The sequence below is a fragment of the Shewanella marinintestina genome, assembly GCF_023283845.1.
Taxonomy (GTDB): Bacteria; Pseudomonadota; Gammaproteobacteria; order Enterobacterales; family Shewanellaceae; genus Shewanella; species Shewanella marinintestina.
Window position 1 is genome coordinate 1 of the sequence record NZ_JAKILC010000023.1, and the last position, 57,671, is coordinate 57,671.

Below are 57,671 nucleotides of genomic sequence, written 5' to 3' on the forward strand. Positions count from 1 at the left end.
TCACCTGATTCAAATCTCTTTCGATTCTCGAACCTCTAACACTGCTGCAAGTCCCTTGCTACCTAGGTAGTTGGCCTGCTGTGCCGTGTCAGTGGATGCGCATTATAGGGAGTTCTCGCAGCAGCGCAAGCGCTTTTTGAAAGAAAATCGGCGTTTTTTCAAAAAGATATATTAAGCACATCATACCCACTAAATACCCCCAGAGTTATCCACAAAACTCGGTTTTATGTCTACTATTTGTGCGCTGGGATAATGAGTCTAGTACAGTATTTTTGAGTTGCACGGACAATTTCAAACAAATTTGATATTTTCATTATTTGGTTAAGGATTACCTGTCGATATTTTCTTTGCTTATAGGCTTATCTAGCTTCGCAATAAAGAAATCTTGCTATATATAAGGAAAGAATCATCAAACATCGACGTTTATAGATCTGATGCAATTCCTACGCGTCATTCAGAAAGTTCTCTGCTATATAGCTAATTACTTCAATCGGATTATCTGGCTGGCATTATCCAAGTTGCTTTCCCCTCCAGTGATATCAATTGAGATGATAGCTATTAACTCATTTTTCGCGACGCACCTTTATTAGCTCCTTACTTATTATCTGAATAGAGCAGTTCATGTGCCACTTACTTTATATAGATAACCTTAAGGTTATAACGAGTTCGATTCAGCCAGTTTTAAGACTTTGTCGCAAAAACCAATATACGAAATACATTTCTTGTTTATAAGGTGATCCCTTTAACAGTGCGGCAATCGTGAGCTTCACCCATTTGTTAAGACATGTTTGAATAAAGCAACATCATTTCTTCTTGCCAAAGGTATAATCATGCACAATAACGTTAAAGCATTACTCGCGACCACATTGTTATTCTTCAGTAGCCAAAGCATGGCAAATAGCGGCTGTGGGTTTGAAGATAAACAAGATGGCTTTCTAGCAACTTGCAGTGAGGAGAAACAAGAAGTGATTTTAACTGGTGCAGTAACACATCAAGAGCTTAACGAATTTGACTGGTTCAATGATGAATATACAAACTATAAAGCAGATACTGCGATAGTAGCTAAACTACAAAAAGTCGATAAGCCAACACAAGTGACCGTTATCATTGGCACTTGGTGCCCAGACTGTCACCGTGAAACTCCACGATTTATTCGTCTTATTGAAGAGATCAATAACCCGAATATTGAGGTCATCTATATTGGTGTTGATAGAGAGAAGCAAGATCCACAAGCTTTAGCGGCTAACTACGAGTTTAGCCGAATCCCTACCTTTATAGTCGAGCAAAATGACGAAGAGATTGGCCGTATTGTGGAAAGACCAGAAGTGTCGCTAGAGGCTGACTTAGCTAAGATTTTAAAATAACCTTTGTTAATAAAAGAAAAGGCCGCTAATGCGGCCTTTTTAAATCTACCCGTTACTTAGAACTCGTAACGTGCAACGACTGAGAAGAAACGTTCTTCTTGGCGATCAGTTACCATTCCATAATCTGGATTCAACTCCAGGCCAGAGTCCCCGTAACGCGCTCTTTCTTCATTGATATTTGTAGCGGAATCAGAATCAAGTACGTTATAAACAGTTCCTTTAATTGTGAAGTCACCATCAAAGATTTCTGTCATATAAGTCAACGAAAGATCAATATTGGTTACCCAAGGTAAGTTACCTGCTGAGCCTCGCGGTGCTGGGTTACCATTTTCATCATAGTGTGATGCTTGACCATAGTAACGACTAATACAATCATCCCATGGATTACCCGCAGCACAGCTATCGACACCTTCAGGATGGACAGAGAAGTAGCTTTGTGGGCGACCTGAAGTTACCCGAGTGACAAAACCGAAAATTAGCTCTTCTGTAATATCATACGCACCACTTAGCTTAAATGCATGCGTATGGTCATTCGGTAGATCACCATTAGCATGATCCATCAAGTCACCATAGTCGTAAGATGTAGTCCAGCCAGGATCGGCTTGGTTATTATCTGTTTTAACTAAACCCTCGGTATTACCATAACTATGAGACCAAGTGTATGATGAATTGATACGTAAATCGTCAGTAACAGAACCATCTAGAGTAAACTCTAACGCCACATACTTACGTTCAGCTTCAGGTAATGCCATCTCTGCCGCACTTAAGTTAACATTATCAACTTTACCATCACCATCGAAGTCATAAGAAATAGCAACATCTTCACCCGGATTTAGCAGAACATAATAAGAGCTTTGACCTACGTTATCGGTAATACCCAACTCAGCAAGCTTTTTCGATAATACTGGTCCTACATCAGTATCTTCTACGCTACGACCTAAATCACGGTAAATACCGCGAACACCAGCGGTCATAGTTTCAAATACTTCCTGCTGATAACCTAAAGTAAATTCATCTGAGTACATAGATTTAAGTGAAGAAGAAGCGATTAGACCTGGCTCAGTAATCCCTTTTTGACGATACCAACGATCACGTAGCATAGCCCCGCGACTTGGTGAGCCATCAGCTGTAATCACTGGATGACCATCGCTATCGACTTGATCAAGTTCTGAATACTCAAACCATTCAATAGATGAAGAACCTTGAGTGATGTTCATGTTAGCTGATACTGGCTGGAAGTAGCGGCCATAGGTAGCAAAAACTTTTGCCTCGCCATCACCAAAGACGTCATAAATAGCTTGAACACGTGGTGCAAATTGATCTTCCATTTCAACATAAGCACGACCATCTGAAACTGTATTTTCAAATTCGCTATAACGTAAGCCTAGGTTTAACACTAAGTTATCTGTCGCTTGCCATGAATCATTGATATAGAAAGCAGTTGAAGTTACATCTGAATCGGTAAAGCGCTCACGAACACGACGTTCGATGTAATCAGCTCCCTCGACTTGACCTGAGTTATCGTCTGCACCAGCGGTATAAACAGACCACCAACCTTGTGCATCACCAATACCGTTTTGAGAAGAACTGTAGTCAACTTTAACTTTTGTATAATCAACACCAAACTGAATTGAGTGGTCTTCTAAATCCCAACTGAAATCGATACGTGCTTGATCTCGAGTGTAATGCTCTTCAGAAACAGATGAATTTGTGTGTTGGCTGAGAGTGGTTGTACCGTCACGGAAATCCCAAACACCAGGATTAGTTGAGGCTACAACATTTTCAACATCTTCTTGTACACGGCCAACAACAGCTGATACAGAGAAGGTATCAGATAAATAACCATTATAATTTAAGCTATAGACTTTACCGCCATCTTCTCCAGGCGCATCAACACCTTGTTTTTCACCAATAACATTAGTTTCCCAGTCGTAAGCATAAGTTTTATTGGTCCAAGTACGCTTGTTGTTCATTGCAGAAAAACCAATTGAATGGTCGTCTGTCATATACCAATCTAACTTGGCGAACCAACGATCTTCTTCACGGTCTTTGCTTGTTTTTGTTGTTTGGCCAGCCCACTCAGACTCTTCTCTTCTAGGTGCAAATAAACCGTAAAAGAATAATGAATCTTCAATAATCGCACCACTTGCCCAAAGCTGTAACTCTTTAAAGTCATAGCTATCTTGCTGAGTGTTAGTGCTAATCTCACCGTTTGATTGGTAAATACTATCTTGAGTGGCACGAAGAGATGATGGATCCCAGCGCGCTTCAGCACCAAACTTAAATTCGTTTTCACCCGACTTGGAAACCGCGTTAACAATACCGCCTAATGCACCGCCATATTCAGGGCTTACGCCACCCGTTTTAACTTGAGTTTGAGAAATAGCCTCCCAAGGCAAACGAATAGACCCCATACCAGTTCGAATACTAGTAACGTTTAGACCATTAAAATAGTAACCATTTTCTGCAGCTGATGAACCGCCAAAGCTAGATGCGCCATTAAAATTTGAACCGCCAGGTGCTGCGGTACCAGGTGCCAACAATGCAATGCTTTCAAAACCTGTGTTAACAGGCATTGTTTGCAACTCGTCTTGGCTAAAGGTTAATCCAGAGGTTGATGAGGCGGTGTCGACTCGACGGATCATACTGCCTGTTACTGCAATTCGCTCAACATCATCGGTGCCAGCATTATACAATTGACCGTCTAGTATGACTGATTGGCCGATACTAACTCTTACACCATTCTCTTGGTTTTGCTCATAACCATCTTTGCTAATGGTAATATCATAGTCACCCACAGGGACATTACGTAGAAGGTAATCACCTTTCTCATTAGTCTCAACCGTAAATACTAAGCCCTTAGTTTTATGTTTTAGGGTAATGGTGGCATTCGATAAGTTGCTACCAGACTCATTAACAATGTGTCCCTTTACAATACTTGTATCTGCAGCCATCGCAGCTGGTGCAGATATAAATAACACCGAACCTACCGCAAGTGCAGCGAGCGTCTTTTTCGGCGAAAATCGCGTCAAAGCGTTACTTCCAGACATAATTTACTCTCCCTTAAATCTTCTTTTAGTAAGCGCTCAGCCAAAATATTTATTAGTGTGCTTGAGTGAAAAACAACCGAACGCAACAAAAGATTAACATTAAACGAATATTTTATACAATGTACTTTATGCAATAATAGCCCGTAAATGCTGAAGGTACGTCTTAAGCTAGAAAGAAAATTAAGATGTAGAAGGATGTAACAACTTATAATTGTTAAAAAAATTAACAAATAGAGTGATTAGAAAAAGAATTGCAAATTGCAGTAGTATTTTTAAATAAGTAGTAAAATTCGCTAAGGATCAGGAGCAAGTGAGGCTGAGATTAAAAATAACGTCATTGTAATAGCCTTTGCTATTACAAGACTATAAGGCTAGATAGAGGTACTCAGCCTTTAATACTGATTACTCAAAATATGAGGAACACCTAAAATGGAGAGGCCAAGTTAATATTTAAAAATTACTGTAGATAAAATAAGGAAGTTAAGCTTGCTCCGCAAGCATTTGCAAAACGCCTTCACGCAATGCACCACCAGACAGTTGTAGCTTCTCAATTTCTAATAACTCAAATAACGCGAGAAGAATGGCAACCCCAGCTGCAAATGTGGGGGCTCTCTCATGATTTAAACCACGAATATCCAGCATTGATAAGTCATTTTGTGACAGGATTTCTTGCTTAAGTGCTAATAAAACATCTTGTGTGATCGCCGTAGGCAAGCCTCTGTGGTTGAGCAGTTCAACAACTGATTGCACACTTCCCGATGCACCAACAACACAATGCCAACCTAATGATTTTAGCGTTATTAGCTGCTCACCAAGCACTTTTTTAACTTTGTTTTTGGCGTCATCAAAGTCAAGCTGTTGCAAAGGAGCATTACTAAAAAATGACTCATTAAAAGTCACGCAGCCCATAGCCAAACTGGTTTTAAGTAGCACTTTACTACCATCACCAATAATAAACTCTGTGCTCGCACCACCAATATCAATGACTAATCGACGCCCTTGACCATCAGTAGTTGCTACCATACCTTGATAAATCAACTCGGCTTCACGCATGCCTGAAATGATCTCGATTGGATGACCAAGAATAGGTAAAGCGCGACGACAAAAATCATCTGAATTAGAAATTTTACGTAATGTCGCTGTTGCAATAACAGCAACATTACCTGCAGACACGCCCTCTTTATTGAGCATATCAGCAAACATAGTTAAACAGTCTAGACCGCGTAATAACACCTCTTCACTTAACGAACCATCAGCCTGGATACCTTCGGCCAAACGGACTTTACGTTTATACTTGGCAATAATTTTAGGTTGTTGTCCTACCGTTTCAGCAACCAACATATTAAAACTATTTGAGCCTAACGTAATGGCTGCGTAAAGAGGTGTCGTCATTAAGCGTTATCGCCTATGAATGTCTACGGGTTCGGTCATGACGACGCGGACCATTACGTTGACCGCCCTGAGGACGTGTATTACCGCCTGTACCACGCGAGTTACGAGTATGAGTCGTAGGCTTGCGATGAATACGTACTGGTGGTGGAATATCATCAAGTAAAGCACTGCTGTCGTATGACGTTACTGGGATTGAATGCTGAATATAAGACTCAATTGCAGGCAAGTTAAGTGCGTACTCTTCACATGCAAAACTCACTGACACACCTTTTTGACCAGCGCGACCTGTACGACCAATACGGTGCACATAATCTTCACAGTCATCAGGTAGGTCATAGTTGTAAACGTGTGAAACGTCTGAAATATGTAAGCCACGCGCAGCAACGTCAGTCGCAACAAGAATATCAATTTCACCTTTTGTGAACTGCTCAAGAATACGTAAACGTTTCTTTTGCGGCACATCACCGGTTAACAAGCCTGCGCGATGTCCGTCACCTTCAAGCCATGACCAAACTTTTTCACAACTATGCTTGGTATTTGAGAACACGATGGCTTTTTCTGGCCAGTCTTCTTCAAGCAAAGACAATAACAAAGGCATCTTCTCCTCCATCGATGGATAGAAGATCTCCTCTTTAATGTTCTTTGAAGTTTTCTCGTTTGGCGCAATTTCAACTTTCTCAGGTTCGTTCATGTGGTCATAAGCAAGTTCTTGCACTTTCATTGAAAGCGTTGCAGAGAACAACATGTTAAGACGTGATTTAGCATCTGGCATACGTCTAAACAAGAAACGAATATCTTTAATAAAGCCCAAATCGAACATACGATCGGCTTCATCAAGAACCACAGCTTGAATTGCGCTAACGTTGATAACACCTTGGCGAACGTAGTCGATAATTCGACCCGTTGTACCAATTAGAATATCAACGCCTTGATCTAATACTTTACGCTGAACGTCATAACCTTCACCGCCGTAAACAATACCCACTTTAAGACCGGTATGCTTTGCTAGCAGATTTGCATCTTTAGCAATTTGGATAGCCAGCTCACGAGTCGGCGCCATGATAATAGCGCGAGGTTGATTGATTTGACGTTCGGCTGGAATAGGGGTCGATAGAAGGTGGTTAAAGGTGGCAACTAAAAAGGCCAGCGTTTTACCTGTACCCGTTTGAGCCTGACCTGCTATATCTTTTTTTTCTAATAAAATCGGTAACGATAAAGCTTGAATTGGTGTACAAAACTCAAAACCAGCTTCGTTAAGTGCTTGATGTACTTCCTTATGTAGAGGGAAGTCAGCAAACTTTTGTGTAGATAAATGTGTATCGCTCATAGCGCAGGCTTACCTGTAAAAGGTTGCAATAAAAAACTCGATCGTTTGAAATAGCGATAGAATTTTATCACGGAAAATTAGTGCACTCTCGGAGAAACGTACATCACGATATTTTTGGCATCAGTGACGGAATCATCATTCCCTCTATTTATATACGATGCGATGAAATTTAAGCGTGTGTTTACCGTTCTCTTAGGACAATTTTAAACGCATTTAGGCGTTAAGCGTCGTTGACGTAGGCTAACTATGCCTGTAAATCAGCGTCTTGTCTAAATCGTTTTAACAAACTAAAGAGTGCCGACAGTAATATTTGCATAACTTTTAGCTTGAAAAGTTATTTTACCGACCCAATATACAGGTTAAGCCATTAACAAACCAGCAATGGCAGCCAAACTGGAGAACGACATGAGCGACAAGATTGTATACCTAAGCGACGATAGCTTTGAAAATGACGTAATTAATTCAGAACTACCTGTTCTGGTTGATTTTTGGGCTGAATGGTGTGGTCCATGTAAGATGATTGCCCCAATCTTAGACGACGTAGCTGAAGAGTACGAAGGTAAGATCACTATCGCTAAATTGAACGTTGATCAAAACAACGTTTCACCGGCTAAGTACGGCGTTCGCGGTATCCCAACTCTATTGCTATTTAAAGCAGGCGAGCTTGCTGCAACTAAGGTTGGCGCTCTATCAAAAACTCAACTTAAAGAGTTCATTGACGCGCAGCTATAATCACTCTAGCGCCCATTAATCCAATATTAGGCGCTATTAAGTGACTCCCGACACAGCTTCAATAAGAAAATGTGTCGGGTTTAGCTAAACTTCTAGACGCCCCGCCTTGTTAGTGCTACTTTAATAACCAGAAACATTCTTAATTAACCCACTTCTCGCTATCCGATCGATACTCTAGTAAGCTACAAACCTTTGATCGTAGATGGCATTGCCACGTACAAAACAAGACCCACCAAGATGAATTTATCAGAATTAAAAGACACCTCAATATCAGATTTAGTCCAGCTTGCGCAGGACATGAAGCTAGAGAATATGGCTCGTGCTCGTAAGCAAGATATCATTTTCTCTATTCTTAAGGCCCACGCTAAAAGCGGTGAAGATATTTTCGGTGGTGGCGTTTTAGAGATTTTACAAGATGGCTTCGGCTTCCTTCGTAGCTCTGATGGTTCATACTTAGCGGGTCCAGATGATATTTATGTATCACCTAGCCAAATTAGACGCTTCAATATGCGAACTGGTGACACGATTTTCGGTAAAATCCGTCCACCAAAAGAAGGCGAGCGTTATTTTGCCCTTCTAAAAGTTACCGAAGTTAACTTCGACAAGCCTGAAAATTCTCGCAACAAAATCCTTTTTGAAAACCTTACACCTTTACATGCGCAAGATCGTCTACGCATGGAACGTGGTAATGGCTCTACTGAAGATATCACTTCACGTATTCTGGATTTATGTTCACCAATCGGTAAAGGCCAACGTGGTCTTATCGTTGCGCCACCAAAAGCTGGTAAAACACTTCTGCTACAAAACATGGCGCAAAGTATTACTCACAACAACCCTGAAGTGGTGTTGATGGTTTTGCTAATTGACGAACGTCCAGAAGAAGTAACTGAGATGCAACGTATGGTAAAAGGTGAAGTTATCGCTTCTACTTTTGATGAGCCTGCAAGCCGTCACGTACAAGTTGCAGAAATGGTTATTGAGAAAGCTAAGCGCTTAGTTGAGCACAAGAAAGACGTTGTTATCTTACTTGACTCTATCACGCGTCTAGCACGTGCTTACAACACGGTAATTCCTTCATCAGGCAAGGTACTTACTGGTGGTGTTGACGCTAACGCTCTACACCGTCCAAAGCGTTTCTTTGGTGCTGCACGTAACATCGAGCATGGTGGTAGCTTAACAATTATCGCAACTGCGCTAGTTGATACTGGCTCTAAGATGGATGAAGTTATTTACGAAGAATTTAAAGGTACCGGTAACCAAGAGTTACACCTTTCTCGCAAAGCGGCTGAAAAGCGTGTGTTCCCAGCAATCGACTTTAACCGCTCTGGTACGCGTCGTGAAGAGAAACTCACTACGCCGGATGAGCTACAGAAGATGTGGATCTTACGTAAGATCCTTAATCCTATGGATGAAGTGACAGGTATGGAGTTCCTTATCGATAAATTGGCAATGACCAAGACTAACGATGAGTTCTTCACAGCGATGAAACGCGCTAAAAGCTAATTAGCTTTTACACTATCCGCCCTAAACGGATAAAACAATAAAACCGCATTCGTGCGGTTTTTTTGTATCTGCTATTTGCACCTATTGGCATTATCGGCCCATCAGGTGCTTTACCCGTGCCAAGCGCTGTTTACAACGCTCACGTAGCATATCCCGCAGCAACAGAATCACCGGCGTAACATGCTCACGACCAGGACATACCAGATATAAATCCGCATCTTCCCCTTGGTACTCGTTAAGTAACGGCACTAACCGACTACTATCTATATCCTCAGTAAGATCTAACCAAGACTTAAACACTAAACCTTGGCCTGCAACTGCCCAGCGCCTTGCAATATCGGCATCATTACAAGTTCGGTTAGCCGTTACTCTTACCTTATGCTGTTGACCATTTTTATTGAAAATCCATTGGTCATGAGTGCGCTCATCTAACATAAAAAATAAGCAGTTATGATTAGGTAGCTGCTCAAGTGAAGTGATGTTACCAAAGCGGGCTATATAGTCTGGCGATGCACACAGTACTCGGTGAGAATTACAGATTTTAAAGGCCACCAGCGAAGAGTCCTTAGGTACACCAGAACGCAGTGCTACATCGATTTTGTCATGATAAAAATCAGATAAGTTGTCACCAATATGCAGCCTAAGTTTGAGCTCTGGGTACTCTAGCAAAAAGTCATCCAGCCACGGCAGCAACACATTGCGACCGACATCTGACGGCACAGATAAACTCACTAACCCAGAAATACTCGCTTGGGTACTTTCAATAGCGCGCTGACCCACTTCCAGATCTGATAAAGCGCGGCGGCAGTGAATTAGATAACGCTCACCCGCATCGGTTAAACGTAAGCTGCGCGTGCTACGAATAAACAATGCCGTACCTAGTTCTTTCTCTAGTCGTTTTAAGCCTGCACTGGCAACAGCTGAGGAGATATCCAGCTCAAGTGCTGCTGCAGTCAAGCTGCCGCAGTCAGCGACGCGCACAAATAGCTTCAAATCGTTAAGTTGCATTATCAATATTCCGTGTATAAATATCGCTTTATTATAATTTGATTGTAGATAAACAGCGGTTAAACGTCACCCACAAAAAAGCCTGCGTTAAGCAGGCTTGTCAATATAGGTTCTGAATGAAACGCTTAATTTTATCGAGTCGATTAAACCAAGGTAACAGCCATCTTACGGCGTAGATAAGCAATCTGTTGCATATGCGGCAAATCCTTCGGACAGTTGTCCTGGCAGCCTAGTAGCGTCATACAACCAAACACACCGTCTTGGTTACCAATCACATGGTAGAAATCTTCTGCATTACGTGCATCACGACTATCTAGCTCAAAACGCGCAATCTTCATTAAGCCAACAGCACCAACAAAGGTATCACGCATTTGCTTAGTCGCACACGCTGACACACATACACCGCACTCAACGCAGCGCTCTAGCTCATATAGCTTAGCCGCTTCTTCTGGTGACATTGGCGCTTCTAAACGATGAATATCATCATCGCCCGCTTTCGGGTGTAGCCATAGCTTTAAGCGCTCGGCAATTTCACGCATAAACTTACCCGTATTCACCGACAAGTCGCCGATCAATTCAAAGCCTGGTAGCGGCATTAACTTGATTTTTCCATCAGCAAACTTACTTGTTAAGGTACGGCACGCTAAAGTCGGCATACCGTTAATCACCATGGCACAGCTACCGCAAATGCCTGCACGACAAACAAAGTCAAACTGCAGCGATGGATCTTGCAACTCACGCAACTGATTTAGTGCAATAAAGACCGTCATACCAGGCGCTTCTTCAATCTGGTAATCCACCATCTTCGGCTTATCATCCGGCATTTGCGGATCATATCTGAAAATACTGAAAGTTAAGGTGCGGCCCTTAGCCATTTGTTGGCTCATTTAGCGATCTCTCCTGCGCCTGAATTTAGTTTGTCACTCAAACGTTCGTTCTTTGATTTTAATGATTCTGGTACGTCAAATGGCATAACCGCCGCTTGTTTTTGATGTCTGTTGGCATCAGGGCCAAGCTGGCTGATAATCTCTGCAATTTGTTGTTCACGCTTTTCCGTGTCTGGATGGGCAATAGCGTTGTCGATACCGTAACCACGGTAGCCAGGTGGCAATTCCATCTTCATCACATCTAATTGCTCATACTCAAGCTGTGGTGACAGACTGTTAGCGTCTGGCCAGCTTGATAACGTACGGTTTAGCCAATCTTTGTCGTTACGCTGTGGGAAGTCCTCACGCGCGTGTGCTCCGCGGCTCTCTGTGCGCGCAGCAGCACCTGCAGCAACGGTTAGTGCCACTTTAAGCATGCGCTTAACACGCAGCGCTTCTACTAGCTCAGGGTTAGCATGGCGCTTCTTACACTTAAGGCCTAACGCATTAGCACGCTTAAGCAGGTCTTGTAGTTCACTTACCGCTTTTTCAAGCTCAGGGCCATTACGGAAAATACCCACGTAATCCATCATGATGCGCTGCATCTGCTGTTTAAGCTCAAATGGATTCTCTGTGCCGTCACCGTCAATTAGCTCGTCAATTTCACCTTGTAATTTACCCACAAAGGTCTCAACTAGACTGGTGTCGATTTCAAGAGTATTTTGCTCACAGAAGTCAGCAACATACTTACCGATGATCATGCCGCCAACCACAGTCTCAGCTAATGAGTTACCGCCTAAACGGTTAAAGCCGTGCATATCCCAACATGCCGCTTCACCGACACTGAATAGGCCTTTAAGCTGTGGGCTCTGGCCGGTAGCATCAGTACGAATACCCCCCATAGAGTAATGCTGCGTCGGTCTGACTGGGATCCAATCTTTAGCAGGGTCTATGCCTAAGAAGTTCTCACAAATTTCTTTTACTTCACGCAAATTCGTTTCAACGTGCTTACGGCCTAGCAAAGTAATGTCTAACCACAAATGCGGACCGTACGGGCTATCTACGCCCTTACCTTTACGCATATGCTCAGTCATGCGGCGCGATACCACGTCACGTGAAGCCAGCTCTTTCTTTTCAGGCTCGTAGTCAGGCATAAAGCGGTGACCATCTTTGTCACGCAATAAACCACCATCACCACGACAACCTTCAGTGGTTAGAATGCCCACAGGTACAATTGCGGTAGGATGGAACTGCACCGCTTCCATGTTACCTAGCTTGGCAACACCGGTTTCTAGTGCTAGTGCTTGACCCACACCTTCACAAATAATCGCGTTAGTCGATACTTCATAAATACGCCCATAGCCGCCCGTCGCAATGGTGGTCGACTTAGCAACATAAGCAATAAGCTCACCGGTAATTAAGCAGCGTGCAACCACACCGTGACAACGCTTGCCATCATGGATCAGCGACAATGCTTCCATGCGCTCATGCACAGGAATATCCATTGAAATCGCTTTGTTATCTACCGCATACAACAGCGAATGTCCTGTACCGTCAGCCGTGTAGCAAGTACGCCACTTTTTAGTGCCACCAAAGTCGCGGGCGTTAATTAAACCGTGCGCCTCTTCTGCTTCTTCAATAGTGACTTTCTCTGCATTCACCACCACCTGACGTGGTCCTTTAGTAATGCGCGTCCAAGGTACGCCCCAATTAGCCAGTTCACGCACAGCTTTAGGTGCACAATGAGCAAACATACGAGCGACATCCTGATCGCATCCCCAGTCAGATCCTTTTACGGTATCTTGGAAATGCACATCTTCATCATCACCCATGCCTTTTACAGTGTTACCAAGGCTTGCCTGCATGCCACCTTGCGCAGCCGCAGAGTGTGAACGTTTAGCAGGGATCAGAGATAGCACAACGGTGTCGAGCCCTCTCTCTTTCGAGGCGATGGCGACCCTTAGTCCAGCCAGACCGGCGCCCACGACTAAAGAATCGGTATATATGAGTTTCACGCTTGCTCCTTAAATAGGAATAGGTCGATGTTCTATTGCGCTGTGTCATGACTCATTGCCATGCTCAGCGTTATTTTTATTAATGTTTATTGATACCGACTGATTCAATCGGCATCAATTAATCTGTTGGCTTATGGACGAAATGGTTCAATCGGGAGCGTTAATTCACTGCCAATAATCATGTACTGAGCTAGGCTTAACAGGCCAATCACCATTAAGTACACCACTAAGATATGAGCTAATTTACGCAGACCATTACGATTAGCGCTAATCCCCCATTTCACTGCAACGCGGTACAAACCAAACATTGCATGAATAACCACTGCAGGCAGCAACACGATATACAGTAACCATGCATTATCGTGATACACGCGCTCAGCACTTAAATGCGGGCCAATTTCCGGAGTCGCAATCATGGTGTATAGATGAACAGGCACAAGGAAGAATAAGATGAAACCACTGACAAGTTGCCAGAACCACACGCGAGTATCGCTATGGTTAACCACTTGCATTTGGCTACGTAGCGCACGCCACTGACCAATTTGAGCAGGGAAGCGACGTAGTGCAAACGCTGCATGGACTAAAACCACTACCAATAAGAAGGCTGAGAATATGCTGGTCAATAGCGGATAACCGTGGCCGGTTTCGCTAAACATGCCGCCCTCAAGAAATTGCACTACATGGTAGAAAGCTTCTTTACCAAATAAAATGCTAGATTCAAAATGTAGGTGCACCAGCAAAAAACATCCTAAAAGAATGCCGGTAGCGCTTTGCAAGCGGTCAGCTTTGGCAGACCAGGTGTTAGCTACTTTTTGTTGAAATAGGTTTACAGTGTCAGTTAGGGTTCTCACGGTTATTTTTCTTTTATAGTGCCTATTGTCGGGACTTACACCATAACAGGAAGATTTCCCCTACAAATATTCGCCATTTTAAAGCGTGAGCTTGCTCACCAAGCTACTCACCACTCTTTGACAGCGATCACAAACGCAAACTATAAAAGCAAACACTGGTCAAACCATTTTACCGACCAAATTCAATAACTTGACATCGAATTGTAAACACTAAAACACTTAAACACCTTATACTTTAGTCTATATCTAAATTCACAATTTCGCACACAATCTAGTCGAGATTTTTACTCATAACGGTAAGCTTAGGCCTGCTCACAACAAAAACCACTGCTTTTTAATGTTGGCGCTGACGTAAATCGAGCAGATGGTTTACAATAACGCCATTATATCTAGCTACAGAGACGATCCCATGCCTTGGATCCAATTAAAAGTCGACACCGACAACCAGCACGCCGATGCCCTAAGCGACATGCTTATGGATCTTGGTTCACTATCTATCACTTATGAAGATGGCAAAGATACGCCAATCTACGAACCAACCTTAGGTGAAACACCACTATGGAACCACACAGTATTAACGGCACTATTTGAAGCAGATTACGATCTAGCACCAATCGTAGCGATGCTGAAAGGCTTGCCTTACCTAGGCGAAAACTTTAGCCACAAGATTGAACAAGTTGAAGATAAAGACTGGGAACGTGAATGGATGGATAACTTCCACCCAATTCAGTTTGGTGAGCGCCTATGGATCTGCCCAAGCTGGCGTGAAATTCCAGACCCAACCGCAGTTAACGTGATCTTAGATCCTGGTTTAGCCTTTGGTACTGGTACTCACCCAACTACCGCACTTTGTCTAGAGTGGCTAGACGGCTTAGATTACACTAATAAAGACGTTATCGACTTTGGTTGTGGCTCCGGTATTTTAGCCGTAGCAGCACTTAAGCTTGGTGCTGAGCGCGTTACCGGTATCGATATCGACTACCAAGCGATTGAAGCATCAAAAGCTAACGCTGAACGTAACGGTGTTGAAGATAAGCTAGATCTATATCTACCAGAAGATCAGCCTGCAGATTTGCTTGCCGATATCCTAGTTGCCAACATTCTTGCAGGCCCACTGCGCGAACTTGCACCACTCATTGCTGAAAAAGTGAAACCAGGTGGCCAATTGGCACTTTCGGGTTTATTACAAGAGCAAGCAGAAGAAGTCTCAGCTTTCTACAGCGAGTGGTTCGATATGGATGCACCGGCTCACAAAGACGACTGGAGTCGCTTGACAGGTATACGCAAATAGCGGTAACCAGCGGCGCTTTAAGCGCCGCGACTTACTTCTCACTCAACAAAAGTCAAGCAAAAAAGTTGCCCTCAGGTCATTTATTGACCTTTTCACAGGCTTGAAAAAGGCGTACTATAGCGCCCCTTTGACGAGCAAGGTGTTTTGATAAATGCAGATTGGACCCTATCGCCTGAAAAATCAGTTGATCGTGGCCCCAATGGCAGGTGTCACAGACCAACCCTTTAGAAATCTCTGCTTACGTTATGGCGCAGCCTTAGCCGTGTCGGAGATGCTTTCGTCTAATCCTGAGGTTTGGGATACAGATAAAAGCCGCTTGCGTATGACACACGCAGGTGAAGACGGAATACGTTCGGTTCAGATTGCCGGAGCAGATCCTGAGTTAATGGCCAATGCCGCAGTTGTCAACGTACAACAAGGGGCGCAAATCATTGACATTAATATGGGCTGCCCAGCGAAAAAAGTGAATAAGAAGCTTGCAGGATCAGCTTTGCTACAAGATCCAGTACAAGTAGAAGCAATTCTACGTGCTGTTGTCGCCGCAGTTGATGTGCCTGTCACGCTAAAAATTCGAACGGGTTGGGCTCCAGAGCACAGGAATGGTGTTCATATCGCCCAGATTGCAGAAGATTGCGGTATTGCTTCATTAGCCGTTCACGGCAGAACGAGGCAGTGCATGTACAAAGGCGATGCCGAGTACGACACAATTAAAGCAATTAAAAAACAGATCTCGATACCTGTTGTCGCCAATGGAGACATTTTAACGCCAGAGAAAGCACGTTTTGTGTTGGATTATACTGGTGTGGATGCCCTGATGATTGGACGAGGAGCTCAAGGAAGGCCTTGGATATTTAGGGAAATCCAACATTACCTGGATACAGGTAATAAGCTAGCGCCCGTTGAGATGGATGAAAAGCGTCAAGTTATGCTTGAACACCTGGAACTACTATACAAATTGTATGGTGATTTTAAGGGCATCCGCTTCGCAAGAAAGCATGTTGGCTGGTACCTAGACCAAGAACATCAACGACCTTTTAGGGCCGAATTTAATCGACTCGAAACCGTTGAAGAACAATGTTCCATGGTGGAACGCTATTTTGATGAATTTGTTGCATATTAATAAAGAGCAGAATACGAATGTTTGATCAGACTACTCACACTGAAGTTCACCCACTTACTGTTGGCAAAATCGAAACCGCAAGTGGCGCTATCAAGCCACAATTACTACGTGATGCGGTAAAGCGTGCTGTCACTAACTTTTTCGCTCAGATGGACGGGCAAGAAGCTGAAGAAGTATATGAAATGGTGTTAAGCGAAGTTGAAGCACCTCTGCTAGATATCATCATGCAACACACTCGTGGCAACCAGACTCGCGCTGCCAACATGCTAGGTATCAACCGTGGTACTCTACGCAAGAAATTAAAGAAATACGGCATGAACTAAGAAGAAATTCTTAACTTGTTGTATTTGAACGGGCTCTTCAGTAATGAAGAGCCCGTTTTGCTATGCGTGCTACACACGGTGCTACACACGGATTATTTTGCATCGGGGAAGTATCACTGAATAGGAAGTCACTAACTATAAGGTCATAGGGAAGCACAGTGGTACGTCAAATCCCCCTACTAACGAAATTATGAATAAAAACACATGTATTAACATTGACTCAATGTTCAAAATTGAAACCAGTGACATCAACACATGTTTTCAAGATATCGATATGGATTTTATCTACGCTGAAATTTCAGCCATTGATAAGCAAATTTCAATGTTGAGTCAAACCAATGACTCGCCATTTGAGTTTTTTTCAGCCTCGCCCTATCAGGAAGAGCAGGTTAGTTATACTCACCTTCATAAAGTAGCCCTTAAAGTTACTATCGTTAAAGGTAATGCTGAAATATATAAGGGCCTGAATGAACTGAATGGATCACTATCCAAAAGCGACACAGCTATAAAAACACAGCTTGATAAGAGCCAAGTTACTCTTATGTACAACCTCATGCAGCTAAAAGAAGCGATTGGTGAGTTCAATCAATTTATTGAGGATTATCCATATATAAAACGAACAAAACTTGACGATGCTCAAGCTTCCTTTGATGAATGGCAGCAATTTGATAATGACTACGATACTGCTTTAGACTTTACTTATGAAGTATTCAGCCATTTCTATACGCTCAAAAAAAACAAATATTATAAAGTACACACGCTGATTAATACGATTGAAGCCTATTGCATATCACAAAGAGTACCGTATCCAAGATCAAGAGAAAGTAAGGGCTTCAATGATTTATATAGCAAGATCATTATCTTTGCGACTGATGAAGCTAGGAGTCCCGGCCGTAGTTTGAAAGGGTTGAGCGTCATTGATGCCGATGATTTTGCAAAAGAATATGGTCACCTACTGCTCAAAAATTAATTACCCCATCCCCCCCCATCCTTCTATTTTGCAACCATAAATATAACTAAAGTCACTCCATTACTTGTACAACCCATCACAAACAGGAGTGACTATGAAAACATCTATTGCAACATCAACAGACCGCTTCATTCGCGAAGCAGAACGTAAAGCAATTACCTCTATATCACGTACAACAGCTTGGATTCTTGAACAACAAGGACAATTTCCCAAGCGACGCCGCATATCCCAAAGTAGCCGTTCTGTAGGCTGGTTGCTATCAGAACTCATTGAATGGATCGAATCACGTCAATCTGTCAAATAAGGATCTATAAAAATGACACATAAACAACTTGATCATTTAGCAATGTACATAGATCAAAATAGAGTCGTAATGAGACCTGAAGTCCAAAAGCTATTAGGAGGGATCAGTCGCTCAACATTAGGAAGAAGGGTTAAGTCAGGCGAATTTCCGTCACCTAAACTGACAATAAAACGGCACTCATGTTGGATATTTAAAGATATCCATAAGTGGCTTCCTAATTGATAGACAAAAAGCAGGCTCAGGCCTGCTTTTTTATACCCTGAATAACTCATAGGGCTTGTCAGTAGGGGCTCAAAAGACAACCTCACCCGCTGACACACTTTGACCCACTTATGAAGTTAACATTAACCAGCTGAAAAGCCTTCAAACCCGGACGTACTGCATCGTTCAGGCAAAAACCAATAATGGATTACGGCGGATATTAAATAATATACCCCGCTAGGCTAGCTGCAATGCAAACAACTAGAAAAACTAACCATGGCTAAACAGACAAATAAACCCAGCAGAAAAGCTAAGCCCCGTAAAAAGCGCTTTTGTATAACCAAACACAACTCAACGTTGTTTGCTTACAAGAACCATGCTTACGATGTTTTTAAACCGGAACATAAGTGTTTAAGAAAAAGCATAGTTAATACCATTATCTCTGATTACGAGATCATGCATAGCCATTACAAACGACTGTTGGTTGCTAGAATTGATCTACACCCAAGCCACTACTCTTTTGATAACCAGACAATTACCCAGTTCTTAGAGCAATTACAGCAATTACTTGAAGCCCAATACAAATGTAAGGTGATTTACCACTGCGCCAGAGAGCAGAACACATCTGAGATTGAGCATTATCACCTTGAAGTCTTACTAAGCGCCCACAAGATAAAGCACTCATACCGGCTACAATCGCTTATAAAAGCCATGTGGGAAATGCATGCGAATGGCACAGTCTCATTTGTTGAAAACCCTTATTGCATCACTTACAGAGGCGACAAATCCTCACTAAAGAGTGCCATCTACCGCTCAAGTTACTTGGCTAAAGAGCACACTAAAGAGCTAAATGGCAAAGCTAAAGGCTTTTTAAGCAATAAGCTCGCTCCGGCAACAGACTTCGATCCAACAACAGATCTCATGCTGGTGGACCCAGAAGTCACCTTTAATAACAACCAACGGAAGCAAGCGTTTAAACATTTTCAAATAGCTAACCCACAGCTCAACAGTCAAATTACTCGACCACCAAAACATGGCTGGTTTAACCCCCTTTCTCACGATCAGCAGCTAAAAGCGTGTATTGCCGCAAAGCCCATCAGCTTAGAGCATTTAACCAATCCCCCTCTAAGTGATGCCAAACCAAAGTATCGCTATAAAGACTCGCTGATAAATGATCAAGCTAATGAAGTGATCACTCAGCATGTAACAGTGATCACTCGACTATCAGCCCATGAACCGAAAAGTGATCACTCTTTTTTTGATCACCTAGATCATCAATGAGCAAATTATAAGGCCGCCATAAACAACAGAAAACCAATAAGCCTCCGGGTGTTGTGAACATTTCAGTGATCAACTGTTCACTGCAAATTTCAAAATACAGAACAAAGCCCATGAACCGAAGCAATTCCAAAAAGTGATCACTCGACTGATCAAAAGGAGCAGAAACAAAAATGGCTAGATTTAATCTTGAAAGCTTGCCCAAATGCGGCGCTAAAACCAGAAGTGGAAAGACCTGCCAGCGCTATGGAAATATTACCAATGGCCGCTGCAAGTTACATGGTGGCCGCTCTACAGGTGCAAAAACTAAAGAGGGAAAGATGGTGCTACGTACTAATGCCTTACTCAACGTTTTTGCTTGGCACTGTGATAAAACAATCTACCTACAAATCAAAGATTCAGACCTAGAAGGGGCTCTAATAGCCTATCTAACGCTAATAGAGCTACAAGACCTAAATTCTAGCGAGCTAAAAGCTCAGGTTTTCAACGTCGTCAGCCAATATCGAATTGAGCTAGAAATATGTAAATACCTCATCGCCGAACGTGATGGCTCAGCAGCTTTATTGCTTATTCAATCAGCGTTAGATCATTACTATAAAGATGATGCGTGCCAGCACTTACTCTTCCACATTCACGCACCAATATATCCCTCACCTTTCTTTCAAAGGCTTACTGGCTCCAATGCGGAATTCGACCACCAGATGAAGTTAATGATAAATGCAGACAGAAAAAAAGGACCTTTCTACACAGGCACTACTAGATTAAGCCCGGGAATGAGAGCATTCAATAAGCAGATAAAAGCGCTGAAGAAGATGTACAAAGACCTATAACGTAAATGCCACCAGCAAGGTCCACTCTACGAATTAAGGCAGGTAAAGACTCCAGCTTTTTCATTTTCAATCCTTGAGCTAAATCCTGTGCTTCCTTAAGGCTTTATGACACAATCGAAATGGGCAAAGCTGTCCGTAACTGTTTGTTATCTTTCCTAGAAGGACCTTGTTAGGTTATGAGCATCAATAAAGCAAAACTGACTGAAACCGATATCATCAGCAAATTCATCATGCCAGCGATTAAAGATGCGGGCTGGAATGATATGACGCAAATTCGCCAAGAGGTGAAGTTACGCGACGGTAAGGTCATTGTGCGTGGCCAGCTCGGTGTACGCAAAACCGTAAAGTCTGCTGATATTGTGCTTTACCATAAACCAAGCATGCCCCTTGCAGTGATTGAGGCTAAAGCGAACAAACATGAAGTAGGCAAAGGCATGCAGCAAGGGCTCGATTACGCCCGCTTGCTTGAAGTGCCTTTCATCTTTGCCTCTAACGGTGATGGCTTTATCTTTCACGATAAAACTAAACTGGGCACGTCTGAAGCCCACAACCTAGAATCCGAAATCCGCCTTGAGGACTTCCCATCACCGAAAGAACTCTGGGACAAGTATTGCGCTTGGAAAGGCTACACCGAAAAGCAGCTGCCCATTATCAACCAAGAATACTATGACGATGGTAGCGGTAAGCACCCTCGTTATTACCAACTGCAAGCCATCAATAAAACCGTAGAAGCAATATCATCAGGTAAAGACCGTGTATTGCTCGTCATGGCAACAGGCACTGGTAAAACTTACACGGCGTTTCAGATTATCTGGCGTTTATGGAAGTCTCGCGCTAAAAAACGCATTCTATTCCTAGCCGACCGTAATATCTTAGTCGATCAAACCAAGACAGGTGACTTTCAACCTTTTGGTCCCGCAATGACCAAGGTCTCAGGCAGAACCGTTGACCCATCATATGAGATACACCTAGCGCTCTATCAAGCTTTAACCGGCCCAGAAGAGGCTCAGAAAGCCTTTAAGCAAGTAGACCCAGACTTCTTTGACTTAATCATTATCGACGAGTGCCATCGAGGTAGCGCCTCAGAAGACAGCGCATGGCGTGAAATCTTAGAGTATTTCAAAAGCGCAGCTCAAGTAGGCTTAACCGCAACCCCTAAAGAAACCGATGAAGTATCAAACTCAGACTACTTTGGTGATCCGGCTTATACCTACTCCCTAAAAGAGGGCATTGAAGACGGCTTCTTATCGCCCTATAAAGTGGTGCGCGTTGATATTGATGTTGATCTGCAAGGCTGGCGACCAACAAAAGGCCAAGTCGATAATCAAGGAGAGGTAATAGAAGACCGTATCTATAACCAAAAAGACTTTGACCGCACCATGGTGATTGATGAACGAACTCAGCTGGTGGCCGAGACGATAACCAACTACCTAAAGCGTACAGATCCAATGGCAAAGACCATTGTATTCTGTAATGACATCGACCATGCCGAACGTATGCGCCGTGCTATCGCCAACCTTAATCCAGAGCAAATGGCGAAGAATGATAAGTACGTGATGAAAATCACCGGTGATGATGAGCTAGGTAAAGCCCAGCTAGATAACTTCATCAACCCTAAAAAACCTTACCCTGTCATAGCCACTACCTCAGAGCTGATGACCACAGGTGTCGATGCTAAAACCTGTAAGCTGGTGGTACTGGATCAAAACATTCAATCAATGACCAAGTTTAAACAGATCATTGGTCGCGGCACCCGTATCGATGACAGATACGGCAAGTTATGGTTCACCATCTTAGACTTCAAAAAGGCTACCGAACTGTTTGCCGATGAGCGCTTTGATGGTACACCAGAGAAGGTCTTAGTCGTTACCCCTACAGATATCGAAGATGACGATACTGACATTGATGGCACTGATGCTATTGATGACCCAAGTGGTGAAGATAATCCATTCGATGATGGTGAGCTTGGTGGCGATAGCAGTGATACCCAGTCGGATGGCTCTGGCGATGATGGCCAAACACCAGAAGGTGAATGGACAGACGATGAAACCCGTAAAGTAGCCAAATACCGAGTCTCGGGTGTAAGCGTTAGTAAAGTTGCAGAGCGTGTGCAGTATTACGACAGTGACGGCAAGTTAGTTACCGAGTCTTTCAAAGACTACACCCGCAAAACCATGGCTAAGCAGTTCAGCTCACTCGATGAGTTCGTAAAGCGCTGGAATGACTCTGACCGTAAACAAGCCATCATCGATGAGCTCGCACAAGAAGGTATTATCTGGGCCGCACTTGAAGAAGAGGTTGGCAAAGAGATGGACCCCTTCGACATGATCTGTCATGTGGTGTACGACCAACCGCCGCTCACCCGAAAAGAACGTGCCAATAGCGTTAAAAAGCGTAATTACTTCACCAAGTATTCTGATACCGCCCAAACGGTACTAGAGAATCTACTGGTTAAATACGCCGATGTTGGGGTCCAAGAAATTGAAAGCATGCAAGTGCTAAAAGTGCAGCCCTTTAACGAGATTGGTAGCCTAAGCGAGATCGTTAAAAAAGGCTTTGGTGGTAAAAAAGAGTACGAGCAAGCAATTAGCGAATTAGAAGCTGAGATTTATCAGCTCCACCAGCAATCAGCTTAAGGGTTATTCTTAGGGCTCAATGATAAAGCCCGAATCATTATAAGAATGAGCAGTGACTAATCCATTAGTCACTGCACTAGCTCTAGTACAAAGACTACTTAAAACAGAGCCCTAAACTGCCACTACGAATCCAATGCACATGCAGCCAAACCTTAAAGCTTCAGCCTTTGTAACCCCCTATTTGAAGAGCTATCAAGGTATCAACTTCAAGCTGCTACTGGTGCTCATCTTAACCAGCTTAATCCCGTTAATATATTCCACGACTCGGATACATTTTCTAGGCGATATCCCTAATCCTTGGGCGTTCAGCATCGCAGCGCAAGTGGCTTGGCTTAATGTAATTTATGAGGTGCTTAGTGAGGCTCTGCTTTTACCGCTAGCATTCATATTTGGCCAAGTGATACGAGAACCTAAAAAGTACAATGTCAGGTTATCGATAGGGCTTACTATCGTGGTCATGGCCTATGCCAGTGTTACTATTACGGTAATAACTCTGGCACCTCAAATGGTTGTAGCTATGCAGCAGCAAGCCGCGCTTATCGAGCAAACCGTCAGTTATATTCGCCTAGAGTCCATCGCGATTTTATTGTCGAGTGTATTTTCATTTGCAAGCTTAGTGCTCATACTCAAAAACAAGCAGAAGCTTATCTATCAGTTATTACTTATCCAAACCCTACTCACCCTATTATGCGACAACGTGTTTGTCAGTCAGCTGCCATTCTCTTTAAACCTTGGGGTTAATGGCATAGCGTGGACCAATATTATCGTCAGCTTGGTTTTATCTAGCGTGGCCATTTTATATTTAACCAGTAAGGGCCTATCGCTACGCCGCATTCAGTTTAATCAGCAACCATGGCTTACAACTTGGCTAAGGGTTGGCGCTAAGTCAGGCTTAGAGTCATTAGTACGCAACACCGCTTTTGTGGTGATGATCTTACAGCTGGTTAATCAGGTTCAACAAGCTGGAGTATTTTGGTTGGCGAATCAGTTTATCTGGGGGTGGTTACTATTACCTATTCTGGCGCTAGGCCAGTTAGTAAAGCGCGATGCGGCCAACAATGGTGGATTAAGCAAAGATAAAGTGAACAGCTATATGGGTATCGTAGTGGTATTTGTATGCGGCTGGCTGGGGTCTATGCCTGCATGGCAACCTTTTATCGAACACGTTATGGGTGTTAGCCAGTCACAAGCTGTCACCAAGCTAGTGTTACTTATGCTTGGCTTTTACATTGTGTTTGCCTTTAACCATGTCATTGATAGCTACTTTTACGGTATAGGCCGAACGGACTTAATGTTATACCAGTCGTTAATCGTAAACACAGGCTTCTACGGCAGTGCATTTATGGCTTATCAAATGGGCTGGTTCGTTCCATCACTCGATAAAATAGCCATCATGTTTGGCCTAGGGATAACAATCGATGCCATCATCACCGCCTACCTGTACTACCGGCTAACTAAAGCCCGTGCCCCCAACATGACTAACATTCTAGTCCGTTAGAATATACAGCGACCATAGGGGTGTTAGCCCCCTTTGCTTTTACAGTTAGCTATCTAGTTCACTAGACAGCTCAGTGAGACTCATCGTAATGTCATCATTTAAGCAGCTATGGTTAACATATTGGCTGCGGACTTTATCAAGGTTGAGGCTTTGGTAACTAGGCTGATCTGCCAATATATCAAGGTATGAGTCCAACACTTCCTCTTTGGTGGTTTTCCGCTGTAGCTGCTTCTTAATATTCGCAGCAAGCTTCTGCTCCGCCTCTTTATCATCGTCATCATAAAGCGCCTCATAAACTAGCTCAGCAAACTTGTTGATACTCAGGTTTAGCTTTTGCAGTAACGCTTTTATTTGCTTTTGTTTTACTGCGGTCCCCATCGGTCCCCACCCCCTATGTCATTCTGTGCCTGTCTTAGCGAAGACACTAATTAAATTAATCCGAAAAAGGAATTGAACATGACTAAAAATAAAACTCCAATGACACCTGAAGCCGCTGCTCGCATTCAATCAGGTACTGCCAAGCAAAATGGCGGCAAGGTAGAAAAAGCCAGTTTTGGTGCTCGCGCACAACGTGCGGCTGAAACCAACAAAAAGTCAGGTAAATAAGGAGATCACCATGAGCAAATCAACACCAAAATCAAGCCCAAAAGCACCAGCTGCACCTCGTCCAAGTAACAACCCCAACTACCCAAGCACAACGGGTAAACCGTCTGGCGGCGGGCGCGGTAACGTTCCAAAGGGTAAATAAAACCCTACTTGGTTAAGCTCAACAAAAGCGGTTACTCAAGGTGACCGCTTTTTATCTATAACCTATCTACAACTCTTAGTGTATCGACGAAAAATGGGCACAAAACCTTTCGAGTCATCTTTATAATCAGAGTAGGGATAATCTTCTTGAGCCCCTTCCAGCGCACATAGACAAACATCACGCTTACTAAGGTAACGGCTTTGAGAAATAGAATTGCTACTGCCGTTAATACAGCTATCGAGCAGAGCGTATTCCACCGCGATAGGATATCGGTCACCGTAGCCTTTGGCCTCATCTCGAAGAGTATGAACACCAATATAGGTTAAAAGGGCAAGCGCTGTTCCTGTTATGATTTTCCGCTTAGAAAACTCATAACCTTTGTAGTCTTTCTCACATTTTTTACAGCGTATGTTTTCAGCGTATTCGATTTCATTATCTTCGCTGCAATGGGGGCATTCAACAATCATGGGTCACCACTAACTTTCATCCTTGCTAATTAGTTGTTTTGCTGGCAATTTAATCACAACCAAATATTAAAAGCATCGCATTTTATATAACCCAAAACCTAACAATACCGTCATCCCCCCTTCACTCCTGTATCAGCGCTAAGCTGAAAACTTTACGCTTTACATACCTAACGTATGTCATTACCAGTAAAGCGAAACCCCCACCAGCTAGAACAGCAAAATAATCATAACTAACTCACTGATTACCAGTGCAGGTATTGCTATACTGCCCAGCATTATATTTAGCAATTAAAGTAGCTTTGTTATGTCTATCAGTTCAGCGATTAAATCCATCCAAGATATTATGCGTAAAGATGCCGGTGTTGACGGCGATGCCCAACGCCTAGGGCAAATGTCTTGGTTACTTTTCCTTAAAGTGTTCGATGCCCAAGAGGAAGAGTTAGAGCTTGAGCTAGACGATTACCGTGAGCCAATCCCAGAACAGTTCCTATGGCGCAACTGGGCTGCAGATAACCAAGGCATCACAGGTGAAGAGTTACTGGACTTTGTTAACGATGAGCTATTTCCACAGCTTAAAAACCTCACTGCGCCGATAGATAAAAACCCGCGCGGTTATGTAGTCAAAGAAGCCTTCTCAGATGCCTTTAACTACATGAAAAACGGCACTCTACTGCGCCAAGTGATCAACAAGCTCAATGAGATCGACTTTACCGACTCAAAAGAGCGTCACTTATTTGGTGATCTGTATGAGCAGATCTTAAAAGACTTACAAAGCGCAGGTAATGCGGGCGAGTTCTATACCCCACGCGCTATCACTAAGTTCATTGTCGCGGTAACCGACCCTAAGCTTGGCGAGTCTATTATGGACCCAGCTTGCGGTACCGGCGGCTTCTTAGCGTGTGCCTTTGACCACGTTAAAACTAACTACGTTAAATCGGGCGAAGACCACAAGACCCTACAGCAACAAATCTTTGGTGTTGAGAAGAAGCAGCTGCCGCACCTACTGTGTACTACTAACATGATGCTGCACGGCATTGAGGTGCCAGTACAGATTAAGCACGGCAACACCCTCAATAAGCCATTATCAAGCTGGGATGACCAAGTTGACGTCATCATCACTAACCCACCATTTGGCGGCACTGAAGAAGACGGTATTGAAAAGAATTTCCCAAGCGAAATGCAAACCCGTGAAACAGCGGATCTATTCCTACAGCTAATCATCGAATTGCTAGCAGAGCCCTCAGCTGGTAAAGAGGGGGGCCGCGCAGCCGTGGTATTGCCAGACGGCACCCTATTTGGTGAAGGCGTTAAAACTAAAATCAAAAAGCTGCTGACTGAAGAGTGTAATCTGCACACTATCGTGCGTTTACCTAACGGTGTATTTAACCCATACACTGGCATTAAAACCAACATCCTATTCTTCACTAAAGGTCAGCCAACCAAAGATGTCTGGTTCTATGAGCACCCATATCCAGCAGGGGTGAAAAACTACAACAAAACCAAGCCAATGAAGTTTGAAGAGTTTGCAACTGAATTGAGCTGGTGGGGCGTTGAAGCCGACGGTTTTGCATCACGAGTTGAAAACGAGCAAGCATGGAAGGTGTCGATCGATGACATCATCGCTCGCAACTACAATCTAGATATTAAAAACCCCCATGTAGGTGATGTGGTCAGCCACGATCCACAAGAGTTACTACAAGACTACGCCAAGCAGCAAGCCGATATTCAAGCCCTGCGTGATCAGCTAAAAGGCATTCTTTCTGCCGCCCTTTCTCCAAAAGATTCAGCAGGAGAAGCTAAATAATGGCTGAGCATGATGTGAAAGTAACAGTAAAGAAAACAGCTGAACAGCTCATTACGGAAAATCTAGATATCTGGACCAGTGCCATCGAGCAAAAGTCAGCATCAGGCCGTGGTTCATCGAAGAAGTTTTCACTGCATGGCATCAAAAAGCTGCGGGAGCTGATTTTAGAACTCGCCGTGCGCGGTAAGCTAGTTCCACAAGATAAGAAAGACGAACCAGCATCGGTCTTGCTTGAACGTATTGCTGCTGAAAAAGCGCAACTGGTGAAAGACAAGAAGATTAAAAAGCCTAAAGCTTTGCCTAAAATTAGTGAGGATGAAAAGCCGTTTGAGCTACCGAATGGCTGGGAGTTTAAGCGTCTAAATGATATAGGTATTATTTTCAACGGAAATAGTGTAAATGCAAGGTTAAAAGAACAAAAATATACAGGGTTAAGTGAAGGCTTACCATTTATCGCGACCAAAGATGTTGGCTATGGATTTGAAGAGCTAGATTACGATAACGGAGTATTGATACCTTTAGAGGAGCCTAAATTTAAAGTAGCTCGAAAAAACTCAGTATTAATTTGTGCAGAAGGCGGTAGTGCAGGTAAAAAATGTGGAATCGCGACCCAAAGCATTTGTTTTGGCAATAAATTATTTGCAATTGAGGTGCATGATAATTTCGAGCCTAAATTTGTTTTATCTTTCTACTTAACCCCAACGTTCTATAGTATGTTTAGTGCATCAATGACAGGTATTATTGGCGGCATTTCTTCAGCTAAATTCAGTGAATTGTTAATTCCTGTTCCACCACCAGCAGAACAGCATCGCATCATTGCTAAAGTCGATGAGTTAATGAGCTTGTGTGATGCCCTAGAAGCTCAAACAGAAGCTAGCTTAGTTGCGCACCAAACCTTAGTGGAAACCTTGCTAGGGGCGTTACTGCTTCCTTCTGCTGATACTAACAGCCTTGAGCAGGTAGAAAGCCCAGAGCCGTCTTTTGATAACAGCCCTGAGCGGCACTTTATAGAGAGCTGGCAACGTGTTGCCGAGCACTTCGACACATTATTCACCACCTGCGCCAGCATCGACACGCTAAAGCAAACCATCCTGCAACTCGCCGTCATGGGCAAGCTGGTGGAACAAGATGCTAATGATGAACCAGCCGCTAAGCTACTAGAGCGTATCGCCGCAGAAAAAGCGCAATTAATCGCTGATAAGAAAATCAAAAAGCAGAAACCACTGCCTGCCATCACAGATGAAGAAAAGCAGTTTGAACTGCCGAATGGATGGGACTTTTGCAGACTTGGCGAAATATTACAGGTTATTAGTGATTATCATGCAAATGGTGGTTACAAGATTCTCAAAGAAAATGTAGAACTGTTGGATGATGTTAATTACGCCATAATGCTTAGGACCACTAACTTTAGTGAAAAAAACTACAATAATTACAAGTACATTACTGAACTAGCATATAACTTTTTAGAAAAATCAAAGTTATATGCAGGCGACATAATTATGAACAAAATAGGTGATCCCGGATCATCATTTTACGTTGATGACAGGGGGCAACCTATGTCTCTAGCAATGAACCTTTTTTTACTACGGACCCAGAGCGTAAGTAGTAGATATGTTTTTCTATATTTAAGTGGAAACTATGATTATATCCGTGGTTTTGCAAACGGAACATCAACCCAGACAATAACTAAAGAAGCTGTAGGTAACCTTGTTTTTTCATTACCACCACTCGAAGAGCAGCACCGCATCGTCTCCAAAGTCGATGAGTTAATGGCACTTTGCGACCAACTCAAAGCCCGTTTAGCTGATGCCCAAACGACCCAACTTCACCTTACCGACGCTATCGTCGAACAGGCTGTTTAAAGTCACCGATATTATAGTAAACATATACAGTTTATCTAACAGGGAATGAGTCAAAGTAATGAAGCTACTAAAAAGCCAATACAATAATCTAAAACCTAATGCTGATTTTCTAAATAATCCCCTTGTTTTAGGGCTCGCTTGGAAAAGATCACAAAATTATGTTCGTTCGACAAATTGGTATGCTGATTTATTAGAATTAGATAAGACTTGCTTAAACATAGAATTCAATGTTGCTGATTGGGCGAAAGATATCAAATATCATGCATACTCGAACGATAAGCTTAAGTTAATACCTGCGCCAAAATCAGCAAAGTGGACTATCTGCGATAATATTTGGCAACCTGAAATCGGTGAAGAAAAGCCTTCTCGCTTACGCCCTCTTGCTCATATATCAATAAAAGATCAAACAGTAGCAACCGCTGTAATGATGTGCGTAGCTGATAGTGTGGAATCCAAGCAAGGTGATTGTAGTTTAGGAAAGCGTACCTATGCCGATCACCAAAAGTCTAATGTTTACAACTATGGCAATAGACTCTCTTGTGATTGGGAATCTGATTTAGCTAGATTTAGATGGGGGGGAAGTGAGTTTTATAGGAAATTCTCTACGGACTATAAAGCTTTTTTACAACGTGCTTGCTTTGTAGGAAGAGAAGCTCAAAAGCAAGTAAGTGCGATAGATGAAGTCTTTATCGTAAGCTTAGACATATCTAATTTTTTCAGTAGCATAAGTATAGAATTGCTTATTTCTAAATTGAAAAAAATTACGTCTGAGCGATACGGTGATGACTTTAATCAAACTAATAGCTTGTTTTGGGCTAGGGCTGAAAATGCTATAAGTTGGGACTGGTCTGATGATGCAATCACTTTAGCTCGAAGGCTAAATATGCCTGAGCTTGGAGGTATTCCGCAAGGTCTTGCATCTGCGGGATTATTTGCTAACGCATACTTAATTGACTTTGATAATTTAGTTAGTAGCAAGCTAAACAAGCTAATACCTGACTCAAATATTTTTATACATGATTATTGCCGATATGTAGATGATATTCGGTTAGTTGTCTCTGGCGAGTCAATAGACAAAAATAGTCTTAAAACCTTAGTGTTTGATTTTGTAAATGAGTTACTGATAGAGTCTGCAGACCATTCCTTAAACTTAAATAACAGCAAGACTAAAGTATTTGAAATATCTGATATTGATAGTTGGAGTAGCCTAACTAATAGAGTAAATGATATACAAGCCGAAGTTGGTTCTTCATCTGTCTCAGATCGAACGACTTTAGACCAAAACATACCAGCCTTACAATCACTTCTTACTACTGAAGCCAACGAAGAGCCATTTTCTTTCAATGCTCTAGCTCCATGGGAAAGCGAAGATTCTTTAATTAAAATTGATTCGCTGAGAAGGTTCTCGGCAAATAGACTTAAAAGCTCGTTAGACAGTAAAAAGAAAATATTACCAAATAGTGAGCAGAGGATCTTTGATAATGAATCAATGCTCATAGCTAAAAAAATGCTTATGGCTTGGCTGAAAGATCCATCAGTTATGATCTTACTTCGTAAAGCTATGGAGGTATGCCCTTCTATTCACTTATATGAAAACCTACTGTCTGAGGTTTTTCATCGTGCTACAGTCAAGAAAGGGTCGCATGATAAATATTATATGATATATATCATGGCTGATATATTTAGAAGTGCTTCAGACATCCATAGGCTTAATGAGAAAGAAAGCGCGACCTCTTTCAAAGGCCTTTTAGATGTCATAACCATGCACGCTCAAGAAATACTGACTACCAAAAGCAAACTGCCAGCTTATATATATCACCAAGCGCTATTTTTTCTTGCGACAATAAACCGACCTTGTTCAGATAAAAAAGCCTGTAACAAAGAACAAATTAGACTTCACAAGGTATTGTCTAGGGCTCAACTAAATGATTTTACATTTGAGGATAGTGCGCTTTTTGAGCTGGCTGCCCAAATTACAGGTCAATTTGATTCATACGCTGCTTTTCTTCTCCAACACCTTTCAACTTATAAAAAGAGGCATATGGTTCTCAGCAGCTTTGCAAAAAATGGAGGTGAGTTTTGGGAGTCAATATGGTGTGAGTTACAGCGCAATAAAGAGATTAAATCACTTAATAGACTGCGGTGGGCAATACCTCTAAAGGAAACTATTCCAAGTGGTAACAAGCACTTTCTATCATCTATTTGTTCCTTTAATGAAAACCCATTTAAGTATGAACACTCATTAATAAAGTTAGGTATGGCCCTGATAAAACTTGCTGAAGAAACTCCTACAGCGATAGGTGCATCTCCACATGAAATCCTGATTAAAATAGATAAAAATTATACTTGGGCAGGGCTATGGAAAGAACATGCCAAGAGTATTTCCTGCGAGTTAGAAAGAAAAAGGACTGGAAAAGATCCAAGATATAACTCTCCTAATTGGTTAACAGGTAATCGAGACAGTTTAAACAATGAGAAGGCTATCTATTGGGTCTGTAGCCTCTTACGTGCAGCTGTTTTAGGTAAAAATGACTTTACCCAAAGAAATGACATGCAAATTAAACCTTTACGCTATCAAGGTATAAGATCTCAATGGTTTAAACGCAGAATGGGGATGCTACATACCCCAGAGTCATTAGTTGGCAGTTATGCAACAATTAGTGATTGGTTTACTAATTTACTTAAGCATGGTTTGCAATGGCCCGGCTTTGCTTCTACTCATATTGAAGAGCAAGAAATTACAGCTATTGAAGATTTATCAACCTTTAATAACTGCCTAGAATTAAGATTAGTTCAATTAAATAAAGGTATATGTAAGTCATCCGAGCTTCCTACCTTAACCACAGTGGTTAATCGTCCAAATCTTGAGGATAAGTTATTTAGGGTTGTAACCGTTCAACAGCTCTTACCAAAAAGTGAACAATTCCACCTGTCAGATGTAACGCTTGATCATGATGAGACACGAATAGCGCATAGGGAACACCTAGCAGCAATATGCAAATTGACAGAGCAAACTCTTGAAACAAAACTAAAGGCTGATGATAAATTTGGCGAGACCTCTGCAGATCTAATTGTGTTCGCGGAAGTTGCTGTTCACCCTAAAGACGAGGATTTATTGAGATCATTAGCATATAAAACTAACTCAATAATTTTTGCTGGTTTTGTTTTTCATGAGCACGAAGGAAAAATAGTTAATAAAGCCAGATGGATCATTCCAGATTATAAGGATACAGGATTACAGTGGAGACTGCGTGATCAAGGTAAGTTTCATATGACCAATGAAGAAATTTCTTTAGGTGTTAAAGGTTATCGCCCTTGCCAACATATTATAGAGATCCATGGCCACTCCGAAGGGCCATTTAGGTTAACAGGAGCGATTTGCTACGATGCGACAGATATTTGTTTAGCTGCTGACCTAAAGAATAAAACCGATATGTTTGTCATTTCAGCGTACAACAAGGATGTTAATACATTCGATAATATGGCGTCAGCACTTCAATGGCACATGTACCAGCATGTCGTAATATCAAATACTGGCGAGTTTGGCGGCTCAACAATACAAGCGCCTTTTAAAGAGCAATATGACAGACTTATTTCACATGTCCATGGTGTTGGGCAAATATCGATAAACACAGCAGATGTAGATCTTGCTGCGTTTAAGCGAAAACTAAAACAATTTAAACCTAGAAAAACTAGGCCTGCAGGAACGAAAAATGATTTGTTATGAAACTGATTTAGCCGCGATGCTAAATGCTAAATTACTAGCTGACTGGGCTACAATTGCAACTCCTATTATTGCATTCTGGGCGCTGCGCTACGCTAAGGGACAAATAAAAACAGCAAGACTCGAAAGTCGACGCGCTACAGCCTATGCCGCATATGATGGATATATCAAATTATGCTTAGAGAATAGTTCATTAGCATGTGGGGTGAAGGACGAAGTTACAAAAAATAAGGATATCTATTCGAGGTACAAATGGTTTGTGGCTAATATGCTGTTTGTTTTTGAGCAGACTTTAGAAGCTTGTAAAGATGATCCTACTTGGAAAGCAACGATTCAACATCAATTAAAAAGGCACAAATGGCATTTAGATAGCTCCAAGTCAGCAAAAAGAAATGAATGGAGCAAAGAGTTAAAAGAGTTATTTCCGTAACTGTCAGCCTACGATAACCCCAAGGCTATGTAAGGAGCTGCGCTTCAATTATTTGAAGCGCTCTCTTATTTTATCAGTCTCAATTACAAGCGATAACTAATTAATACCGAATATGTTTTCCAAAAGAAAGTTGTGCCAAATCTTATTTAACCACCTCACATGATTGCACCTTATTACAATCTATTTCTTCCTGTATTTCATCGAGCCACTTATCAAGCGCTATCTTCTTTTCATTGATATAGTGACTACGGTTGTAGATCCCTGCGACACCGGAGACTGAGTGACCTAATAGATGCTCAACAACATGAGGTGGGATGCCTAAATCGTTAAGCCGAGTCGCAAGGGTTCGCCTTAAATCATGCAAAGTCCACTTCTTCTCGTGTTGTAGCTTTTCCCAGATCTTGCCGCCGTAAACGCTGACTGACTCAGGGCTTTTTAACTGCCCAAGCAGATATCCTGACTTCTGGTTTTTAGCCTTAAGCTGCTTTAACCACGAGTATAATCTAGGCGGTATTGGTCGGATAATTAACTCGTCTGTTTTGCTGTTAGCTTTAGGGACTGTCCACAAGCCTTTGTCAAAGTCCCATTCATCCCAAGAAGACAATCGCACCTCTTGTGTACGCGCACCAAAGATAATCAAAAGCCAGATCAAGTTGTTGTAATACTCTTGATGCTCACCCGCTTTAACTTGATTAATCACATCTTGTAGCTCGGCTTCTGTCAGTACCCTATCACGCTTTTTCTGCTTACTACCAACATCAGTGATAGTTAAGTCATCAATCACATAGCTGGTGGCATATTCCCGCTTACGACAAAACAGCAGAGCTTGCTTAGCCCCCTGCAAAACTTGCCCTGCAGCAACAGGTGCCGCCCTTTGCTCATTGGGTATGCCCTTTCTTATTCGGTCAAAACAGGCTAACCATTGAGGCTTAGTTGTTTTATCTAACGGGTACTTACCTATGTACGGGTACAAATGCCGTGCAAACTGCGCCCTATGCTTATCAACATTTTTACGGTTATCAGTGGCATATTCCACCAGCCAATATTCAAGCGCCTCTTTAACTGTCACAGCTTCTTTGCGAACAACTTTAGCAAGTGCCAACTCAACACTTGGGTCTTTGTCATTATCCAGCCATTCGCGGCACTGATCGCGCTTATCTCTTGCTTGTTTGATTGAGGTTTCTGGGTACTTACCCAAGCTTGCCCACTTAGGGTTGGTTTCACGGCCACCCAATCTGTAACGAAACACCCAACCAATAACACCCGTTTTTGAAATACGTACAGCTAAGCCATCACCATCAGAAATAACTGATTTTCCGGTGTAAGGCTTACCGGAAACTTTACGTAGAAATGTATCTGATAATTTATTGATAACGCCCATATGAACCCTTGCCCTGCCACGTTCCGTGCTACACACCGTGCTACACACGGATTGGTTAACGAAGAAAAACCAGCTTAAACAAACACGAACAAGAGTCTCGCTAAGATACTAAAAAATAGCAAGTTTTAAATAGGAAACAGAACAAGCCCGAACAAGAAAAAACACAGGTTAGAAAATACGGCATGAACTAAGACTTACGTCTTAACATGTTGTATTAAAACGGGCTTTCCAGCAATGGAAAGCCCGTTTTGCATTTATATGTACCCCCATATGTACCCCGCTATCTCTATTGCCTCTATCAAAGTCCCATTCTTTCCATTTGTAAATCAAGCAAATAATCCTCAAACCATGCAGCGCTTTCAGCTTCGGCTAATTTTCACCTTGTAGACTCGCAAACCATGTGACAATTTCTAACAAGTTTTAACTTAGTTGTTAACTCGAAAAGTGATAAATTGCACCACCCGCCGCTACTCAACAAAGCATGAGCACGGCCATTGTGCAGATTGAAGAATCAGTATCATTACAACAATTAAAGCTGCGGCATATTTGCAAACATGACCGCAGAACTAAATCCCGATAGAGGACATTATGCTAACTAAGAAAACCCTACTAAACAGTGCATTAAGCCTAGGTCTATTAACCAGCTTCACTGCAAATGCCGAGACATTTGATTTTGTCGAAAAGCAATCTAATAACATCGACACGTTAGTGGTCTTCCAAGCAGGCGAAAAAGCATCAAGCGCGCTTAGCAAGTTAGATAAACAATCAAAGCAGCAAATTAGCAATGCCTTAGCCTTGCAAGAGTTTACTGGCGAAAAGAAACAAATCGTAGAGATTTTAATGCCTACTGGTATCGATGCTAAACGCCTTGTAGTGATTGGTGTCGGCGATGAAGCAGAATTAACTCCCGGTGAAGTCAACAAACTTGGTGCGGAAATCACCGCCCATTTCAACGGCATTGAAGTAAAAGACATTCAAGTATTAACCGATGGCCTTAACGATGCCACCAGCAACGCTAGCTTCGCTGCAGAGCTTGCTCACGGTATTAACCTACGCGCTTACAAGTTCGATAAGTACTTTTCAGAGAAAAAGCCTGCTGAAAAAAATTACACCATCGCCGTCGACGCAGCGAAAGACACTGACAAGCGATACACTCAGCTAGCAGCGATTGAGCAAGGCGTATTCTTAGCTCGTGACTTAACCTCTGAAACCCCAACTGAGATGACACCGGTAGACTTTGCCAATGCAGCAAAAGAGCTTAAAAAGCTCGGTGTAAAAATTACCATTTTAGAGCCTAAGAAAATTGCCAAGCTAGGTATGGGCGCATTACATGCGGTTGGTCGTGGTTCTCTAGAAGGCGCTCGCCTTGTTGTTGCTCACTGGGAAGGTAATGACGATGCCCCAATCGCGCTTGTGGGTAAAGGTATCACCTTCGACTCGGGTGGTTATAACATTAAGGCATCTGGCGATTCGATCTCGCGCATGAAGTCTGACATGGCTGGTGCAGCTGCAGTACTTGGTGCAGTTAAAGCCATGGCATTGCAAAAAGCTGATGTTAACGTCGTCGCGGTAATGCCAATGGCAGCCAACATGGTATCTGAAACCGCTCTGGCGCCAGGTGATGTATTGATGACAGCTGAAGGCTTAAGCGTTGAAGTGCTCAATACTGACGCTGAAGGTCGCCTAATCTTAGCCGATGGCATGTGGTACGCCCGTGAATACTACAAGCCACAAGTAATGGTTGATGTTGCGACATTAACCGGCTCTAAGGTTCGTGCACTAGGTAAACGCTACACTGCGGTATTTAGTGAAGATGATGCCCTAGTCGATGAACTCACTTTCTCAGGTAAAGCAGTAGATGAAAAGCTATGGCGCTTACCACTTGCATACGATGACTTACTAAAAAGCCCAATTGCTGATTTGAAAAATGCCGGTTTTGGCGGCCCTGGCGCTACTACAGCAGCGGTATTCTTACAGCAATTCACTGGCGATACTAAGTGGGCGCATTTAGATATTGCGGGTAGTGCATTGGCAGCAAAAGATGTGGGTGTGACTCCAGCAGGCGGCACAGGTCACGGCGTACGTTTACTAAGTAACTGGCTTATGACTCAAAGCAAATAAGCTTTTGGTATGACATCTATAACTTAGATGATAGCAAGTCATAAAAAAGCCCTGCAATGCAGGGCTTTTGTTTATCTGGCGAACTGAACTCACTACTTTCGCAGCCAAGCTCCACGCTATAATAGAGCGACCAGCAATGAGTGCCGCTCTTTAGCGATAAGGGTTAGTTCTTAGATAGTCGCCTCATCAGAAACTTTGTGTTTATTCTCACCACGCTGGTGCGCCATACGATACAAAATTGGCAACACGAATAAGGTCAGAATGGTCGATGAGATAATGCCGCCAATCACTACTGTGGCAATTGGGCGCTGCACTTCTGCACCAGTGCCAATATTAAGTGCCATCGGTACAAAGCCAAGCCCTGCTACCAAGGCTGTCATCAATACAGGGCGCAGTCTTATTAGTGCACCATCAATAATCGCAGACATCAACTCGCCCTTCTCTTGATACAGCTGACGAATAAAGCTCAGCAGCACTAGACCGTTAAGCACCGCCACACCTGAGAGCGCAATAAAGCCCACACCAGCAGAAATCGACAATGGCATGTCTCGCAGCCAAAGTGCAATCACCCCGCCTGTCAGCGCCAGTGGAATACCGGTAAAGATGATTAGCGCATCTTTTACTGAGCTAAAGGCCATCACCAATAAACCTAAAATGAGTGCCAACGTTAATGGCACCACAATCGATAAGCGCTGACTTGCCGACTCTAATTGCTCAAAGGTGCCGCCATATTCAAGCCAGTAGCCTGCAGGAATATCCACTTGCTCACCAATTTGCTGTCTAGCTTCACTGACAAAGGTGCCCAAATCGCGACCACGCACGTTAGCGGTCACCAGTATGCGGCGCTTACCGTTTTCACGGCCGATCTGATTAGGCGATGGTGCAATATCTAACGTCGCCACTTCAGATAACGGCACATATTGCCCTGATGGCAACATGATTGGTAGCTCGTGTAAGTGCTCTACGTCTTTACGGATCGCTTCAGGTAAACGCACCACCATTTTAAAGCGGCGATCGCCTTCAAAGATAAGGCCAGTCTCCTCACCACCTATCGCTGTAGCGACAAAGTCTTGCAGCTGGTTAACCGTTAAGCCATAACGCGCTAACGCCATGCGATCAGGTTGGATCGATAACATAGGTAAACCTGTTACTTGCTCTACTTGCAGATCGGCAACACCATCGATCTTTTCCAGCACTTCATGGATCGCATTCGCTGAAGCTAGTAGCTGATCGAGATCATCACCGACAACCTTGATACCCAAATCGGCACGAACGCCGGAGATCAACTCATTAAACCGCATCTCGATCGGCTGGGTTAGTTCAAAGTTATTACCCGGTTGACCCGATACTGCTGCAACAATGTCAGCAGCTAACGCATCATGGCTCATTTTAGGGTTAGGCCATTCATTACGCGGCTTTAGCATAATAAAGGTATCGGCGATATTTGGCGGCATAGGATCATTTGCCACTTCTGGCGTACCGATCTTAGAAAACACATTTAACACTTGCGGGAAGTGTTTAATGCGATCTTCTAACTGCATCTGCATATCCACCGATTGCTCTAGGCCTGTACCTGGAATACGGATCGCTTGTAGCAAGATATCTTCCTCATTGAGTTGAGGAATAAACTCAGAGCCAAGAGTCGTTGCCAGCCAAATAGAAAAGCCAACTAACGCCATCGCTGCGCCAAGCACTAACCAACGTAACTTCATTGCGCCAATTAATAACGGCTTATAAAGTGATTTAGTCGCGATGATGACACGGCTCTCTTTGTCACTTACTTTGCCCGTCATAAACAAGGCTACAGCAGCAGGCACTATAGTTAGCGACAAGACTAACGCAGCTAGCAACGCCATCACGACCGTTGACGCCATAGGGTGGAACATCTTGCCTTCCACGCCTGTAAGGCTGAATAGCGGAATATACACTACGGTAATAATCAGCACGCCAAACAAGCTAGGACGGATCACCTCATTGGTAGCTTCAAACACCAGTTGCAAACGCTGTTTACGTGGTAATACATGACCACCATTTTGCGCTTGTGCCTGACCCAGTCTGCGAATGGCGTTTTCAACAATAATCACTGCACCATCGACGATCAAACCAAAATCAAGGGCACCTAAACTCATCAGATTGGCAGAAACACCCGCCTGAACCATGCCCGTCATGGTGGCTAACATCGCTAGCGGAATTACCGCCGCAGTGATTAAAGCGGCTCGTGCGTTACCCAGTAGGATAAACAACACCACGATAACCAGTAACGCGCCTTCTACTAAGTTTTTCTGTACCGTATAAACCGCTTTATCGACTAAGGTGGTGCGGTCGTATACCGCTTCTACCTTAATGCCATCCGGTAGCGATGCTTTAATATCTTCAAGTTTCGCCGCTACTGCGAGTGATACCTGACGTGAGTTTTCGCCCACCAACATCATTGCACTGCCGAGTACCGTTTCTTTACCGTCACGAGTCGCAGCGCCGGTACGCAGCGCTTTACCAATCCCCACTTCTGCTACATCAGCTATAAAGATTGGCGTGCTATCAATATGTTTAATCACCACTTGCTCAATATCACTAATGGTCTTTAGCTGCGCCGCAGAACGCACTGTTAACTGCTGACCATCTCGCTCAATGAAACCAGCACCACGATTACTATTACTGCTTTGCAGCGCCAGCTTAATATCAACAAATGACACACCGTATTGCAGCATGCTTGTTGGTGATGGGGTGATATGGTATTCCTTGTCATAACCACCAATAGTGTTGATCTCAGTAACACCAGGCACTTGAGCGAGCTGAGGCTTAATGATCCAATCTTGGATCTCTCTTAACGCTGTCGCATCAAATTCGCTGCCATCAGCTTGCTTGGCATTAGGCAGCGCTTCGATGGTGTACATGTAGATCTCACCAAGCCCGGTCGAGATCGGTCCCATCTCCGGCTCGATATCACTGGGTAACTTGCCCTTAATCGCATTTAAGCGCTCATTGATCAAGTTACGGGCAAAGTACAGATCAGTGCCCTCATCAAACACTACGGTCACTTGCGATAAACCATAGCGCGATAGCGATCGGGTGTAAGATAACTGCGGGATCCCCATCAGTGCATTTTCGATCGGATAGGTAATTCGTTGCTCAGTTTCTTGTGGTGAATAGCCTTCTGCGCGGGTACTAATTTGCACCTGCACATTGGTAATATCCGGCACCGCATCAATCGGTAGTTTTTGATAGCTCCACAGCCCGACTGCAACCAGCAGCATGGCGAGGAACATCATCATCCAGCGTCTATTTATCGCAAGACGCAATACTGACTCAATCATTGACGTCTCCTTTAGTGAACGTGGGCAGCGCTTGATTTCTCAAGGTCGGCTTTGAGTAGAAAGCTATTGGCAATAGCGTATTCTTCGCCAACTTCAAGACCCGATAATACTTCGCTCATTTCGCTATCGCTGCGGCCAAGGGTTACAGCGCGTCTTTCAAAACCTTCATCATTGCGGATAAATACCACTTGCTGGCCTTCTGACTCCTGCAGCGCGCGGTTATCTATCGTTAATGCCACCGCTTGCTTACTCAGAGTAAGCTTGCCGGATAGTAAAGCCCCTACTGCCCATTGGCCGTTGCTGTTATCAAGTGGGGCACGAGCCAGTTTTATGTTGTCACCGTTTGTTGAATTAAGTAGATATTGAATACTTGAAGTTGCTTTTAGCTGTTCAGCTGAAATGCTGAGCGTTTGCCCTACGGCAACCTTGCTTAGTTGGCCGGGAAAGATTTGGTACTGCGCCCAAAGCTGACTGTCATCGATAATGCTTAGCAGTACATTATCATTCGCCATTTCGCCTGCATTGGCACTGCGCCCTAATACCACACCAGAGATTGGCGCTTTAATGGAGTAACGCTTTAAGCTGGAATTTGACTCGACTTCTGCCACCACTTGACCAGCTTTAACGCTATCGCCAACGGTCACATTCATGCGGGTGATTAAGCCAGCAAAACGAGCACGAACTTCCGCTTTTGCCGCTTCAGGCACCACTGCACGACCATATACTGTCAGTGTTTGTTTGATATCACCTGCTTCGGCTTGCTGAGTCACTATGCCTGACGCCACAATTTGCTCGACGCTGATGTGAACCCTGCCCTCTTCATGCTCGTCATGACCATGTTCATCGCCATGCTCATCATCGTGACCACTATGTTCGTCTTGATGACCGTCATTATGGCCATGTTCATCGCTATGCTCATCACCGTGACCATCATGTTCGTCTTGATGCTGATCTGTGTGCGCTGTTTGCTCTTGATGCACCGCTTCATGATGATGCTCAGACTCATGGCTATTTACAGGCTCATGGCTGTGTTCAGCTGAAGCGTTAACAGTGCTGCTAATCATCAATGCAACTGCAGCAACAACAGCAAGGTGAACTAAGGAGAATTTATTTAATAAACTAGGATTCATTTTGTATATCCTTTCGCAGCATCAGAAGAATTAGCTGACTTTGAGAAATCATTGAAGAAAGTATGTTGAGAAGCAGGTAATGGCTCAGCAATCAGCTGCTCAATATCGACGCCATAACGCAATGCAGAGGCCGCTGCATCAATTAACGCACGGCGAGCAAATAGCAGTTCTTCTCGGGCAGTTAAATAATCAAGATAGCTGTAAAGCCCCTGTTCATAGGCTTGTTTGGTATCTTCAAGGGCTGAGGTTAAGGTGGGGATCACGCTTGCCTGTAGGCGGTTAACAGTCACTATCGCTTGTTTACGGCTGGCATAAGCACGATACAGTTGACCATATAACTCTAAAAGTGCCACTTCTCTGTTGGCGAGTACTTGCTCTTTTGCGGCTTGTGCCGAAAGAACGGCACCTGTGTTACGCTCGCCATTAAACAGCGGCATACTAAAACCGGCGGTCAATGCCATATCATTAGTTTGCTGAAATTGCTTTACACCCACCGACCAGCTGATATCGCTGCTAGATTGGGTTTTAGCAAAACGCAGTTCAGCTTCTTTTAACTGTGCTTTAGTCAAATAAGCAGTGATAGCTGGGCTATATTTCACTTTCTCAAATAAAGGCTCAAGTGCAACATCATCAGTAAAAGCGAACAAACTGCCCTGTAATGAACCAAAACTTACCCTAGACTCGCCCCACATCATGCTTAACGCCAATTTAGCGTAATCAAGTTGCTGCAGCTGGGTTTCGGCAACCAGTCTGGCATTAAATACTGCCGCTTGAGCGCGCTTAACTTCAGCATCAGGTGTTACGCCTAGCTGTGCTCGCTTAGCAACAACAGTTTGTGTTTCTTCAGCAAGCTGTAACGAATCAACTGCAAGCTCAAGTTGAGATTGCGCAGCTAATACATCGATATAGCGACGCGTAGCTTCTGCAAGTAAATTTAACGCGGTAATTTTCTGCTCGGCATCAAGCACAGCACGCTGCTCATTAATCACGCCGCTGCGAGCATCTAATTTGTCACCCAGTTCAATGACCGACGATAAAGACACGCTAAACTCGGCGCTATCGATGCCTTGGAATTCGCCACTTCCCACTAAATTGTCAGCATCAAAGCCGATTTCAAAACCCGGAGTTAGCGCTTGTGTTTGCGCTGCGCCATCCAGCGCCTTAGCTCTAAACTCAAACACTTTAAGGGACGGGTGTTGTTGTTGAACCCGCTCAATAACCGTGATTAACGACAGTGCATCTGTTGTCGTTTCAGCCTTTGCGACCAATGGCACTGCAAATAGCAGGGTAATGATAACGAGAGTGCTTAAAAGCCCTCGCCAAAGACAACGTATAGCCATTTTAAAGGCGTCGTTGCCAGCATAAGTATTATAAAACATCAGAGAATAGGCCTCGATTTAATACAAAAAATACAGAGCTGTTAGTTAAACCCAAAAGAGGCCTAACAGATCTTTAGCAAGCAGATAAAAGCTCGCTAAATGAATAAAATTTTGATTAAACGATTAAGGCTTTAGGCGGGCGCAAGAAAGCGAAATAAGGGGATTCAACAGAGGTAGAGCTAAAAGCAAAAAGATGGCTATTTGGGCTTGCCGTCATAGATGTTAATGCGGTAACAGGGTGCATCAAGGTCATACAGCATGAGCAGCAATTATTACTGCATTCAGTACAATCATCTTCAACATGGCTTACAGACTGGGGATCACACAAGTCAGCACTTGCTATTACATCGTCTTTAAGCTCAGTAATCAACACCACATTATCAGTACAATCATCATGAGCCAATGAACAGTCATCAGCCATTGCAACTACAGATTGCATCGTTAAAATCACGATCAATAACATCCGCCCCAACTTAGCTGGAGTGGTGGTGAATATTGCGCGAATTAAACACGATAAGCTCGACATTAGGCCGCAGCATTACCTTTGTTTTTAATAACGTACATATCTGACTCTAATTGCACTCTTGTATTACCTTTGATGCTCACTAGTTTAAATTAATCAAAATTAAAACACTATGCGTTTACCAGCCTTAATCGACTCTCTGTATAAAAAAGTTCCTAAAACATCGATAAGCCCACATCTATACCTGTAAATTTTAGCGACAGCCCTCTACCCATATCGAGTTAATTCATAGTAAAAAGTGTGATTACCCGAGCATTTTACTCAAGTAATAATTGAACACACCATAAGATGCAAATAATATACATCTAAATTATAAAGCCTAACTTGCCATGGTGATGCCAATGTCTCAATCAAATACATTTCAGCCTGAATCACTTCAATCTAATGAACATCTGCTAGCCTCTCGCGTTGGCGAGTTAGTCGCTAATGACTTTCGTACTGCCCATATTTTTAGTCAGCATGGTATTGATTTTTGTTGTGGTGGAGGCATTTCATTAGCGCGAGCAATCAAACGCTTTGATGCTGATGAAATGGTCTTACTGGATGCATTAATGGCATTAGAAACTGAAGGCGATAAGCAGCCAGGTTTAGAGCTACTCGCTTTACCCGATCTGCTTAATTACATTGAGTCGACTCACCATACTTTTGTAAGAGAGAAAGCGCCTTTACTGCTGGAATACAGCCAAAAAATGGTGCGTGCTCATGGTGAGAACCATGAAGAGATAAAGCCACTCGCAGGTTGGATCCGCGCACTCGTCGACGACTTAATGCCGCACCTGATGAAAGAGGAGCAAATCTTATTCCCAGCAATTTTAGGTCTGCACAACCAAGTTGAGATGCAAAATTGCTTTGGCCACATTGGTAACCCGATTAATGCCATGCTGCATGAGCATGATGATGCATTGCAGATCTTTGAAAAAATCAGCCAGCTAACTAATGGTTTTACTCCGCCTGCACACGCTTGCACCACTTGGCGAGTTTGCTATGCCAGCTTGGCAGAATTTGAAGCAGACTTAAAACAGCATATCGATCTTGAGAACAATATTCTGTTTCCTAAAGCTTTGGCACTAACAGCTTAAATTATTGCACTAATAGTTAGCGTATAATAGCTGCCCCATCAAAGTAAAAGGCTCACATCAGTGAGCCTTTTTATTATTAAACTGAATAGCTAGACTAACCGCCTTAGCTGCATTATTGATGAGATTTCAATATGTGGCAGTTGTTGTTTAGGTAACGATTTCTGCGCTACGCCAAAACCAGGGTTAAGCCATACCGCCTGACAGCCGGCGCCTCTTGCCCCGTCAACATCACTTTTAGCGCTGTCACCCACATGCAGTATTTTATCTAAAGGTAAGGCTAATTTGCTTGCTGCCAACTCAAACATGTCTACTGCAGGCTTTTGCGGATAGCCTATTCCAGGATGCAGTACAAATTCGAGTAACTCACCTAAACCTATGCGCTGATAATCGACATTGCCATTGGTAATCCCAACTAAGCGATACTTTTGCTTAAGCTGCGCTAATAACTCGAGTACTTCTGCTGACACCTTAAAATTACTACGGTGTAAGACAAAGTTCTCCAGCCCAGCTTTAGCACCTACTTTGGCTGTTTCTGTATCGTATCCAAGCTCAATTAGTCCCAGCTCTAACATCTGTAACCGTGCTTTACAGGTGTCGTGACGAAGCTCTGGAGAGCGACTCAACATACGTGATTTAAGCGCGCGCCAGTCATCAAATTGCCACGCCGTTGCTTTCGAATAATGTTGATGCAGAAATTGCTGCAGCGCCTTTTCAGCCGCGATAATAATCGGTCGATTGTCGTAAAGGTTGTCGTCTAAATCAAAGCTGATCGCTTCAAAAGGTTGTGGTCGAATATAGATTTTCATGCTTTATCTCCACGTTTTTTAGCTCGCGGATGGGCACCGTCATACACCTTAGCCAGATGCTGGAAGTCCAAACTCGTATAAACCTGAGTGGTCGACAAATTGGCGTGGCCTAAAAGCTCTTGTACCGCGCGCAGATCGGCGCTGGACTCAAGCATATGCGTTGCAAACGAGTGCCGTAGCTTATGTGGATGCACCTTAATGCCGATGGCTTGCTCTTGACCCCACTTAGCCAAACGCGCTTGAATGCTGCGGTGCGCTAATCGTTTACCTTTAGCGGTAACAAACAGGGCATCATCTTCACAAGGGATATCACGCTTGATATCCAACCATTGATTTATCGCTTGCAGTGCCAATTTACCAATTGGCACAATTCGTTCTTTGCTGCCCTTACCGAGTACTTTGACTTGCGCCTGTGAAAACTGAATGTCAGCAGCGTTTAGTGCTGCGAGCTCAGCAAGACGTAATCCTGATGAGTAAAACAGTTCCATAATAGCTTTATCGCGAAAACTCAATGGATCGTTGGCGTCGATTTCCAGCAGATGAGTTACTGAATCAACGTCCATATTCTTAGGCAGAGGTTTGCCTTGCTTAGGTGCACTAAGACTAATCGCAGGATTCACTTTGATAAGCTGCTCACGCAGTAAAAACTCGTAAAACTGTTTAAGTGAAGATAGCGTCAGTGAAAGTGAACGTGGACTGAGACCTTTGCGGTGTAACTTAGCCAGAACAGCCTGCAAAGAATCGTGCTGCTGCGTTAACCATGACTCTGTTTCAGTAAATAGCTTAGCAACCCGATTAAGTTCAAACAGATAATTACGCACTGTATAAGCCGACACTTGACGCTCAGTACGTAAATATCGTTCAAAGTCTGCTAACGCTTTATCAGCCATATCGCCTCGCGATTAGATTTTTGTCAGCTGGTGATCGAGTAATTGTTTCAGCTGCGACAACAGCAGGTGATCCATTTCTGGATGAAAGTGCATTGGATCTTGGCTAGCAATCGCAAAAATCACCTGACCGCACTCTTTGGATAAACGAGAAAGCGCAACTGAACCCACTTCAGTACCAAACAAACGTTTGGACTCTTCATTGGTTAAACGGCCAAAGTAATAGCCAGAGTCTAAACGTTTGCTCCAGATCTGCGACAGTTCACTGTCGATATCATGCACTGTGATTAGTCTGACGTGGCTAAACTGAAATTGCTCGATTAGTCCATTAGATAATACTTGGCGTAAGTCGCCCATATCTTCACATTTTAGCAGCTGCATAGATAAGCGGCTGTTGAACATGTAGATCTGCTCATTACGCGATGCCATAGCCAATAATGCAGTGATCTCTTCTTCAAGCTGGCTAACGCGTTGACGCAACATCTCTTGTCGACGCTCAACCAATGACACTGCGCCACGCTCGGCATGAGGAATTCGCATCGCCAATAATAGTTCTGGGTAGCGACTAAAAAAATCTGGATTATCCAGCAAGTATTCGCGGATCAAGATCTCGTCAAAGGGGGCATTTGAATTAGGATTATCGATCATTGCGCGATCTGCCCATCATAAACGTGTTCAGCGGGACCTGTCATCCATAAAGGTTTACCTTCACCTTCCCAGTTGATCATTAACGTTCCACCTGGAAGATCGACTCTAACATTGCGCTCTAACTTACCTTGTTGAATACCTACAACAACCGCCGCACAAGCACCTGTGCCGCAAGCTAAGGTTTCCGCTGCGCCGCGTTCATACACCCGCAGTTTAATATGCCCAGAGTTAACCACCTGCATAAAGCCAACATTAACGCCTTTAGGGAAACGCTCATGATTGGTCAGATCGGCGCCAATGGTATCAACATCAGCCGCTTCCACGTCATCAACCTCAATCACACAATGGGGATTCCCCATTGAAACAGCGCCACATAAATAGGTACCACTCGATGCCATTAGCAGATAGGTCTTTTCGACTTTTTTAGCAGTAAATGGGATCTTACTTGGCTCTAAAACCGGCACCCCCATATTCACGGTCACTTTACCGTCACGCTCAAGACGTAAGGTAATTTTACCCGATGAAGTGCTTACGCGAATTTTATGTTTATACGTTAAACCTTTATTACGCACAAAACGTGCAAAACAACGTGCGCCGTTGCCGCACTGCTCTACTTCGCTACCGTCAGCATTAAAGATGCGATAATGAAAATCTAAATCGGGATCGTATGGCGGCTCAACCAATAATAACTGATCAAAACCGACACCAAAATTCCGATCGGCTAGACGCTTAATTTGATCTGGCGAGAAAAACACATTTTGTGTGACGCCATCGACGACCATAAAATCATTGCCTAACCCATGCATCTTAGTGAATTGGATCAAGGGGACATCCTTAAAAAGTATCAATAGCGGATCTCAAGATCCGCTACTTAGTATTATGCTAGTTTACGGCAGGATCTGCTCACCTTGCCATAACTGAGCGACTTTTTCTCGCTCTCGAATGACATAAGCGTTATCTGCATCAACCATCACTTCGGCCGCGCGTGGACGAGAGTTGTAATTTGACGCCATAGTGAAGCCATAAGCACCTGACGAACGCACCGCAAGATAGTCACCTGCTTGCACGTTCAACTGACGATCTTTACCCAAGAAGTCACCGGTTTCACAAACGGGACCAACCACATCGTAGTTATGAGTTGCGCCTGCACGCTCGATTACCGGAATGATCTTTTGCCATGCACTATAGAGTGACGGACGGATCAAGTCGTTCATCGCGCCATCCACTAAAGCAAAACGCTTATCGCTGTTTTCTTTCAGATAAAGCACTTGGGTAACAAAGATCCCAGCATTAGCTGCGATAGCGCGGCCAGGTTCAAAAATCAGTTTCAGATCGCGATCGCCTAAACGCTCAAGTAGCGCAGCGGCATACACATCTGGCTGTGGCGGCACTTCATCATCGTAAGTCACACCGAGTCCACCGCCCACATCAAAGTGCTTAATCTTGATCCCTTGCTCTGCTAAGCGATCAATTAGCGCTAGCATACGATCCATGGCATCTAAGAAAGGTTTTATTTCGGTAAGCTGCGAGCCAATGTGGCAATCAACGCCCTTAACAGCAAGACCTGGTAATTCGTTAGCACGGGCAAAAATAGCCTCGGCTTCTTCCATTGCGATACCAAACTTGTTTTCTTTAAGACCGGTAGAAATATAGGGGTGAGTGCCAGCATCAACATCCGGATTAACGCGCAATGACACCGGAGCCACTTTACCCAGACGCAAAGCCACTAGGTTTAGCTGCTCTAACTCAGCTGCAGATTCAACATTAAAGCAATAAATGCCTAAGTTAAGCGCCATTTCCATCTCGGCGACCGTTTTACCAACGCCAGAGAAAACCACTTTAGCTGGATCGCCGCCAGCTTCTATTACCCGTGATAGCTCGCCGCCAGAAACAATATCAAAACCACTGCCTAAGCGCGCTAGCACGTTAAGCACGGCTATATTTGAATTTGCTTTTACCGCATAACAAATAAGGTGTGGATGATCACTCACCGCATTATCAAAAGCGTGCCAATGACGCTCTAGCGTTGCGCGAGAATATATATACAGCGGTGTTCCATGCTGTTTTGCGAGTTCGGCAACTTGGCACTGCTCCGCATAAAGCTCATCTGCTTGATATAAAAAGTGATCCAACGTCTTTAGTCCTTTTTGTTTTGTTCGCTTTGCTCATGCTCTGCGTCAGACACCTGCTTATCAGTTGTCTGCTGATTAACTTCCTGTGGCGGCGCTCTAAATAATGCACTTTTTTGCCCACAGCCCAAAAGTACTAGGCTACCAAGCCCTACCAGCAAAAACAGTCTCATTTTTTTCAACATCAGATGACCCTTGCAGCAATAGCAGCAACGCTTGCTATACGGCTAAAATTGTTAATCCTGATGTTTGCAGACAAGTCCGCTATGCGTCAACCCTCTAACGCATTTATATCGGGGCTTTATTACATAATATCTCAACGCAGAGAGGCTAGTATTACCGCAGTTAATTAACATAAATCACAACTTAGCGCTAAAAAGCCTCACTAACTTAAAAAAAATCACTCTTTCCTTGTTAAAAGCAGTGGATAAAAAGCGCAGTGAAAAACTACTATTTGCATGAATATAAAGAGTTTTAATGTATTTATTTATGAGTGTGATTATTTAGTTTCTGATTAACCACAAAATTAATGTGATTGGTAATCAGGCTAGTGATTGGTAAGATGTTGGTATTACCTAAATCTGAGGAAGAATTAGCATGGCTATAACAGATTTCGAATTTCATCAATTGGTTGATGAGATATTTCAAACAATTGATAACGCATTAGAAGTGCTGATTGACGAGCAAGATGCTGATATCGATGTTGATGGCTCTGGCAATGTGCTGCAATTAGAGTTTAATGGTACATCGACAATCGTGATGAATAAGCAAGAGCCCCTGCATGAGATTTGGTTAGCAACGCAGTTTGGTGGTTATCACTTCGCTTATGTAGATGGTAAATGGATGGACGAGCGCAATGGCAATGAATTTATGCCATTCGTTGTTGAGTCTATCTTTAAACAAAGCGGACTAAAGCTAGATATTTAATCTAGCAATTTCCTCTTAGTTTATTGCAATTAAAGGGAGCCTAGCTCCCTTTTTTATTATCTACTAACAATACCAAGCATTTCACTTCTTATTAGAACGCCCTTCTATTATTGCACCAAGCAAACGACCAATGTTAAAAATCGACCTCTGCCGATTCATGAGTGACCCCGAACGGGACTGCCATTAACTCGCCTTTTACTCGCTTCAATTTAAAAAATTGTGGCAAATTGAAGTTATCCTTAGTCAATTGCGGATCTTCAAAAGTATGATAGTGACTGAGTTTATTTACTAGCGCATTAACGTCTGTACCCTCTTGTACATAATGATTTAGCTCGTTGCCCTCATCTAAAATAAACACATCCAAGCCTTGCTTGCGTTGACGCAAGAAATATTGAATTGCACCTTTAGCCGCGTAGTCTTGGATGACTGCCGGCAACTTAGCAAACGGTTCATCGCCTAAAGTAGGTCTGGGTAGCTCGAGTAACTTGCGTTGTGACAACTGCTGATAAAAAGATTTGGCATCACTTAAGTTTTCATAATGCATACCACGGTTATTAAAAAATAAGCCATAACGCAGCTTACCCACTTGCAGTGCATAACCTAATGTTGTTGAGCTTTGTGCCTGACGACTGAGCCTAACTGCGCGATAAAGTAAGTCTTGCACTGTGCGCTCTGTTTGCGAACGTAGCTTAAGCGAGCAACTAATAACCTGCACGGAAACTTCTTCTACCGCACGCTTCATTCCAGGAGTGACAAACGACAGCGCATCGAGAATGCTTTTTTTGCCTTCAAAATGATGGCAATGCCATTCTCCCCAGCTATTAAGGCTGATCACATCAATCGAGTCGACCATATTTAAGTGATTACGGCCAATTGAAAACACGTTACTGTTCATGTAATCAACCATAATATCTTGCCCTGACCAGCTCTCTGTTGGATCGCTATTAAAGTTTAATAAAAAGACTAATTTACGAAAATGCCACGGCTGATAAAGTGCCATCTTAGAGACTTTTATAGACTCATTAACCACTAAACCATCTAGCCTATTTGCCGCCTGAGTTAAATAACTGGATTTACGTTTACTTTGTCTAATTTCATGCCAACGGGTTTGACTATTTGCTACACCATTTAAACTGGCCCAAACTAATAATTTGGCTTTGCTTTTCGAATGAAAAACAGCACTATGCTCTAAAAAGTTTCTTGGATTTGGTGAGCAGCGATAAAGATAGTAAAACTTGTCTTGAGAACTATATATCACCGACAAGTGCGGCTCTAAAATAGAGCGGCTCCATAGCGAGTTCAAGCGCATAATCTGATGTGCATCTTCGCTAAAGTAAGTGTGTAGTTTTCGGGTAAGTAAACCCAGCTCAGAGATCCGTAAGCTTTCACTTAATTTATGGGTTGAAGCAAACTGTAATAACGTTCGATAACTGCCTAACATCAACTCATTAAGCTGCTCGTTAAACCACTGTAACTGACCGCAGTGCCAATTTTCACAGTTATCCAGAGTCTTCAATAAACTGTCTGACCAATTCCAGTCAGCCACCAATTTTTGCATCTTAAAATAACGCCAATCCACCGCCTGATCATGTTGACTTAACTTAACGCCACATTTTAGATAAAAACAGCGTCGGGTGATCTCTAGTCGCCTAACATCACCTCGCTTAAGCAAATAAGACTCTATCGATTCGTACAATAAGTAATAGGCGTCATTAGCAGAAGAAAAATCCCCTTCTAATGTATGCTGCCAAATACGCTCACTTACAAGTTGAGTATGGGGATACTCGCTGGCATAAGCTTCAAGTAAAAGTACCTTTAATAGTGCCTTATGCGGTTTTTCTACCCCCTTATAAAGTTGCCAAAGTGACGCTCCAAAGTACTCACTTGCAGGTAAGGCATTCGCGTCGCCCAAAGATAGTAGGCTTTTTGATTTACCAGCATTTGGCCACCACGCAATAGACTTACCAGCCAATCGAAATTGACTACGGTAAAACTCCTCTAATAACAACCAATGCTGCGCACTCCCGCTATGCTCATGGCCCATGCAGTTATACAGATCGCTCTTATCATTACGCCCTTGAATAAACTGCTTAGGGTGAACTAAATAAAAATTGACCTCAAAATCAAACAGAGCAAACCATTGCGTTAACAGCTGAGTTTTATTAACCAATAGTTCACAAGCATTTTGGGTTAACTGCTCACTATGTACTAACCAAACATCAATATCACTTTGTATATTTTGGCCAAAACTTGCCGTACTCCCCATGCTGTAAACACCTTCGATAAGAGAGTCATTTACGGAGCTAATTGTAGTAATTTCAATATTGAGAGTATCGCAGGCTTCAAGCCCATCGGGCCCTAAAACGTAGTCAGCGACTCCACTTGGAGTTAATGGGCCGTTGTAACCTGGTAACTTTGGGGAATGGTAATGCAATAAAACCGAGATGAGCCGAAGGAGATGACGCTTTAAGGGCGACAACAATGCAACTGCTCTAGCATACCTAATGACATCTAACCTTTGCGCGGCATGCTCAAGTTTAGCAATCTCTTGTGGCAAATGATTTGACCTTAAAAAATAGATAACGCTCCGCTAATGTATCTCGCAAACTAACCCTCGGCAAGTAAATGTGATCAAGATCATGTTTTTCGCCAATATAGAACAGGGTGGACTTCAAAGAATCGGCAGCAGAATGTTACATCTGTATTCAGGCAATGTTAGCATTGGCGCAAATAAGTTCTAAGATGGAATATCGTTCATGTCTCAAAATCTGATCCGTATCGCAACACGTAAGAGCCCTCTTGCCATGTGGCAAGCCGAATTTGTGAAAGCTGAACTGGAAAAAATCCACGAAGGCCTCACGGTTGAATTGCTGCCAATGAGCACTAAAGGTGACATCATCTTAGACACACCACTGGCTAAAGTGGGTGGTAAGGGATTATTCGTTAAAGAACTTGAAGTCGCTATGCTTGAAGGTCAAGCTGACATCGCGGTGCACTCAATGAAAGACGTGCCAGTTGAATTTCCTGAAGGTCTAGGCCTTGAAGTTATTTGTGAGCGTGAAGATCCACGTGATGCTTTCGTATCAAATACCTATAAAACTATTGAAGATTTGCCGCAAGGTGCAGTAGTCGGTACTTCAAGCTTACGTCGTCAGTGCCAAATCCGCGCAGCGCGTCCAGACTTAATCATTAAAGATTTACGCGGTAACGTAGGTACACGTCTAGCTAAATTAGATGCTGGTAACTACGACGCAATTATTCTTGCTGCTGCGGGTCTTAAACGCCTAAAACTAGAAGAAAGAATCGCTAGCTTTATTTCTGCAGAACAGTCACTACCCGCTAACGGTCAAGGTGCTGTAGGTATTGAATGCCGTACAGATGATGCTCGTGTTAAAGCATTACTTGCTCCGCTAGAGCACGCTGAAACGCGTATTCGTGTTATTGCAGAACGTGCAATGAACACTCGTCTTGAAGGTGGTTGTCAGGTACCTATTGGTGCATATGCTGAAATTGACGGTGATACATTAAATCTGCGTGGTCTAGTCGGTAATCCAGATGGTAGCCAAATCATCACAGCTTCTTCTACAGGCAACACGGCCGATGCTGAAAAGCTAGGTGTTGCATTGGCAGAAGAACTACTCGAGAAAGGCGCAAAAACCATTCTTGACGCTGTGTACGCAAACGCGTAACTAGCATGAAAGTCTTACTGACACGCCCTGAGGGGCGCAATCAGTTAATGATAGAGGCGTTGACACAGCGCAACGTCTCTTACTTTGTTACACCCCTTTTAAATGTACAACCCACCTCAAATCTTGATGCTGCTCGGATCAATAGCACGCTAAAGCAAGCCGATATTGTTATTTTTATTAGTACCAATGCGGTGACTTTTTCTTCTCAAGCTATCAATCACCAATGGCCTCAATCTGCGCACTACCTTGCTGTGGGTAATGCGACATATGCAGCGTTAAAACAGATTGGTATAGAAGCGGAAAAAGCCCCCGATGATTGCCAACAAACCGAAGGCTTATTAACGCTAGACTCACTCAGTAATATCGATGGTAAGCACATTGTTATTGTAAGAGGCCAAGGTGGCCGTGAAGATTTAGCCACAGAGCTTAGTCTCAGAGGCGCCCAAATGAATTACTGGGAAGCTTACAAACGTGGCTGTCCGCCCCTCGATACATCTCAAATTTGTCAGCAATGGCAAAGCTTCGGCATTAACACTATTATCATTACTAGCGGTGAAATACTCGATAACCTTGTTAAAACAGTACCAAAAGAGCTATTTGCTTGGTTGCAAACTTGTCATATTATAGTGCCAAGCTCCCGAGTATATGAAAAAGCAAAAGCGTTCGGTTTACAACAAATTACTAATGCAAAAGCTGCCAACACCAATGCTATGTTGACTGCGTTATTTCAAAAGTAGTTCGCCGCTAATTGTAAGTTTATACTCGCTATTTCTGCAGCACCATAGCTTTCAAGGACTGTTTAATGGAAACCAAGAACACTGACGCCAGCGCTTCAGAGCCAACAACTGAGTCAAAGGTTGCAGCGCAGCCTGCTGTCGAGCCAGAGTCAACAGTAGAAGCTGAATCAAAATCAACTACAGCCCAAGCTACAGCGAACACAGCCCAAGACACGACAAGCACTTTATCTACTCAAAATAAAGCGACACCTTGGGGCACAATTGTCACATTGTTCTTATTGCTGATTTTGACTTTTGCTGCCGTTGCAGGTGGCTACTACCTGTATCAACAGCTACTGACGCAACAAGCTGAATCAGCAAAGCTTAGCCAACAATTACAAGCAGCTTTAATTGAACCTAATAAGCGTATTGCTATCCTGGAGCAACAACAAGGTCAGTTTAAATCTACCGTCGACTTAGCCATGGCCCAATCTCTTGAGCAGCAGACTCAACTTGAAGAGCGCGTGTCTATTATTGCTCAGCGTAACCCTAATCATTGGCGTGCAGAAGAAGCTAAGTACCTCGTTAGACTCGCCGGACAAAAACTGTGGTTAGAGAAAGATCCGAGCACAGCCACTAGCCTACTTAAAGCTGCAGATGAGCGCATTAAATCAATGCGAGATCCCTCTTTAATGCCGCTTAGAAAAGCACTAGCAAAAGATATTGCGGCTGTTGCGGCTGTTAAAAATACCGATATTTCAGGCACTGTTCTTACCCTAGATTCAATTATCGATAACCTTGATAAACTACCTTTAAATCGCGCTGAGACGCACTTCTCTGCTGAAGAACTTGCTGACGCCCAAGTAAGTGATTCGCTGGATGATTGGCAATCTAATTTATCTAAATCTTGGCAAGCGCTAATTGATGACTTTGTTATTGTAAGAAAGCGTACAACCGATGCTGCGCCGCTATTAGAACCAGATCAGCAATGGTATTTAGTTGAAAATACTAAAAATAAATTACTGCAAGCACAGTTAGCTTTGTACCGCCAAGATCAGGTGAATTACCGCAACTCTATAAAGCTTGCAAGAAAGTGGATATTTCAATATTTTGATCTAAAAGACCAACAAACTACCGACGCACTTGCCACCTTGGATGCTTTAGAAACCCTAAAGATTCAATCTACTAGCATTGAGCGCTTTCAAGCCTCTAACTTGCTAAATCAGTTAGTGACCTATGGCAATTTAATGACTGAGGAGACGCAATAATGGTTCGCGCCCTCGTCTATCTAATAATTATTCTACTTGGCTTATGTATTAGCCCTTTTCTAGTAGGCAGCAAAGGCTACGTTTACCTAGCAATTGGTGATTACCAAATTGAAACGAGTATTGTTTTTGCTGTTATCGCACTAATTATTTTTTATAGCTTATTACAGTTAGTTGAGTTTGTGGCAGTTTGGCTATTAAACTTAGTACTCAATAGCCGTTACTTACCAGAAAGATGGCGTCGAAAAGCGGCACGAAAACATACACTTCTCGGCGCTCTAGCATTAGCCGAAGAGAACTGGCCTGCCGCAGAAAAAGCTATGGCAAAAGGCGCGGAAAAAGGTGAGATCCCAGCGCTAAACCTATTAGCCGCTGCTCGCGCAGCTCACCATCAAAATAATCATCAAGCTCGTGACGAATATTTAGCAAAAGCACAATTAGAACCTTCGGCAGTAAAAGCGGTTAGCACTACACGTACTCGGTATTTATTGCAACAAGGTGACTTAGTTGCCGCTAGGGAAGAACTCGATAAGCTTAATCCAACTAGCAAAAGTAAATTTCCAGTTCTAAAACTGGCTATAGAGCTGTACCAAGCACAGCAAGATTGGCAAGCGCTTAAGTTGTTACTGCCAATCGTTGCTAAAAAGCATATTTTAGATGATGACGGGTTTAAAGTGTTATCGCTAAAGACGAATACAGCGCTATTGACTCAAGCGGTTAAATTAAACGAGCAAGAGCTAGAAAAATGCTGGCATTGGCTTACTCGTGCAGAAAGAAAACAACCTGAATATATTGCTTTGTATGCGATAGGGCTAAATCAATTTGAGAGAAAAGCTGAAGCGATAAAGTTACTTTTAAAACAAGTAAAATCTTCGGCTTCTGCGGCTATATTCAGCGCGCTATCCGAAGTAATAACGCCCGCCGATGTTGAAGCTAAAAAGCAATTATTAGCATTAGACAGTCAATATGAAAACAATGTCGACTACCAAATCTGCTTAGCCAAGCTTTATCAACAAAATCACGATCATCAACAAGCCAAAGTTTGGTTGCAAAAAGCTTGCTACCTCAAAGATGATAAAGACAATTTACATGCGCTAGCCGACGCTCAAGAGCACTTAGGTGAGCTTAATCGTGCCCTACAAACACGACGTAACGCGGCTAAACTTATTTAGGCTTTATACCTTTTTAAACTAAAGGCTGAATTTTATTCGGCCTTTAGTTATTTGAACTCCCCTTTCCCTCTATTTTTAATCTCCTAACCTACTGATAAAAAACTGATAAAAAGCATAAAACACAAACTTCAATTAATTGTCACCGACTTGCTTGACTTCCCACAATTTGACAACGCCTCAATGCAGTACAGAATTTGTACTGTTAGTGCGTAAATAACAACTAACTAAGCACTAATAATTCTTCATTTAACTCACGGATGAGATAGGTAGAGTATTTTAAGATGGATAAATTTATTCCAAAGCAGGACGCCAAGATTCTTGAGCTTTCTGGTGCCATAAACACAAGCACTGCACAAGGTAACAATACACCTCTCAAAGTAGGCGATACCTTAAGAGAAAATGTGGTTTATAGCGCATCTGTGGGCACAACATTTTTACTGCAATACAGTGACGGTACAACCGTCACGCAAGATGAAGTAGCCAACCTTTCTGAAACCGAAGCTCCTCAAGACCTCGCAACCATAGATCCTAGTGTGGATGCGGAGATAGCTGCACTACAAGCTAAAGTTTTAAGCGGGGAAGATCCTACACTCAACTTACCTGACACAGCTGCAGGCGAAAGTGCGCCAACGGGTAACGAAGGGAGTGGCTTTATCGCTGTAGGACGCACCGGTGATGAAACGATTGCAGTAGCAGGGCATGATACCGAAGGCTTTACCCAAGTTGAGCTTCCTCGAGTAGAGGAAGAGCAGAACTTTTTATCACAACTGAACCCACCAAGTATTATCTCAAGGTCTGTAACTCTTTATGAACAGCACTTAGAGCAAGGAACAAGCCCCCAATCAGCCTTACTATCGCAAGCTGAAAGTGTCTCAGTAATAGTACAGGCAGGCATACAATCGCTGACCATC

47 protein-coding genes (1 of these 47 running past the window's edge) are annotated in these 57,671 nt (G+C 43.2%); 26 read left to right on the forward strand and 21 right to left on the reverse strand.

Translation table 11 applies throughout. The annotated features are described in order from the left end of the window. Window positions 1-830 precede the first annotated feature (830 nt). Complete coding sequence (locus tag L2747_RS19265; protein WP_249000610.1) at window positions 831-1,364, forward strand: thioredoxin family protein; 534 nt, start codon at window positions 831-833, stop codon at window positions 1,362-1,364. 56 nt (window positions 1,365-1,420) lie between these two features. Here the strand turns inward: L2747_RS19265 and L2747_RS19270 are convergent, their stop codons facing one another. From L2747_RS19270 to rhlB, 3 genes are all read right to left on the reverse strand, one after another. Beyond that, window positions 1,421-4,414: a TonB-dependent receptor gene (locus L2747_RS19270; protein WP_249000611.1), complete on the reverse strand. Its 2,994-nt coding sequence runs from the start codon at window positions 4,412-4,414 to the stop codon at window positions 1,421-1,423. A gap of 480 nt (window positions 4,415-4,894) precedes the next feature. Next, the gene (locus L2747_RS19275) at window positions 4,895-5,806 is read right to left on the reverse strand and encodes a Ppx/GppA phosphatase family protein (RefSeq protein WP_249000612.1); all 912 of its coding nucleotides are present in this window, start codon (window positions 5,804-5,806) and stop codon (window positions 4,895-4,897) included. Window positions 5,807-5,819: 13 nt separating this feature from the next. After that, window positions 5,820-7,133: an ATP-dependent RNA helicase RhlB gene (gene rhlB, locus L2747_RS19280; RefSeq protein ID WP_249000613.1), complete on the reverse strand. Its 1,314-nt coding sequence runs from the start codon at window positions 7,131-7,133 to the stop codon at window positions 5,820-5,822. Between the two features lie 405 nt (window positions 7,134-7,538). On the opposite strand from rhlB, the gene trxA reads away from it, so the two are divergent. Further along, window positions 7,539-7,865: a thioredoxin TrxA gene (gene trxA / locus L2747_RS19285; RefSeq protein ID WP_012278950.1), complete on the forward strand. Its 327-nt coding sequence runs from the start codon at window positions 7,539-7,541 to the stop codon at window positions 7,863-7,865. 237 nt (window positions 7,866-8,102) lie between these two features. Further along, a complete protein-coding gene (gene rho, locus L2747_RS19290) occupies window positions 8,103-9,368 on the forward strand; it encodes a transcription termination factor Rho (protein ID WP_249000614.1) in 1,266 nt (421 codons plus the stop codon). Window positions 9,369-9,458: 90 nt separating this feature from the next. Here rho and L2747_RS19295 read toward each other — a convergent pair whose 3' ends face one another. The 4 genes from L2747_RS19295 to L2747_RS19310 form a co-directional block, all read right to left on the reverse strand. Next, on the reverse strand, window positions 9,459-10,376 hold the full coding sequence (locus L2747_RS19295) for a LysR family transcriptional regulator (protein WP_249000615.1): 918 nt from the start codon (window positions 10,374-10,376) through the stop codon (window positions 9,459-9,461). A 143-nt stretch (window positions 10,377-10,519) separates the two neighbouring features. Next, window positions 10,520-11,251: a fumarate reductase iron-sulfur subunit gene (locus L2747_RS19300; protein ID WP_248472478.1), complete on the reverse strand. Its 732-nt coding sequence runs from the start codon at window positions 11,249-11,251 to the stop codon at window positions 10,520-10,522. An 8-nt stretch (window positions 11,252-11,259) separates the two neighbouring features. After that, complete coding sequence (locus tag L2747_RS19305) at window positions 11,260-13,257, reverse strand: fumarate reductase flavoprotein subunit (protein WP_249000616.1); 1,998 nt, start codon at window positions 13,255-13,257, stop codon at window positions 11,260-11,262. 131 nt (window positions 13,258-13,388) lie between these two features. Beyond that, window positions 13,389-14,108, reverse strand: coding sequence for a fumarate reductase cytochrome b subunit (locus L2747_RS19310; protein ID WP_249000617.1), 720 nt, complete (start codon window positions 14,106-14,108; stop codon window positions 13,389-13,391). A 409-nt stretch (window positions 14,109-14,517) separates the two neighbouring features. Between L2747_RS19310 and prmA the strand changes: the two genes are divergently transcribed. From prmA to L2747_RS19355, 9 genes are all read left to right on the forward strand, one after another. Continuing rightward, window positions 14,518-15,399 carry a 50S ribosomal protein L11 methyltransferase gene (gene prmA, locus L2747_RS19315; RefSeq protein WP_249000618.1) on the forward strand — a complete coding sequence of 294 codons (882 nt, stop codon included), beginning with the start codon at window positions 14,518-14,520 and terminating at the stop codon, window positions 15,397-15,399. Window positions 15,400-15,550: 151 nt separating this feature from the next. Beyond that, entirely contained in the window at window positions 15,551-16,519 is a 969-nt protein-coding gene (dusB, locus tag L2747_RS19320; protein ID WP_220780388.1) for a tRNA dihydrouridine synthase DusB, read from the forward strand. Between the two features lie 17 nt (window positions 16,520-16,536). Beyond that, window positions 16,537-16,842 (forward strand): DNA-binding transcriptional regulator Fis, encoded by a 306-nt coding sequence (fis, locus tag L2747_RS19325; RefSeq protein WP_012153658.1) that lies wholly within the window; start codon window positions 16,537-16,539, stop codon window positions 16,840-16,842. A gap of 274 nt (window positions 16,843-17,116) precedes the next feature. Next, window positions 17,117-17,812, forward strand: coding sequence for a hypothetical protein (locus tag L2747_RS19330; protein WP_249000619.1), 696 nt, complete (start codon window positions 17,117-17,119; stop codon window positions 17,810-17,812). Window positions 17,813-17,906: 94 nt separating this feature from the next. Further along, entirely contained in the window at window positions 17,907-18,116 is a 210-nt protein-coding gene (locus L2747_RS19335; protein WP_249000620.1) for a helix-turn-helix transcriptional regulator, read from the forward strand. A 477-nt stretch (window positions 18,117-18,593) separates the two neighbouring features. Then, window positions 18,594-19,598: a YagK/YfjJ domain-containing protein gene (locus L2747_RS19340; protein ID WP_249000621.1), complete on the forward strand. Its 1,005-nt coding sequence runs from the start codon at window positions 18,594-18,596 to the stop codon at window positions 19,596-19,598. A gap of 170 nt (window positions 19,599-19,768) precedes the next feature. Then, on the forward strand, window positions 19,769-20,425 hold the full coding sequence (locus tag L2747_RS19345) for an HGGxSTG domain-containing protein (RefSeq protein WP_249000622.1): 657 nt from the start codon (window positions 19,769-19,771) through the stop codon (window positions 20,423-20,425). Between the two features lie 176 nt (window positions 20,426-20,601). After that, entirely contained in the window at window positions 20,602-23,061 is a 2,460-nt protein-coding gene (hsdR, locus tag L2747_RS19350) for an EcoAI/FtnUII family type I restriction enzme subunit R (protein WP_249000623.1), read from the forward strand. Window positions 23,062-23,194: 133 nt separating this feature from the next. After that, the gene (locus L2747_RS19355; RefSeq protein WP_249000624.1) at window positions 23,195-24,559 is read left to right on the forward strand and encodes an MATE family Na+-driven efflux transporter; all 1,365 of its coding nucleotides are present in this window, start codon (window positions 23,195-23,197) and stop codon (window positions 24,557-24,559) included. Window positions 24,560-24,604: 45 nt separating this feature from the next. On the opposite strand, the gene L2747_RS19360 is transcribed toward L2747_RS19355, so the two are convergent. Further along, the gene (locus tag L2747_RS19360; RefSeq protein WP_249000625.1) at window positions 24,605-24,937 is read right to left on the reverse strand and encodes a hypothetical protein; all 333 of its coding nucleotides are present in this window, start codon (window positions 24,935-24,937) and stop codon (window positions 24,605-24,607) included. 78 nt (window positions 24,938-25,015) lie between these two features. Here L2747_RS19360 and L2747_RS19365 point away from each other — a divergent pair, with 78 nt between their 5' ends. Then, window positions 25,016-25,165, forward strand: coding sequence for a hypothetical protein (locus L2747_RS19365; RefSeq protein WP_249000626.1), 150 nt, complete (start codon window positions 25,016-25,018; stop codon window positions 25,163-25,165). 10 nt (window positions 25,166-25,175) lie between these two features. After that, a complete protein-coding gene (locus tag L2747_RS21455; protein ID WP_259655949.1) occupies window positions 25,176-25,307 on the forward strand; it encodes a hypothetical protein in 132 nt (43 codons plus the stop codon). A 62-nt stretch (window positions 25,308-25,369) separates the two neighbouring features. Here the strand turns inward: L2747_RS21455 and L2747_RS19370 are convergent, their stop codons facing one another. Then, entirely contained in the window at window positions 25,370-25,774 is a 405-nt protein-coding gene (locus L2747_RS19370; RefSeq protein ID WP_248951841.1) for a hypothetical protein, read from the reverse strand. A gap of 304 nt (window positions 25,775-26,078) precedes the next feature. Between L2747_RS19370 and L2747_RS19375 the strand changes: the two genes are divergently transcribed. From L2747_RS19375 to L2747_RS19390, 4 genes are read left to right on the forward strand one after another with little or no spacing between them, the layout of a single operon-like run. After that, a complete protein-coding gene (locus L2747_RS19375; protein WP_249000627.1) occupies window positions 26,079-27,578 on the forward strand; it encodes an N-6 DNA methylase in 1,500 nt (499 codons plus the stop codon). Continuing rightward, window positions 27,578-29,440: a restriction endonuclease subunit S gene (locus tag L2747_RS19380; protein WP_283107359.1), complete on the forward strand. Its 1,863-nt coding sequence runs from the start codon at window positions 27,578-27,580 to the stop codon at window positions 29,438-29,440. Before L2747_RS19375 ends, L2747_RS19380 begins: the two co-directional genes overlap by 1 nt. 58 nt (window positions 29,441-29,498) lie before the next feature. Beyond that, a complete protein-coding gene (locus tag L2747_RS19385) occupies window positions 29,499-33,167 on the forward strand; it encodes a reverse transcriptase domain-containing protein (RefSeq protein ID WP_249000629.1) in 3,669 nt (1,222 codons plus the stop codon). Beyond that, window positions 33,154-33,594 (forward strand): hypothetical protein, encoded by a 441-nt coding sequence (locus L2747_RS19390; protein WP_249000630.1) that lies wholly within the window; start codon window positions 33,154-33,156, stop codon window positions 33,592-33,594. The genes L2747_RS19385 and L2747_RS19390 overlap by 14 nt, the downstream gene beginning before the upstream one ends. 142 nt (window positions 33,595-33,736) lie before the next feature. Here L2747_RS19390 and L2747_RS19395 read toward each other — a convergent pair whose 3' ends face one another. Beyond that, entirely contained in the window at window positions 33,737-34,975 is a 1,239-nt protein-coding gene (locus L2747_RS19395) for a tyrosine-type recombinase/integrase (protein ID WP_249000631.1), read from the reverse strand. Window positions 34,976-35,563: 588 nt separating this feature from the next. Here L2747_RS19395 and L2747_RS19400 point away from each other — a divergent pair. Continuing rightward, a complete protein-coding gene (locus L2747_RS19400; protein ID WP_249000632.1) occupies window positions 35,564-37,096 on the forward strand; it encodes a leucyl aminopeptidase in 1,533 nt (510 codons plus the stop codon). Window positions 37,097-37,266: 170 nt separating this feature from the next. On the opposite strand, the gene L2747_RS19405 is transcribed toward L2747_RS19400, so the two are convergent. The 4 genes from L2747_RS19405 to L2747_RS19425 form a co-directional block, all read right to left on the reverse strand. Then, window positions 37,267-40,410 carry an efflux RND transporter permease subunit gene (locus tag L2747_RS19405; protein WP_249000633.1) on the reverse strand — a complete coding sequence of 1,048 codons (3,144 nt, stop codon included), beginning with the start codon at window positions 40,408-40,410 and terminating at the stop codon, window positions 37,267-37,269. 11 nt (window positions 40,411-40,421) lie between these two features. Beyond that, window positions 40,422-41,540 (reverse strand): efflux RND transporter periplasmic adaptor subunit, encoded by a 1,119-nt coding sequence (locus tag L2747_RS21460; RefSeq protein WP_283107360.1) that lies wholly within the window; start codon window positions 41,538-41,540, stop codon window positions 40,422-40,424. After that, window positions 41,537-42,919, reverse strand: coding sequence for a TolC family protein (locus L2747_RS19420; RefSeq protein ID WP_249000634.1), 1,383 nt, complete (start codon window positions 42,917-42,919; stop codon window positions 41,537-41,539). The genes L2747_RS21460 and L2747_RS19420 overlap by 4 nt, the downstream gene beginning before the upstream one ends. Window positions 42,920-43,034: 115 nt before the next feature. Further along, window positions 43,035-43,445, reverse strand: a complete 411-nt coding sequence (locus tag L2747_RS19425; protein ID WP_249000635.1) for a hypothetical protein — start codon at window positions 43,443-43,445, stop codon at window positions 43,035-43,037. 338 nt (window positions 43,446-43,783) lie between these two features. Between L2747_RS19425 and ric the strand changes: the two genes are divergently transcribed. Then, the gene (gene ric, locus L2747_RS19430; RefSeq protein ID WP_249000636.1) at window positions 43,784-44,521 is read left to right on the forward strand and encodes an iron-sulfur cluster repair di-iron protein; all 738 of its coding nucleotides are present in this window, start codon (window positions 43,784-43,786) and stop codon (window positions 44,519-44,521) included. Between the two features lie 89 nt (window positions 44,522-44,610). Here ric and L2747_RS19435 read toward each other — a convergent pair whose 3' ends face one another. The 6 genes from L2747_RS19435 to L2747_RS19460 all read right to left on the reverse strand — a co-directional run bounded on the left by L2747_RS19435 (window position 44,611) and on the right by L2747_RS19460 (window position 49,176). Next, entirely contained in the window at window positions 44,611-45,327 is a 717-nt protein-coding gene (locus L2747_RS19435) for an HAD-IA family hydrolase (RefSeq protein ID WP_249000637.1), read from the reverse strand. Continuing rightward, complete coding sequence (gene xerC / locus L2747_RS19440; RefSeq protein WP_249000638.1) at window positions 45,324-46,217, reverse strand: tyrosine recombinase XerC; 894 nt, start codon at window positions 46,215-46,217, stop codon at window positions 45,324-45,326. The genes L2747_RS19435 and xerC overlap by 4 nt, the downstream gene beginning before the upstream one ends. A 12-nt stretch (window positions 46,218-46,229) precedes the next feature. Further along, window positions 46,230-46,862 (reverse strand): DUF484 family protein, encoded by a 633-nt coding sequence (locus tag L2747_RS19445; protein ID WP_249000639.1) that lies wholly within the window; start codon window positions 46,860-46,862, stop codon window positions 46,230-46,232. Then, on the reverse strand, window positions 46,859-47,686 hold the full coding sequence (gene dapF / locus L2747_RS19450; protein WP_249000640.1) for a diaminopimelate epimerase: 828 nt from the start codon (window positions 47,684-47,686) through the stop codon (window positions 46,859-46,861). The genes L2747_RS19445 and dapF overlap by 4 nt, the downstream gene beginning before the upstream one ends. A 63-nt stretch (window positions 47,687-47,749) precedes the next feature. Next, window positions 47,750-48,994, reverse strand: a complete 1,245-nt coding sequence (gene lysA / locus L2747_RS19455) for a diaminopimelate decarboxylase (RefSeq protein WP_249000641.1) — start codon at window positions 48,992-48,994, stop codon at window positions 47,750-47,752. Window positions 48,995-48,999: 5 nt separating this feature from the next. After that, window positions 49,000-49,176, reverse strand: a complete 177-nt coding sequence (locus tag L2747_RS19460; protein ID WP_249000642.1) for a hypothetical protein — start codon at window positions 49,174-49,176, stop codon at window positions 49,000-49,002. 412 nt (window positions 49,177-49,588) lie between these two features. Between L2747_RS19460 and cyaY the strand changes: the two genes are divergently transcribed. Next, window positions 49,589-49,918, forward strand: coding sequence for an iron donor protein CyaY (gene cyaY / locus L2747_RS19465; RefSeq protein WP_220780419.1), 330 nt, complete (start codon window positions 49,589-49,591; stop codon window positions 49,916-49,918). Between the two features lie 133 nt (window positions 49,919-50,051). Here cyaY and L2747_RS19470 read toward each other — a convergent pair whose 3' ends face one another. Then, window positions 50,052-52,475: a class I adenylate cyclase gene (locus tag L2747_RS19470; protein ID WP_249000643.1), complete on the reverse strand. Its 2,424-nt coding sequence runs from the start codon at window positions 52,473-52,475 to the stop codon at window positions 50,052-50,054. A 199-nt stretch (window positions 52,476-52,674) separates the two neighbouring features. Here L2747_RS19470 and hemC point away from each other — a divergent pair, with 199 nt between their 5' ends. The 5 genes from hemC to L2747_RS19495 form a co-directional block, all read left to right on the forward strand. Further along, window positions 52,675-53,607 (forward strand): hydroxymethylbilane synthase, encoded by a 933-nt coding sequence (gene hemC, locus L2747_RS19475; RefSeq protein WP_249000644.1) that lies wholly within the window; start codon window positions 52,675-52,677, stop codon window positions 53,605-53,607. A gap of 5 nt (window positions 53,608-53,612) precedes the next feature. After that, on the forward strand, window positions 53,613-54,344 hold the full coding sequence (locus L2747_RS19480) for a uroporphyrinogen-III synthase (protein ID WP_249000645.1): 732 nt from the start codon (window positions 53,613-53,615) through the stop codon (window positions 54,342-54,344). A 65-nt stretch (window positions 54,345-54,409) separates the two neighbouring features. Then, window positions 54,410-55,591: a uroporphyrinogen-III C-methyltransferase gene (locus L2747_RS19485; RefSeq protein WP_249000646.1), complete on the forward strand. Its 1,182-nt coding sequence runs from the start codon at window positions 54,410-54,412 to the stop codon at window positions 55,589-55,591. Next, window positions 55,591-56,760: a heme biosynthesis HemY N-terminal domain-containing protein gene (locus L2747_RS19490; RefSeq protein WP_249000647.1), complete on the forward strand. Its 1,170-nt coding sequence runs from the start codon at window positions 55,591-55,593 to the stop codon at window positions 56,758-56,760. The genes L2747_RS19485 and L2747_RS19490 overlap by 1 nt, the downstream gene beginning before the upstream one ends. A 281-nt stretch (window positions 56,761-57,041) precedes the next feature. Beyond that, window positions 57,042-57,671, forward strand: part of the annotated coding region (locus tag L2747_RS19495) for a retention module-containing protein (RefSeq protein ID WP_249000648.1) (this coding region is incomplete at its 3' end). Its footprint extends 1,059 nt past the window's final position; 630 of its 1,689 annotated nt are in view.

What these genes read in the sequence shown, in the direction of transcription:
- L2747_RS19425 (WP_249000635.1), bottom strand. Translation starts at nt 43,445, where the DNA reads ATGTCGAGCTTATCGTGTTTAATTCGCGCAATATTCACCACCACTCCA.
- L2747_RS19445 (WP_249000639.1), bottom strand. Translation starts at nt 46,862, where the DNA reads ATGATCGATAATCCTAATTCAAATGCCCCCTTTGACGAGATCTTGATC.
- L2747_RS19270 (WP_249000611.1), bottom strand. Translation starts at nt 4,414, where the DNA reads ATGTCTGGAAGTAACGCTTTGACGCGATTTTCGCCGAAAAAGACGCTC.
- xerC (WP_249000638.1), bottom strand. Translation starts at nt 46,217, where the DNA reads ATGGCTGATAAAGCGTTAGCAGACTTTGAACGATATTTACGTACTGAG.
- L2747_RS19385 (WP_249000629.1), top strand. Translation starts at nt 29,499, where the DNA reads ATGAAGCTACTAAAAAGCCAATACAATAATCTAAAACCTAATGCTGAT.
- L2747_RS19330 (WP_249000619.1), top strand. Translation starts at nt 17,117, where the DNA reads ATGGATTTTATCTACGCTGAAATTTCAGCCATTGATAAGCAAATTTCA.
- L2747_RS19365 (WP_249000626.1), top strand. Translation starts at nt 25,016, where the DNA reads ATGACTAAAAATAAAACTCCAATGACACCTGAAGCCGCTGCTCGCATT.
- cyaY (WP_220780419.1), top strand. Translation starts at nt 49,589, where the DNA reads ATGGCTATAACAGATTTCGAATTTCATCAATTGGTTGATGAGATATTT.
- L2747_RS21460 (WP_283107360.1), bottom strand. Translation starts at nt 41,540, where the DNA reads ATGAATCCTAGTTTATTAAATAAATTCTCCTTAGTTCACCTTGCTGTT.
- L2747_RS19345 (WP_249000622.1), top strand. Translation starts at nt 19,769, where the DNA reads ATGGCTAGATTTAATCTTGAAAGCTTGCCCAAATGCGGCGCTAAAACC.
- L2747_RS19405 (WP_249000633.1), bottom strand. Translation starts at nt 40,410, where the DNA reads ATGATTGAGTCAGTATTGCGTCTTGCGATAAATAGACGCTGGATGATG.
- L2747_RS19485 (WP_249000646.1), top strand. Translation starts at nt 54,410, where the DNA reads ATGGAAACCAAGAACACTGACGCCAGCGCTTCAGAGCCAACAACTGAG.
- L2747_RS19360 (WP_249000625.1), bottom strand. Translation starts at nt 24,937, where the DNA reads ATGGGGACCGCAGTAAAACAAAAGCAAATAAAAGCGTTACTGCAAAAG.
- rhlB (WP_249000613.1), bottom strand. Translation starts at nt 7,133, where the DNA reads ATGAGCGATACACATTTATCTACACAAAAGTTTGCTGACTTCCCTCTA.
- L2747_RS21455 (WP_259655949.1), top strand. Translation starts at nt 25,176, where the DNA reads ATGAGCAAATCAACACCAAAATCAAGCCCAAAAGCACCAGCTGCACCT.
- L2747_RS19265 (WP_249000610.1), top strand. Translation starts at nt 831, where the DNA reads ATGCACAATAACGTTAAAGCATTACTCGCGACCACATTGTTATTCTTC.
- L2747_RS19390 (WP_249000630.1), top strand. Translation starts at nt 33,154, where the DNA reads ATGATTTGTTATGAAACTGATTTAGCCGCGATGCTAAATGCTAAATTA.
- dusB (WP_220780388.1), top strand. Translation starts at nt 15,551, where the DNA reads ATGCAGATTGGACCCTATCGCCTGAAAAATCAGTTGATCGTGGCCCCA.
- fis (WP_012153658.1), top strand. Translation starts at nt 16,537, where the DNA reads ATGTTTGATCAGACTACTCACACTGAAGTTCACCCACTTACTGTTGGC.
- L2747_RS19370 (WP_248951841.1), bottom strand. Translation starts at nt 25,774, where the DNA reads ATGATTGTTGAATGCCCCCATTGCAGCGAAGATAATGAAATCGAATAC.
- L2747_RS19295 (WP_249000615.1), bottom strand. Translation starts at nt 10,376, where the DNA reads ATGCAACTTAACGATTTGAAGCTATTTGTGCGCGTCGCTGACTGCGGC.
- L2747_RS19490 (WP_249000647.1), top strand. Translation starts at nt 55,591, where the DNA reads ATGGTTCGCGCCCTCGTCTATCTAATAATTATTCTACTTGGCTTATGT.
- L2747_RS19435 (WP_249000637.1), bottom strand. Translation starts at nt 45,327, where the DNA reads ATGAAAATCTATATTCGACCACAACCTTTTGAAGCGATCAGCTTTGAT.
- hsdR (WP_249000623.1), top strand. Translation starts at nt 20,602, where the DNA reads ATGAGCATCAATAAAGCAAAACTGACTGAAACCGATATCATCAGCAAA.
- rho (WP_249000614.1), top strand. Translation starts at nt 8,103, where the DNA reads ATGAATTTATCAGAATTAAAAGACACCTCAATATCAGATTTAGTCCAG.
- L2747_RS19395 (WP_249000631.1), bottom strand. Translation starts at nt 34,975, where the DNA reads ATGGGCGTTATCAATAAATTATCAGATACATTTCTACGTAAAGTTTCC.
- L2747_RS19355 (WP_249000624.1), top strand. Translation starts at nt 23,195, where the DNA reads ATGCACATGCAGCCAAACCTTAAAGCTTCAGCCTTTGTAACCCCCTAT.
- L2747_RS19460 (WP_249000642.1), bottom strand. Translation starts at nt 49,176, where the DNA reads ATGTTGAAAAAAATGAGACTGTTTTTGCTGGTAGGGCTTGGTAGCCTA.
- prmA (WP_249000618.1), top strand. Translation starts at nt 14,518, where the DNA reads ATGCCTTGGATCCAATTAAAAGTCGACACCGACAACCAGCACGCCGAT.
- hemC (WP_249000644.1), top strand. Translation starts at nt 52,675, where the DNA reads ATGTCTCAAAATCTGATCCGTATCGCAACACGTAAGAGCCCTCTTGCC.
- ric (WP_249000636.1), top strand. Translation starts at nt 43,784, where the DNA reads ATGTCTCAATCAAATACATTTCAGCCTGAATCACTTCAATCTAATGAA.
- L2747_RS19375 (WP_249000627.1), top strand. Translation starts at nt 26,079, where the DNA reads ATGTCTATCAGTTCAGCGATTAAATCCATCCAAGATATTATGCGTAAA.
- L2747_RS19380 (WP_283107359.1), top strand. Translation starts at nt 27,578, where the DNA reads ATGGCTGAGCATGATGTGAAAGTAACAGTAAAGAAAACAGCTGAACAG.
- L2747_RS19480 (WP_249000645.1), top strand. Translation starts at nt 53,613, where the DNA reads ATGAAAGTCTTACTGACACGCCCTGAGGGGCGCAATCAGTTAATGATA.
- trxA (WP_012278950.1), top strand. Translation starts at nt 7,539, where the DNA reads ATGAGCGACAAGATTGTATACCTAAGCGACGATAGCTTTGAAAATGAC.
- L2747_RS19420 (WP_249000634.1), bottom strand. Translation starts at nt 42,919, where the DNA reads ATGTTTTATAATACTTATGCTGGCAACGACGCCTTTAAAATGGCTATA.
- L2747_RS19400 (WP_249000632.1), top strand. Translation starts at nt 35,564, where the DNA reads ATGCTAACTAAGAAAACCCTACTAAACAGTGCATTAAGCCTAGGTCTA.
- L2747_RS19300 (WP_248472478.1), bottom strand. Translation starts at nt 11,251, where the DNA reads ATGGCTAAGGGCCGCACCTTAACTTTCAGTATTTTCAGATATGATCCG.
- L2747_RS19340 (WP_249000621.1), top strand. Translation starts at nt 18,594, where the DNA reads ATGGCTAAACAGACAAATAAACCCAGCAGAAAAGCTAAGCCCCGTAAA.
- L2747_RS19335 (WP_249000620.1), top strand. Translation starts at nt 17,907, where the DNA reads ATGAAAACATCTATTGCAACATCAACAGACCGCTTCATTCGCGAAGCA.
- L2747_RS19275 (WP_249000612.1), bottom strand. Translation starts at nt 5,806, where the DNA reads ATGACGACACCTCTTTACGCAGCCATTACGTTAGGCTCAAATAGTTTT.